This window comes from Clostridium pacaense (assembly GCF_020709765.2).
In the GTDB taxonomy this organism is placed as follows: Bacteria; Bacillota; Clostridia; order Lachnospirales; family Lachnospiraceae; genus Enterocloster; species Enterocloster hominis.
The window spans coordinates 1-57,671 of sequence record NZ_JAJFEB020000018.1; the positions used below are offsets into that span (position 1 = coordinate 1).

Below are 57,671 nucleotides of genomic sequence, written 5' to 3' on the forward strand. Positions count from 1 at the left end.
TCTCCTGATTTTTTCTATATATAGAGCGAAGGTGCCGCTCAATCATCTATTTTGATGATTTTGCGACACCCTCTTTTTTTGGATGCTATCCAGTTTTCCCCATCCCATCCCCACTCCCATAACCACCCCACCCCTTAATCAAGTAACGGCAGCATAATCGCATCAGCCTCATGAATACCGCCAGCAATCAGTTTCTCTTTCCCAGCCTTAAAAATCTCAAGGCCCAGGCGCTGCAGCTCTGTTGCAAATAGCTCCGCATCTTTTTCTTCCAGGCTTTTCAGCAGGATTAAGGTTGATTGGGAATCGAACCTGAAATCATAGGGCTTCAGATCATTAAGTGGATAACCGAGATATTGAAAGTGCATCAGTCCGCCCAGTATCTGCCTTAAAGCTGGTGACTGCGCATTCTCGTTCAGCAGGCTGAAGCAGATGCCGAAGGTCATGTAGTAATCCTTGGAAGTAAGAATGTTTCGCAGCCAGGATATCGCCCCTTGAATGGAACTATCCGTAAGCGTAGGAAAAACAGACCGTGCCACATCCTTACAGATTACCAGGATGACCTGCACACTCTGCAGATATTGGAGCAAGGCTTTTTTCAGATTGGGTGTGGTAAACTTGGAAATCGGCGCCGGGTTATCCAGTCCCACCAGCACGCGTGTCCCTTTTCCCGGGATGGTCTCCACAATCCCAATGTCGCTGAGTATCTTAACGGCGCGGCGGACCGTTATTAATGGTGCAGAATACTGTTTCGCCAGGGAGGCAAATGACGGAAGGAATTCCTGGTTCCCAAAGGACGAATAAATCTGCCGGAGAAGTTTCATGGCCAGATTAAAATTGACCAGCGGACGCTCCGAGAAATAATTCCATTCATATGGAATTGGTTCAACCGGATGCTCAGGCGGAAGCAGCGAGTCATGATACAGGCGTACCCATTCAATCTGTTTCTGGTACAGGCGTACCAGCAAATCTTTTAGCTGTCCGTAATCAGACGTCTTACACAGGAAAAGTATCTGTGCGGTTTCCCTTTTTAAATAGGTCATATAACCATAAATAAATGCCTTATCCCCCAGGTGCATGATTGTAGTGTGCCCAAAGAAACTTGTGCTTAAATATAAGTTGAGAAACAGAGGATTTCCCAGGGCCTTCAGGATATGGAAGAAAAATTCGAAGAACGGATATTCATTATAGGGTGACATCCGCTCAAAGATTTCAGTGAGCTTTTTAAAATCATCATCATCACATAGTTTCAGGCCCTGCAGCATGACATCCGGCCAGATCAGCAGCATGGCATCACACAGGTCCAGGAGCGCAGCTTTTGTGGCATAGCTGTAAGCCCTGTATTCTGCCCTGCATGCCTCTTCTTTGACATCATAAGTTACAATCGCACTCCGTCCCTGGCTCAGGGATACATAATGGTCTTCCTGAAGAAGCCTTAACGCATTATGGATTGTGGCGCTTGAAACATTAAAGGTCCTGCATAGTTCAGGTACCGTGGGAAGACTCGAACCAGTAGGATACAAGCCGAAATGAATGCAGTTAAACAGATGTCTGTAAGCCATATTGTATAAATTTAATTCATCCAAGGTTTTTCATCCTTCCAAAAACATTGTTTATCATATTTTTATATTTTATCATTTCCATATGATTATGGATACTATTTTCTTGAATTATTTTTGGACATCGCTTATAATGAAAAATATTAATTGAGCATAATAAAATGTATTTAGAACAGTTTTGCAAGCCGCGTTTGGGAATCGCGGTCCAGGTAAAGGGCTTATATGGAAAATGCTCCTTCATTGTTGCTGTCCCTCTGGGATATCAGGATGGCTTACTGCCTGAAGCAGTGGATGGCAGTGGATGGCAGGGGGGCGCCGGAAGCCGGGCGTGCTTACTTTTTTGGTAATGCATGCTGGGAAATAAGCCGGTACTTCCGCCCTGCTATTTATGTAAGAATAACCATTATGAACCATCAATTGTAAAAGGAGGGAATGGGAAAATGCAACAGTCCGGGCGAAGCCAGTTGGGGAAAAACTTTGTGGAAGACGATGAATATAACCTGCTGATGACTTCCATGCGCGTCAGTGTGAGCAAACACCTGCTGGATGACCATTTTACAGTTGTGTGGGCAAACGATTTTTATTATGACCTGATCGGGTATCCAAAGGAAGAATATGAGGCGGTGTTCCATAACCAATGCGACCTCTTTTTCCGCAGCAATACAAATGATTGGGAGGGGATTGTGGCGGCTGCCATGGGGGCGCTAAAAGCCGGTGAACCGCGCTACGAGCATATTACAAGGATGCGCCACAAGGATGGGCATATGATGTGGGTCCGGCTGGTTGGGACGTACACGGAGGATGTTGTTGACGGATATCACATTGCCTATACCGTGATGAGCGATGTCAGCGATATCATACGGATGCAGAAAGAACAGACCGTTACCTATAACAGCATTCCTGGTTTTATCGCAAAATTCAGGATTAGGGAAAGCAGGATAGAGCTTGTGGATGCCAATGAACGTTTCCTTTGTTTTTTTGGCCATCGGGAGCAGAATACCCTGACGAACCTAAGCACACCTGAAAATGAGGCGGCGCTAAGGGAATGCTATCCCGCCATGCGAGGAGGAAAACCGGTCCGGTTTACCATGGAGGCGCGGGATAAGGAAGGAAATGCTGTCTGGCTGCAGCTGAATGGTGACTGTATTGATTGGATTGACGGCGATCCGGTCTACCTGATTGTATACATCGATATTACCGACCTGACGCGGCAGCGGGAACTTCAGAAGGAAACCAACATGCAGCTGGAGCGGCTGGCGTTCACGGACCCGGTGACAGGCGGTTACAACCGCACCTGCTTTGAACTGAAGGCAGGGGAAGGGGTCAGGGCGGCCCCGGCCGGCACCTATGCCCTGGTCTGGATGGATGTGCAGAAATTCAAGCTTCTCAATGAGATGTTTGGCATTGAAGGCGGAAACCAGACATTGAAATACATACATGACGTAATCCGCGGCTGCCTGGAGCAGGGGGAATATGTGAGCCGTACCTCTGCGGACAACTACAGCCTTTTGCTCAAGGCCTCCCCAAAACAGGAAATGGAGGCACGCTTAAACTCCATTGCCGAGAAGGTCAATCATTTTAACAAGGATGCGGAGGAGAAATATATCCTTTCGCTGACAGCGGGAGTCTACTATGTGGAGGACCCAAAACTGCCAATCATGCAGATCCAGGACCGGGCGAACGTGGCCCGGGAGAACATCATCAGGACAGCGGATGCAAAGCTGTGTCTCTGCATGTTTTACTCTGAGCTGGATCAGCTGCGGCTGATGCAGGAGAAAGAAATTGAAAACCGGATGCGTGATGCACTTGAAAAAGAACAGTTTGTCGTCTACCTTCAGCCGAAGCAGTCCCTGCGCAGCCAGTCCATCGCAGGAGCGGAAGCGCTGGTGCGGTGGCTTGACCCGGAGAGAGGATTAATCCCGCCCAAGGATTTTATCCCCCTGTTTGAAAAGAACATGTTCATTGTTAAGCTGGACCTCTATGTGTTTGAGCGTGTGTGCGCCCTGCTCCGCAAATGGATTGATCATGGCGAAAATCCGGTGCCGGTTTCCGTGAATATGTCCCGTGCCCATCTGTCTGACCGGGATTTCTTAAAGCGGTATGAGGAAATCCGTAAGCGGTACGGCGTCCCGGCAGACCTGCTGGAAATCGAACTGACGGAGACACTGGTGTTTGGGAACCCGGATGTGCTGATGCAGGTTATTGATGCATTTCATAAATGCGGTTACCGCTGTTCCATGGATGATTTTGGCAGCGGCTATTCCTCGCTCAATGTGCTGAAAGATATAAATATTGATTCCATTAAGCTGGACCAGGCGTTCTTTGGTTCTGAAAAGATGGACAATCCGAGGGAACGAGATGTAATAACATCCGTGATTGAACTGGCGGCCAAGCTGAATATGACTACGGTTGCAGAAGGCGTGGAAACAGATGCACAGGAAGATTTCCTGAAAGGGACTACCTGTGATCTGCTTCAGGGTTATATATTTTCCCGTCCGGTACCTCCGGAGGAGTTCGAGCGGATGACGTTTGGAAGAACGCTTTCCTAAGCCCAGGCCGGGGCGGTATGGGGGATATTCCTATGGCCTTGTCTGATATACAACCTGGCCGGGAAGGGGATATATGTATGACGGTATCATTATTCCATATTGATAATTTATATGTCTGGGATTTGGAAGGGGGCGTCCGTTTGGCGTCCCCCGATATGGTTTCTGATCAGGGTCCTGCAGGGAAGTGCATGATCAGCTGTCCTCAGACGGGACGATGCAGATAAGCCGCAGTGGCCGGCAAGACGGCTTGCTCCCGCACAGGGGCTGTTAAACTATACGGTTGGGCATTGGATGATGGCCAGGATTTGGAGATGAGAAGGTATGGATGAACATCACAGCATATCAGGTTTTCCGGGAGGACTTGAGAAAAAATATGCAGGCGGGATCCTGGACTCAATAATGGACATGGTTCCGGGTGGTCTGGTTGGAATCAGTTTTGAAAGCCGGGATATTTTATTTGCCGGCGGCTGTATATTTGATATGGCAGGTTATGGGCGGGAGGAGATTCAAGTCAGCTGTCACCACCGATGTCTGGATATGATTGTTTTTCCGCAGGACCGGGAATGTGTTAAAGCCTTCATTACGGCGCAGTCCAATGCCAGCATGTCTGGACAGGCCAAAGCCATCAGCGAAACGGAACTCGGCTTCCGTATCATGAAAAGGGATGGCGGCCTGATGTGGGTCAGGGCATTTGCAGGCAGGCTGCCTGACTCCCCGTGGGGATCCTGTCTGCTCCTGTACCTGCTGGATGATACGCAGCGGATGGAAGCAGCCTGGGACGCTGAAGGGATGCGGCGCAAGATGGGTAACCTGATGAACACCATTCCCGGCGGTGTGGCGCGTCTCTGCCTGTCTGACAACAACCGTATCGTGATGGCCACAGACAGGTATTATGCCCTGACCGGCTACAGCAGGGAGGAATGCGGACAGGCGCCGATTTATGGAAATGCCTTAAATTTTGTCCTGGAGGAGGACCTGCCTAAGGTCAATGCAGCTATTGATAAATTAATCAGGAACAACAGTGCCGTCAGTGTGGATTACCGCATCCGTATGAAAAATGGGGACGTTTCGCAGAATACAGCCTATTGCTCAAAGGTTGAGCAGGCCGGGGACCAGATATATATTGATATCATTGTCCTGGACTCCACCCTGTTGGAACGGTCGGAGCGTAGGCTGGCGGCCCTTACCAACAGTATCCCTGGAGGCGTGGTCCGGCTGCATGTGGATGACGACATTTATATCGATTATGCCAACGAGGGATTTTACCGCCTGGCCGGGTACCCGGAAGATGAATTTAACGGTGAAGGGATTCACCGGCGTTATACCCGGATTATTCTCCCGGAGGACAGGGAGATGGTACTTGACCGGGTAAAAAGTTTTGTTGCCAGCAGGAGGGATTGCCCCTCCCTGGACTACCGCATCCTCACGAAGGCCGGAAAGGTGCGCTGGATGCGGGCCAGTGCGGCACGGGTGCCCGGCGGTCTGGAAGAGAAAAACTCTGTGCAGTGCGTGCTTATTGACATTACTGAAAGCAGGCGGGCGGAGGAGGAGTCGCTTATCAATGCGGAGAGGTACCGGATCATTGCTGAACAGGCCCAGGATATCATTTTCACCTGGAACCTGGGGGATGGGAGCGTCCACTTTTCCCCTGTTTTCGAAAGTAAATTCGGCTTCCCGCCTCCTGCGCAGATATATGACCGGGTTTTTGAAGAAGACCGCCCTATTGTGGATGAGGCTGTCAGCAGGCTGAAAGCCGGTGAATCCTATGTCGTGATAGAATACCGCTTTCGTGCTGGACAGGGCCGGCTGATCTGGTGCCGGACCCGTATGACGGTCATCCATGGCAGTGATAAAAGGCAGAAGCAGGTGGTGGGGATTATTATTGATATTGATGAGGATAAGCGGGCAGCTGCCCAGATGCAGAAACGCGCGGAAACAGACGCCCTCACCGGCCTGCCGAACCGCGGTACGGTTCAGCAATTGGTAGAGTCGCATCTTAAGCACTGCGGTCCGGACCAGAATCATGCCTTCCTGCTGATTGATATTGACAATTTTAAATGGGTCAACGATACCTTCGGCCATCAGCGGGGGGATGAAGTCCTCTCGGATGCCTCGGCCCTGCTCAGGGAACAGGTCCGTCCCTGCGATGTGGCCGGACGCCTGGGCGGGGACGAGTTTGTGGTCTTCGTGGATGATGTTCCCTCCGTTGAACAGGTAATGGAAATAGCGGCCCGGCTGGGTGAGCTGTTTAACCACTCCTTTTCCTTTGGAAAAGACCCTGGTTCTGTTTCCATCAGCATTGGGATTGCGCTGTCTCCGGCGCATGGAACGACATTCGATGAACTGTACCGGAATGCCGATAAGGCGTTGTATGAATCTAAGAACCATGGACGGAACCGATATTCCATATACTCGCCTCCTGGATAAAGAGGGACGGTGAGGGAGGAAGGGCACCTGTTCACAGGAGGGGATGGCGACGGAGCCTGGGCGCCTGTTTTCCGCCAGGGAAGATAGGATTTATTAGTGCCACAGGATATTAACGCCATAAGATATTATCGCCAAAAGATATTTACACCAGAAGATACGATGGAGGAGAGCCAGGTGGAAATCAATTTAAGCTATGAGCAACTCAATAACGAATACAGTATGCTGATGGGAGTTTTGGGCGCCAGTGTCAGTAAGCACCTTATGGATGAGCACCTTACCTGCATCTGGGCCAACAACTACTATTATGAGCTGATTGGTTATACCAAGGCTGAGTACGAAACCCGTTTTCAAAACCAATGCGACAGGTACTTTGAAACCAACCCGGAGGGGTGGAAAATGCTTACGGATAGGATAAAATCCAGTCTGGCAGGCGGGAAAAAAGGGTACTCGGTCTATTTGCCCATGGTCTATCCGGATGGTTCCCCATTCTGGATTAAGCTGCAGGCTGCCTTTACAGAGGAGTATATGGACGGGTACCGGGTCGCCTACACCACCATGGTTGATGTGACGGAAATGATGCTGGCCCAGAAAGAGCAGATGCGCGCACAGCAAAACTATGAAACAATGACACGTGAGCAGGAAATGCTCATGAGCGCGCTCAATGTCAGTGTCAGCTCGCATCTGGTGGATGAGCATTTCACCTGCATCTGGGCCAATGAATTTTACTACAGACTGATTGGTTATCCGAAGCCAAAGTATGAGTCCCTGTTCCACAACCATGCGGATGAATATTATGCCAATAACCCGGAAGGCTGGGACCTGCTTACGAGGAAGGTCACATCTGTGCTGGAGAAGGGGGAGGATAAATATGAAATGATTGTCCCCATGAAATACGAGGATGGCTCCAGCTATTGGGTAAAGCTGGTCAGCTTTTTTACAGATGAATATGTGGATGGTTACCGCACCTCCTACACGGTCATGACAGATGTGACAGAGCTTGTTCAGACGAAGAATGAGCTGGAAATGATGATGCGGGCTATGAAGGTCAGCGTCAGCAAGCATAAGGTGGATGAGCATTTCTCCGTGGTCTGGGCCAATGATTTTTATTATCAGCTCATCGGGTACACCAAGCCCGAATATGAGGCCAGGTTCCATAATCATTGTGATGAGTATTTCATGGATAACCTGGAGACCTGGGATATCCTCTGCAATAAAATAGACAACATGTCCGCTGCGGGGGAGGACAGCTTTGAGACATATCTGCCGCTGAAGCTCCCGGACGGCTCCTCGCGCTGGGTGAAGCTGGTGGATTTCTTTACCAATGAATATCAGGACGGGATCCAGATGGCTTATACCACCATGATTGATGTCACCGAACTGCTGCAGGCCCAGCAGGATAAAAGCGTTGCTTATGAACACGTTCCCGGTTTTATTGTCAAGTACCGGGTCTTACCGGACCGGCTTATCATGATTGATGCAAGCAGCCGTATCAAGGATTTTTTTGATGTGGATCTGGAGCATCTGGCTGATACTGATTTTATGGGGGTTTTACAGCCCGAGAGCCGCCAGGTCATTGAGGCCCTGCTCCCGGAATTACGGAGGCGGGAGGCACTGGAACTGGATGAATCCATCCGTGTCAAGGATAAGCATGGCAGGGACTGCTGGCTGCAGCTCCATGGCACCTGTATTGACGCCATTGCCGATGATCCGGTTTACCTGGTGGTGTTTATTGACATTACGGATATTACAGAGCTTAGAAAACTCCAGCACCAGCTGGAAGAGCGCACGGAAATGCTCAATACGGCACTGGAGGCCGCCAAGCTGGCGAACGCGGCCAAGTCGGAGTTCCTCTCCCGGATGAGCCATGATATACGTACACCCATGAATGTGATTGCCGGGATGACGGAGATTGCCGACGCCCACCTCCAGGATCCGGAACGTGTAAAGGACTGCCTGCACAAAATCCGGCTCTCCAGCCACCACCTTCTGGGCCTGATCAATGATGTGCTGGATATGTCGCAGATTGAAAGCGGCAAGGTCTCCATACATATGGCGCCCCTTTCGCTGCCTGATTTAGTCAGGGAGATTATCATGATTACCCTGCCCAATGTCCGTGCAAAGCGGCAGAAGTTCAAGGTTCATTTAATGAATGTCAGACAGGAGCATTTTTACAGCGATGAACTGCGTCTGCGGCAGATATTATTGAACCTCTTATCCAACGCCTCTAAATTCACGCCTGAAAATGGGCAGATTGTATTTGAGGTGGAACAGCTGGAGAATAACGCTGCCCTCTCCTTTACGGTTTCGGATACAGGACCCGGCATAAAGGAGGATTTTCAGGAACATATTTTCGAGACGTTTGCCCGGGAACGCGATAGCCGCACCGACCGGATTGAAGGCAGCGGCCTTGGCCTTGCCATTGTGAAACGGCTCACGGAGCTGATGGACGGCGACATTATACTGGGCAGCCTGCCGGGACAGGGGACCACGTTCCGTGTGACGCTGCCGATGCAGCACATTCCGGTTCCTCCAATTGAATGTATTGATGAATGTGGGAATATTCTGCTGTTGGATACAGATCCGGTTGTCCTAAAAGATGCACAGCAGGCCCTGGGCGGCCTGGGGGTTGGGACAGACTGCGCAGGAAGCATCAGTGAAGCGCTATCCCATATCCGTGGTCGTCAGAAGGCCGGAGAAAGCTATCAGATGGTGATTATGGATTGGGAGCTGCTCCGGCGGGATGGCTCAGCTGTGGTAGAACAGGTCCAAAGGGAAGCTGCGGGGGAACCGCCGCTGCTGATTATATCCGCCTACGATTGGAGCGAAATCAAAAACGGGATAACTGCCAGTATCGATGGATATATAGAAAAGCCCTTTTTCCAATCCACATTCAGGAACTGCATGATGAAGTATTTAAAAGGTGAGGAGACATCAAGCCAGGAACCCAAAACCTATGATTTGCATGATAAGACAATCCTGCTTGTAGAGGATAATGAGCTGAACCGGGAAATTGCCATGGAGCTTTTGGGCGGCTTTGGAGCCAGGCTGGAGGCAGCGGTAAATGGCGAGGAAGCAATCAGGCTTTTTCAGGCGAGCACTCCCGGCTACTATTCCCTGATCTTAATGGATATACAGATGCCGGTGATGAACGGTTATGAGGCTACCCGTGCAATCCGGGCGCTTAACCGTACAGATGCCGTAACGATACCGATTATTGCAATGACAGCCGATGCTTTTGTTGAGGACATCCGGAATGCAGAGGCCGTCGGGATGAACGGTCATATGGCGAAGCCATTAAGTTTTGATACCCTTGCGTTGGAAATAGAAAAATATTTAGTCCCTGCAGTCTGATTATCCGGGAGGTATACTGTGAACGAAACTTTTTTTGAACGATTTATTATAAACCAGCAAAATCTGGTGGCCTATGCTACGGATACGGATACCAACGAAGTAATATATATGACACAGGCGGCAGCCTCCCTATACGGATTCGAGCATGCGCAGGATACTTATGGAAGAAAATGCTATGAGTTGATTCAGGGACTGGACAGTGTCTGCCCATTCTGTACAAACAGTAAACTGGCGCCAGGCCAGCCATATCATTGGGAGCATTATAACGGAAAGCTCCGGATGTGGTTTGACATCACGGATATCCTGGTTTTGTATGAAGGGAAATATCGCCGGCTTGAAATTGCGCGGGATGTTACTGCCCAGAAAGAAAAATTCGACCGTGTTTCGAACCGCCTTACAGTGGAAGAAACATTGGTGGACTGTATTCAGACACTTTCCAGTGAAGCAGATGTCAACGCGGCGGTGAACCGCTTTTTGGAGACCATATGCCGCTTTTATGCGGCTGACAGGGCATATATCTTTGAATACAGAGAAAACCACATTGATAACACCTTTGAATGGTGCGTCCCTGGTATTTTGCGTCAGATAGAAGTTTTAAAAAATATCCCAATGGAATACATCAGGGACTGGAATTACAAATTTAAGATTGACGGAGAGTTTTTTATTACCTCCCTGGATAAGGACCTGGCAGTTGATTCACCTGATTACCGTATCTTAAAAGACCAGGGGATTGAAAGCCTTGCCGCCGCACCACTTAAGAAAAATGGTCAGATAATCGGTTTCCTCGGTGTTGACAATCCGACAGAGAGCACGGAGGATTTATCCCTGCTCCGTAGTGTATGTAGCTTTGTATTGGAGGAAATGGAGCGGCGCCGGCTGATCCAGACCCTCGAATTATTCAGCTATACGGATTTACTAACTGGCCTCCAGAACCGGAACAGCTTTATAAAAATGTTGGATAAGCTTTCCAATCAAACCCTGCGTTCCTTAGGTGTCATCTATATCGACATCAATGGAATGAAGAAAATCAATGACAGCAATGGCCATGAATATGGCGACCAGGTGATAAAAAAAGTGGCAGATATCCTGAAACTGCACGTGGAATGTGAAGCATACCGGGTGGGCGGAGATGAGTTTACGGTGCTTTGCCCCAATATGGATAAACAGGACTTTCAGGCGCTTACAGAGAAGCTGATTCTGGATTTTGATAAGAACAAAGAGTATGACGTATCCATTGGCCATACCTGGAATGAAGGGAATGTATCGGCTGACGAAGAAATCCTGAAGGCTGATGACCTGATGTATGCAGAAAAGCAGCGGTATTACCATGCCATCCTGCAAGGTGACAGAATGGCACGCGCAGGTATTGCTACGGAGCTTTTAAGGGATATTGCCGACCACCGCTTTGAAGTCCATTATCAGCCTCAGATCTGCCTTAAAACCGGGCGGATTATCGGTGCGGAAGCCCTGGTGCGGAAAAGGAGCAAGCGGGGAAACTTAATCCTGCCGGATCGTTTCATTCCCCATTATGAAAGGGAGCGTGTAATCTGCCATTTGGATCTATTTGTATTCCAGACCGTCTGTGCCGATTGGCAGAACTGGAAGAAGCAGGGGATTGAAACCCATATTTCCTCTAATTTTTCCCGTGTTACACTGATGGCCTCCGATATTGTGGGCCAAATCAAACAAATCTGCCAGGAATATGGAGTTCCTGCGGAAAAGATTACCATAGAGGTAACCGAAAGTATCAGTAAATTGAATCCGCAGCAATTGATTGACCTAATGAACCAGATTGCGGCGGAGGGATTTTCTGTTTCATTGGATGATTTTGGTTCAAAATACTCCAACCTGTCTATTCTGACTACACTTGATTTTAATGAGATTAAATTTGACAAGTCTCTGGTAGATAAATTAAGCAGCGATGCAAAGAGCCGCATTGTCATGAAAAACACGATGCAGATTTGCCGCGAGCTTCCCATGACACGCTCTTTAGCGGAAGGGATTGAGACGGTGGAGCAGCTGAATCTGCTGCATCAATATCATTGTGACCATGGACAGGGCTACTATTTTGCCAGACCGATGAACGCGGAATCATTTTTGGAATTATTAAAGAAGGAACAAATGCTGGGAACCTCTGTTTTGATTCAGTCTGATCCATATGGAACGGGGAAAATGGAATGATTCGGTAACAGGAGGAAAAATAGCTATGAAGAATTTTAAAGTCAGTAAAAAACTCACGATTTCTTATGCATTTGTTCTGAGTTTATTGGTAATCAGCATTGCCGTGAGTATTGGAAACTTAATAAGTATCAGGAAAAAAGTGGAGGTGTTCTATAATGGCCCCTTCAAAGTCCTGAATGCGGCGAATACGGTTAATTCCAGTTTTGAGGCAATGCAGAAATCTGTATTTCGTGCCATCGCCAGTACCAATCAGGCGGATACGGAGCAGGCGTTAAATAATGCCAGGGCGTGTGAAAGCAAGATCCAGGAACAGATACCTATTATCCAGAAAGATTTTTTGGGAGACCAGGCAATTGTGGATCGGCTCCAGGCGGCGCTGACTGAACTCGCGCCGCAGCGTGAGCATGTCCTGGGACTTGCGGTGCAGGATCAAAAGGCAGAAGCTGCTGCCTATATGGAGGCAAATAATATCATAACCATCCATAAAGCACAGGCGGAACTGGATGAACTTATTGAAATAGCGGACAAGAAAGCAGATGCATTGATTATGAATCTGCGCGCCGCGCAGACAAAATTTATTGTTGTATTGTCTGTGTTGGGGTTAGCCAGTGTACTTGTAAGCGTTCTTTTTGGAGTCTATATCACCCGCAGCATTACCAGACCGATTAAGGAACTGGAATCTGCAGCCAGGCAGATGGAGCAGGGACATCTGAAAATTGATGTAAAATATACATCAAAGGATGAGTTGGGAAGCCTTTCAAACAGTATGCGGCAAATGTCAGACAAGATTTCCTATTACATGGATGCGATTTCCAGGGTTATGCAGCAGCTGGCCGACAGCAATCTGAAAATACCGTGCTATGATGATTTCCAGGGGGATTTTCGGCCGGTACAGGAGTCCCTGTTTATTGTACTTAATTCTCTGAATGAGACCATTTCAGAAATCAACATGTTCTCCGACCAGGTTGCCAGCGGGGCAGACCAGGTTTCCAACGGTGCACAGATACTTTCGCAGGGTGTCATAGCCCAGGCCAGCTCGGTGGAAGAACTGGCAGCGACCATGTCAGAGATATCCCGGCAGGTGAGGGAGAATGCGGAAACCTCACAATTGGTAAAAACAGCGGCAGGTGAAATGGGCGCAAATATTCTGGCCTGTAACCAGCAGATGCAGGAAATGAAACATGCGATGGAGGAAATCAATGCAAACTCTACGCAAATCAGAAAAATCATAAAGACGATTGATGATATCGCGTTCCAGACCAATATATTGGCCCTCAATGCCGCGGTGGAGGCGGCCCGGGCTGGTGAATCAGGCAAAGGATTTTCCGTGGTGGCTCAGGAGGTGCGCAACCTGGCAACCAAATCATCAGATGCTTCAAAGAGCACGGAGGCATTGATTGAGCAGTCTCTCTCTCTGGTTGATTATGGAACAAAAGTAGCGGAAGAAACCGCAGCCTCGCTCATGAATATAGCTGGTGGTACCGATGATATGATATCTAAAATAAACCAAATCGCGGAGGCTTCAAAAAGGCAGGCAGCCGCGACTGAAATGATTTCCGCAGGCATCGACCAGATATCCGAAATAGTTCAGACTAACTCTGCCACTGCAGAGGAGTCAGCCGCCGCGTCCGAAGAACTCTACGGACAGTCCCAGGTTCTGAAAAGCAGGGTAAGCCGCTTTAGGTTAAATGGCGTATGAAGAAAAGTATTCATTGCAGAGAGTCACAGCAGATGTATATAATGTGCTTCCTGGTTGTGAATTGTCTGAATACAATTTCCTCATGGGTTTTGATACAAGGAAAAGATATAAAATCCATAAATACGGGTAAGAGGGGGCAAGGAAATCATATTGTCCCTTCTTTTTCTTCTATTAAGGGAAAAGATGCGCTATAATATAAGACATGCATACTTATTTATGTGTCTTACAGGAGGGATATATGTTTCCTGGCTTTTCCGCGGATGATTAAATAAGGACAGCAGTAACAGCGGTAACTATAAATATAATAAACGCAAGGAGAACTATGATACAGGAATTATGGGAGCAGATCCAGGATGGACAGGAAGTAAGACAGAATCTCAGTAAAATCAGGCAGGAAATAAAGGACAATGGGGAGCGGAGGAAGCTTTCATCCCTTTTGGAAGGCAAGGAGGCGGTCCTTATCAACCTGCTGCAGTCGGAAGATGCCAAGACCAGGAAGAATGCAGCGCTGCTGATGGGGGATTTGAGGAATCCGTTGTTTTTGGCGCCTATTTGGAAGGCATATCAGGAGGATGGGCAGAGGTTTGTTAAGAGTTCCTACTTATCAGCCATCGGCAACTTTGATTATAGGGAGTATATGGATGCCATAAAAGAGCAGCTGGCTGTGTTGGGAAAAGAAAAGGTTACGGAAGAAAACCAGAAGCATGTAATGGAAGAAATGAGGAAGCTATCCTTCCTGATTGTCCATATAGAAGGGGTTTCCGCCCATAAATTCATTGGCTGGGATAAAGCCTATGACATCTTTCTGATTACCAACCGGAATTACCGGGAGCTGACCGCCGGTGAACTGATGGAGCTGGAGCCAAATGCGAAAATAAAGCTTATGGGAGCCGGGGTCATGGCAAGGGTTACCAATCTTAACTGGATTAAGGGAATCCGCACCTATCAGGAGCTGCTGTTTGTGGTAAGGGGCATGGAAACCAGCGAAATGGAACCGGATAAGATTGCCCATACAGTGGTTGATTCCCCGTTGCTATCCTTCCTGTCAAAAAGCCATGAAGGAAACCCGCCCTATCATTTCCGGCTGGAGTTAAAGAGTAAAAAGGATTTGGGCCAGAAAAGCGTGTTCCTGAAAAAGGTGGCTTCTAAGATTGAAGCATTATCAGACAGGAAATTGATAAACACAACGGAAAATTACGAATTTGAGCTGCGGTTAATTGAAAATAAGCTGGGGAACTGCAACATCATGGTAAAGCTGTTTACCCTGAAGGACACGCGGTTTTCCTACCGCAGGGAAGTAATCCCCACCAGCATAAAGCCGGTTAACGCGGCCCTGACCGCAGCGCTTGCAAAAGAATACATGAAAGAGGATGCGCAGGTCCTGGATCCATTTTGCGGGGTAGGGACCATGCTGATTGAACGCCATAAAGCAGTCCGGGCCAATACCTCATACGGAATCGATATCCAGGAGGACGCCATATTGAAAGCCAGGGAGAACGCAGAGGCGGCAAGGCAGGTCATCCACTTTATCAACCGGGATTTCTTCCAGTTTACACATGACTATCTCTTTGACGAAGTGATTACCAATATGCCCTTTAAGATTGGCCGTCTGACAGATGATGAGGTCTATGATATTTACAAACGGTTTTTTCAGATAATCCCTGACTTTCTGAAAAAAGGTTCGGTTCTGATCCTGTATACCCATAATAGGGAAGATGTGGTCCAGTTAACCTTCCGTACAGGCTTCAGTATCATGAAAAGCCATGAAGTATCGAAGAAAGAAGGAACCCATATCATGATTCTCCGTTACGCGGGGAATTAACTGTCCCATTACTTTTATGGCCGTGCCTACCCAGAATAATGCCAGGCAGCCTCCAATATACTAAATAAAAAAGGCTGAAATAGATGCTGACAAAGCGGTACATCGTTATATTTGCAGGTCTGGGACCGGAAAAATTTACGGAGGATGTCTTAATTAGGACATGGGAAGACGTGGCAGACAGGTTATATCTTGAGACTGGGATTTACATAAGCGCAAGGCTGGCCATGTCTTATATGATCTGCGGGGACAGGCGGGGGTGTGAATTAAAAGGCCCTACTGCGGAGTATACATCCGTATGGAATCCTGTGGAAGTGGAAAGCGAGACAGAGTTCCACAAGACATTCATCAGGGTAGTGAAGGGTGTGAGGGAGGTCTTTGACAATCCATATATGGGTATATCCATTGAGGGAATCAATCTGTATTATTTTTTGAAAATATAGGGTCTGTACAAGATTGCCCTGCATACCATCCCGGCCTGGCGGCCATACTATCCCTGAGGTGATGACAATGAAGCAGGGAGAGCAGGAGTCCACGAAGGAACTGGAGGCCCGGGCCAGGGAGGTTGAGACATTTAACAACCATTGGACGGACGGGGAGTTCCTGGGACCTAATACACTGAGACAGAAAAAAGATATCCATAAATACGGGAAAGAGGAAACAGAGGAGTCTTAGTGACTCTTCTTTTTCTTTTAATACGGAAAAGGTTACGCTATAATATAGATTAGATAATATAGATGAAAATGATTCATTTTCAGGTAAACATAATACAGGGAGGACAGGCATTTGACAAGACAACCGGACTTCAGACACCTTATGACCACCCCGCGGTATGACTTCTTGAGGACCGAGCCAAGGCTGGGCAGGCGGATCATGCTTCTTGGGCTGGGCGGAAGCCATGCCTATGGGACGAATAATGAAAACAGCGATATTGACTTCAGGGGAATTACCCTTAACATGCCCTCGGACCTGATTGGTCTGACGGAGTTTGAGCAGTATGAGGACAGCGGTACGGATACGGTTATCTATTCATTTAACAAAATGGTGAGGCTGCTGCTGGAGTGTAACCCCAATACATGCGAGATCCTGGGCCTGGACCATGACCAGTACCTGATAAAGTCAAGTCTTGGACAGGAGCTTCTGGACAACAGGAAAATGTTCCTGTCCAAGCGCGCAGCCAAGTCCTTTGGCGGATATGCGGGCGCCCAGCTGCGGCGTCTGCAGAACGCAATTGCCAGGGACTCCATGCCGCAGACAGAGAGGGAACGCCATATCTTCAACTCGGTGACAAATGCATTGGAGGATTTTGAACGGCGGTATGCTGATTTTGACAAAGGCAGTATCCGTCTCTATATTGATAAGGCGGAGAATCCGCTGCTGGAGACAGAGATATTTGTGGATGCCCATTACAGGCATATGCCCCTTCGGGATTATGAGAATATGTGGTCCATCATGCACAGCGTTGTAAAGGATTATGATAAGATTGGAAAACGGAACAAAAAGAAGGATGATAACCATCTGAACAAACATGCCATGCATCTTATCCGGCTGTTCATGACGGCAGTGGATATCCTGGAAAAAGGGGAAATCCGGACAAACAGGAGGTCTGACCTTGATCTGCTGCTCAGGATACGGTCCGGAGGATTTCAGAAGGAGGACGGGACCTTTGGCAGCGATTTCTATGACATGCTAAAGGACTACGAGGAGCGGCTTCTACAGGCAACGAAGAATACAATCCTTCCAGATAATCCGGATATGGAAAAGGTGGAGGCATTTGTGGAATATGTGAACAGGAAGGCCATAGAGGGGGATTACTGATGATGGGAATCATAGATGAGATCCAGATGAAGCTGAAGGAGATTGAAAAGCAGGAGCATGTGACAATACTCCATGCAGTGGAGTCCGGGAGCCGGGCATGGGGATTTGCTTCACCGGACAGTGATTACGATGTCCGGTTCATATACGTAAGGGCCAGGGAGGATTATCTGCGCCTGGATGAGCCGAGGGACGTGATAGAGTGGCAGATGGATGAGGTGCTGGACATCAATGGGTGGGACCTTAAAAAAACGCTGAAGCATTTCCACAGGGGAAACGCCACCCTGTTTGAGTGGGGGAATTCGCCCGTGGTATATAAGACAACAGACATCTGGAACAGGATTCATGATGCCGCTGCCCCATGCTTTTCGGTAAAGGCGGCGGTCCATCATTACTGCGGCACGGCCGGGAACACCTGTGACCAGTTCCTTCAGGAGAATCAGGTCAGATACAAAAAATATTTTTATGCGCTGCGGCCATTGCTGGCCGGGCGTTATATACTGGAGAAGGGCTGTCCGCCCCCGGTACTGTTTGATGACCTGATGAAGATGGAAATGCCGGGGGATTTACGGGCAGGCATTGAGGAACTTCTGGAGATAAAAAAGAGAAGCGGCGAAAGTGAAAAGGGACAGAGTATTCCGGTTATACAGGATTTCATTGAACAGGAGCTAAAACGGCAGAAGGCCGCCGCATCCGTCCTTGCCGATGACAGGATGAACGGCTGGGAAGAGCTGAACCATGTTTTTCTGGAAGTTCTGGAAATGCTGGATTGATGCTGCCATAATCTGAAAAATGTTGTAAATACAACGTTTTCGTTGTGGGCATGATTTCCAAATAAAGGGAATTACAATGTCTGAAAATTGGAACCTGAAAGGATTTATCGATGAACCGTGGTTTGAATGGATTGAAAATCATAAAAATTGCAGGGGGAAGCCTTTTGTCGATGGTGGCGGCGGAATGGCTGGGGCTGAATTACGCTGCATCGGCGGCAGTGATTACCCTTTTAAGCATACATGACACGAAGCGGGAGACAATCCGTGTGATGGCAAAGCGCATGGCGGCCTTCCTTGTGGCGCTGCTGCTGGCCCCGGTATGTTTTTACTTCCTGGGATACCGCCCCATTGCAGTCGGCGCATTTCTTCTGGTTTTTACCCCGGTATGCACATTGCTGAATGTGCAGGAGGGAATATCGGTAAGCACGGTTCTTATGACCCATTTCCTGACCGAAGGCTCGGTGTCGGCAGGCAATATTTTGAATGAGGTATTGCTTTTGCTGGTTGGAACCGGGGTGGGAGTGGCAATGAACCTCTATATGCCCGGAAAAACCGGGGTGATACGGCAGAAGCAGCACCGGATTGAGTCACAGTTCCGGTGTATCCTGGCTCAGATGGGCGATATGCTGAATGGGGATGGACAGTGCGGCGGCAATATGCGCAAACTCCGGGACTCCGGGGATGAAACAGTATTTTCCAATCTGGAGGAAATGCTGAGACAGGGGGAAGAGGATGCGTATAAGGAGATGGAAAACAGGCTGCTGGCAGAGACGAAATACTATCTGGCCTATATGGGGCTGCGGAAAAACCAGCTGTTAATCCTGCGCAGGATCCGGTCGCACCTGGAATGGTCCGATTCATTTCCGGGTCAGGCGCGGTATCTGGCCAGGCTTTTTATGTCGGTCAGCAGTTCCTTCCACGAATATAATAATGCCCGCGGGCTGCTTAAAGAACTGGAGGATGTAAAGCGGCAGATGAGGCTTCAGCCCCTTCCTGCGACCAGGGAGGAATTCGAGTCCAGGGCGGTTCTGTTCCAGGTCATGTTGGAACTGGAACAGTTCCTGGTATTAAAACGGGAGTTTGTGGACGGGCTTACCCAGCATGATATACGCAGTTTCTGGCAGGACGGTGACAATGAAAACACATAATAATGACACACTGATGTCATCTTTGCTCTGATATGATTGGTAAAACAGATGAAAGTGAGGAATTGGATATGGTTTGGCATGAAACTTACCCGGCCCATTGCCAGCCGGATATGAAGCAGATTGGGGAATTTGTCAATAGCCCGTATTGGGAGCAGCTGTGCAGTTATCTGCAAAAGACATACGTCACTTCGCCCAGCATTGAATACAGCGGATGTTCCATGCAGACAGGCTGGAATGTGAAGTATAAGAAGGGGTCCAGGGCCATCTGCACTCTTTATCCGGATCATGGATATTTTATCTGCATGGTTTCCATTGGCGCTAAGGAGGCGGCTGAGGCGGAATTAGTACTGAAGGGATGCTCGCCGTACCTACAGGAACTGTATGCAGGTACGGCTCCTTTTAATGGGGGAAGATGGCTCATGATAGAGGTAAAGGATAAGGAGACGCTGGAGGATGTGAAGGAAATGATTGGGGTGCGGATGAAAAAGAAGAAATAGAAGATATGGCAGAAATGGGGAAATAGCCCCGGAATGATTGGGGAGCAATGGATACGCGGGCAGGGATGCATCCAAGGAAAAAACTGGAAGACTGGTCTGCCAAGGATGAGGAGAAGGTCTTTCATGCAATCAGGGACGTGATGGCAGACATGACAGAACAGTGCGGACACGAAGGAGACGTATCTGGGCGGGACTGTTTACTATTGTCCTTTGTGCCAGCCATCGGAGGCCGGAAAGTGAGGGACACGCCCTCATTGGCGTTAAAACCGGCAGGAAACCCATTCCCAACTTTACACTTGCAGGAAAAAGGCCCCCGTGCTACAATGTTTTTAGTATAAAATCGATTGCAAAATAATGTTACATGGGAAGGGGCAGGGAAATATGACTATATATGATATAGCCAGGATAGCCGGGGTTTCTGCCAGCACGGTTTCCCGGGTTGTGAACAATAAGCCGGGAATCAAGGAGGAAACCAGGAAGCAGATACTGGCTTTGCTGGAACAGTACGATTACAGCCCCAACGAGACTGCAAGGGGACTTGTGAACAAGGCCAGCCGGATGATAGGGATACTGATTGCGGATATCCGGTATGCGCATCATGTGGATATCGCATATTATATCGAGGAAGAGATGGGTAAGCATGGATATTGCAGCCTGATCCTCAATACAGGACTTACGGATGACAAGAAAGTGGATGCGGTGAAGGTTCTGGAGCAGAGGCGTGTGGACGGGGTCATACTGGTGGGCTCCACCTTTCAGTGTGAGGCGGTGAAACGGGCATTGGAAAGCGGTCTTTCAAAGGTTCCGGTGGTGATTACCAACGGTTATCTGGACCTTCCCAATGTAAAGGGGGTATTGGTGGACGAGAGGGAAGGCGTGGAGCACTGCGTGGAAATGCTCACCGCCAAAGGCCATGAAAAGCTGGCATTTGTCCTGCCTAACCACACCCCAAGCAACCTCTCCAAACAGCAGGGATTCATACAGGGGATGGAAAAAAAAGGCTGGAAAAGGGAAGGACTGTGGCTTTATGAATGTCCCACTACCCTTGAGGACGGGTATGCCATGATGGAACGGATCCTGGAGGAACACCCGGATGTGGAGGGGGTTATCTTCGGGGAGGATTTGTCAGCGGTCAGCGCAATCCGTGTCCTGCACGACAGGAAGGTACAGGTGCCTGGGCAGGTAGCGGTGATGGGCGTGGATAACTCCAAGTATTGTGATATCTGCTATCCAAAGCTTACCTCCCTTAATAACCGCCTGTTGGAAATGAGCCTGGAAGCAGCCAGGATTCTTCTCGACAGTCTGGAGGGAAGGGAAAATCCTGATAAAATCATGTTGTTTTCGCGTATTGTGGAGCGGGAAAGCACTTGATGGGTGGGATGTACGCGGATGCATGTGGATGTATGCATATGTGCGCGTATGTACGTAGGAAATACGGGAGATGCGGACGTTAGATGGGGACGCAGAGGCAGATGGAAGACACGGATGGAGGACGGAGCCGCAGAGGCAGATGGAAGACGCGGACGGAGGACGGAGCCGCAGAGGCAGATGGAAGACGCGGATGGAGGACAAAGCCGCAGAGGCAGATGGAAGACGCGGATGGAGGACAGAGCCGCAGAGGCAGATGGGAGCCGCGGACGGAGGACAAATCCGCAGTGGTAGATGGGAGCCGCGAAGGATGATAGCGGCGATATCATTAGCGGTTCAGGAAATGATGGTAATAGGACAGGAGTGTACGTGTTGACGCGTGGCTCCTGTTTTTTGTGGTCAAATATCTGGTATTGGATTATGGGGGAATGGGGGAATGCGATGGGGGAAATGCGATGGGGGATGAGCGGTGAGGTAAATAAATATATATAAATCAGAGTATTAGATAAATGCATGCAATAAATATATCGATTGCGGTACTTCTGCAAAATAAAATACCTTAAAATACTGAAAAATAATCGAAAAAGTAATATTGCACAAAATTAGTCAATAAAATACGTAAAATAAGACAATAAAAAGGCACTTGAAATCAATAAACGCTTATGATATTATTAAAACAGAAATAGCAATCGATTGCAAAAATAAGAAGCCAATTTAATGAAAAAGAAAGAGGTACATATGATTTTAGGACATATTGATGCAGTGGAATGTGGAGCATGTAACCTGGAACAGATACAAAAGGCCATTGCATACTGCAGGAATACGGACGCATCCTTGATGAAGGATGGGAGGTATCCGCTGGAGAGTAAGGATTTCATGGTATCGATAAATGAACGCAGGACCGGAAAAAAGGAGGAGAGGATGCCGGAGGTCCATAAGGAATGTGCAGAACTGCATTATATGGTTTCCGGCCGGTAATACATCGGATATTATCCGGATTTTGGCGATAACCAGGTGCGTATGGATTGCCTGAGGGAAAAGGATGCATTATTTTACGAAGAAAATCCCGGTTCCGTGGAAGTGATGCTTCCAATGATGCCAGGTTCCTATGCCATATTTTTCCCCAATGATGTCCACCGCCCGTTCTGTCAGATGGATGAACCGGAGGATGTGAAAATGATTGTTATAAAGATACAGATGAATACCTTATGACAGGTATTTTGTCAATAGCGTTTAATCATGAACTTATAATGAACAGCAGCAGGGCATGTTGAAACACCAGGAGGCAGGCTCTTTTATTAAGAACATTTTAGCAATCGATTGCAAAATTAAAGAAAAAATTAGCAGGATGCAATCGGCCAAACATAAAACCAGGAGGATATGAAGATGAAGAGAGTTCCCTATGAGACAATGGTTAACGAATTTAAGAGGGTTCTTGTAAAGAAGGGATTTACGGAGGACCGGGCAGAGGCCGCGGCTGTGATTTTCGCACAGAACAGCCTTGCGGGTGTTTACTCCCATGGCCTGAACCGTTTCCCGAGAGTGGTGGAATATCTGGAGAAGGGGGAGATTGACCCGGATATCGTGGCTGAATGTGAACTGCAGATGGGAGCATTTGAGCGCTGGAACGGACACAGGGGGTTTGGGCCGCTGAATGCCAGGCTGGCAATGGACAGGGCCTGTGAGCTGGCGAAGGAGTATGGTATCGGGCTGGTTGCACTGGGCAACAACAACCACTGGATGAGGGGCGGGAGCTACGGCTTCCAGGCAGCGGACCAGGGATGCATCGGAATCTGCTGGTCCAACACATGCCCCAACATGCCTGCCTGGGGCGGCAAGGACCGGAAAATCGGCAACAATCCAATCATTTTCGCGGTCCCAAGAAGCAACGGACAGCATGTTGTGATTGACTGTGCTGTTTCCCAGTTCTCCTATGGCAAGATTGAGGACTGCAAGTTAAAGGGAATCCAGCTTCCGGTGCCGGGGGGATATGACACCAGGGGCAACCTGACCACGGACCCGGCTGAGATTGAAAAGACCTGGAGGGTGCTTCCCATGGGCTACTGGAAAGGAAGCGGAATCTCCATTGCGCTGGATTTAATCGCCACGGTGCTGACCAACGGCAATTCCGTGCAGCAGATTGGGACATTCGGGGATGAGGTTGGGCTGACACAGATCATGATTGCCATTGACCCGGCAAAGGCAAACAGCGTAAACCTGACCGATGGGATTGTGGACAGGATTGTTGCGGATATTAAGTCCTCTGAGCCGGCGGATGAGGGCGGGAAGGTACTTTACCCAGGCGAGCCTGAATCCCTGACCATAAAGGATAACCTGGCCAATGGTATTCCGGTCATTGAGGAGAAATGGAATCAGGTACTTGCAATGTAATACAGATGAGCGGATACCATACATCCGCTGGGTAATCAGGCATGGAGAAGGGAAGGTTTGGATATGAAAAGGAAAATAGCGTTATTGCTGGCAGCAGCCATGACCGTCATGACATTCACGGGCTGCTCATCCTCAACATCATCAGAGGATGGAAAGCCGAAGCCCGAGCTGAATATCATTGTTGCACACAATCAGACTTCGATGGAGAACCCCTACACAAAGGCCGCAATCCGTTTTAAAGAAGCCCTGGAGGAGGTGTCGGGAGGAAGGGCCACGGCAACCCTCCATCACGGCACCCTGGGTGAAAATGAATCCGAGCTGGTGGAGAAGCTGGAAATGGGGGCCGTCCACCTGACCGTGGCATCCCCCGGTTTCATGACACTTTTGGGAGTAAAGGAAATCGACATGTTTTCCCTTCTTTACCTGTTTGACAGCTTTGACCACTGGGAGGCGTGCGTGGACGGCCAGTTCGGCCAGGACATGAACCGTCTTCTGGCGGAAAAGACCGATGACCGTTTCCGCATCATGGGCTATTGGACCAGCTCGGTCAGGGATTATTATGGAAAGAAGACCGTCATAGGACCGGAAGATTTAAAGGGCATGACCATCCGTACCCAGAGCACTCCGGTTGTCCAGGAATTCTTTAAAAGCTGCGGCGCCATCCCCACCTCTGTTGCCTGGGGCGAGCTTTACCAGGCATTAAGCCAGGGCGTGGTGGATTCCGCTGAAAACGACTACACCAGTTTCCGTTTAAAGGAGCACCATAAGACAGATAACGGCAGGTACATAAGCGAGACACACCATGACTATACCACCAGGCTTTTCCTTACCACGGGCCAGTTCTACAATGCGCTGACCGAGGAGCAGAGGGGATGGTTTGACGAGGCCTGCCGCATTGCTACCGAGGAGAACCGACGGGTTACCTATGACATGTTTGAAGAATCCAAGGAAAAGGTCATAGCGGACGGGGCGCAGGTAACTGATTTCGCGGACGTGGACATTGATGCATTTAAGGCAATCGCCATCCCCATCCAGGACAGGTTTGCTGCTGAAAACCATATGGAGGATTATCTGGCAATGATCCGGGAGGAAGGGAAAAGGCTTCAGGACAGGTAGCAGAGGCCAGCCGGAAGTCCATGACAAGGAGGATGAAAAACCATGAAAAAGATGTTGGGTTATATGCAAAAGGTGCAGATTGCAGCAGGAGGGATATTCTTAAGTATATTCCTGATCAGTGTAGTGATACAGATGGGATTCCGGTATGCGGGTGTAGCGGCTATCTGGACAGAGGACGTTTCCATGTATGCGTTTATCTGGGCTGCCTTTATGGGGGCAGGGGCCATGGTCTATGAGAAGAGGCATTTTGCATTCACATCGGTCAGTGACATGATGAAGAATGAAAGGGTAAAACGGGTGATTTCCCTTGGGATTGCAGTTGTGATGCTGACATTTGCAGTGCTGATGTTCTGGTACGGCTGTAAGATCACAAAGCAGTTCTGGAATTACCGCTGGGTCAGCATACCGGATTTTAAGAGAGGGCCGACATGGCTGTGCATCCCTGTGTGCGGCGCCACATCCACCCTTTATCTGGCAGGGCAGATTGTGGATGACGTGAAATCACTGATAGGAGGTAAGTAAATCATGCAGATATTACTGGTGGTCTTATTCATAGCATTTGTGGTACTGGGAGTACCCATTTCCTTCGCCCTTGGATTTGTTTCCTTTGCCGGGATTGCCGCGCTCCCCATCATACCGAACAGTGTTGTATTCACGAAAATGTTCAACGGCCTTAACAGCTTTACCTTGCTGGCGGTGCCGCTGTTCATCCTGGCAGCCAACCTGATGAACGAAGGAGCCATATCGGACCGGCTCATCGACGTATGTTCTGCTTCAGTGGGACATGTGCGGGGCGGCCTGGCCCATGCCAACATTCTTGTGTCCATGATTTTTGCAGGCATATCCGGTTCCTCACAGGCAGATACGGCTGGTGTGGGAAAAATCCTGATTCCGGCCATGGAAAAACAGGGGTATGACAAGCAGACCGCGGTAGGCGTGACAGCAGCTTCCTCCACACTGGGTTCCATCATACCGCCCAGCATCACCATGGTGGTATTTGCAGGCATTGCCAATGTGGGTACAGGCGCCCTGTTCATGACCGGGCTGATTCCCGGAATCATGCTGGGGCTTGCCATGATGGGGGTTGTGGTATTCTATTCCAAGAAAAAGAATTTTCCCAAGGGTGAGCGCATCCCAACCCGGGAAATCCTGCGCCAGGTATGGAGTTCTTTTCCTGCCCTGATGACGCCTGTCATCCTGATCGGCGGTATTGTGACAGGATGGTTCACTCCCACGGAGTCCGCGGCAGTGGCCTGCGTCTATGCCCTGATTATCGGGATTTTCTTCTACAAGACAATTAAAATCAGACGGATTCCGGCTATCCTGGTTGAAACCATGAAGCTGTCCTCCCTGTCCCTGTTTGCCCTGGCAACAGCCAACGCACTGGGGGAACTGCTGAGTTACTATCAGCTGAATGCGGCAGTACAGGGATTTTTCGTGGGAATGCCCGGAGGAAAGCTTTTGTTCCTTGTGGTGGTGGTTTTATTCTTCATGTTTGTGGGGACTTTTATGGATGCGGTACCGGCCATGATTCTGTTTGTACCCATTATCCTGCCGTCCGCAACCGCCCTTGGTATCAGCCCCATCATCCTTGGATTGATTGTGGTGGTTACCCTGGCCCTTGGGCTGGTGACCCCGCCCTACGGCCTGTGCCTGCTTCTGGCCGGTTCCATCAGCGGAATCAGCATTGAGGATTCATTTAAGGGCGTGCTTCCTTATTTCTTATCTTCGCTGGCAGTGCTGGTGCTGATGATGGTGTTCTCGGACGTGTTTCTGGCAATACCGACGGCGCTGTTCCCCAATTTGTTTTAAGGAAATGGAGTAATGACTGTGAAATAATGACTGTAAAATAATGACTGCCGGTTAAGCGGTATGCTCTTTTGAAGGGAGCAGATGCGTTAACCGGCAGTTGTGTTTTATATAATCAGATGCGTTAATCAGCAGCGGCCTTTTATTGATTAGATGCGTTAACCGGCAGCAGCCTTTTATTAATCAGATCCGTTAACCAGAAGCAGCCTTTTATTAACCAGATTCATTAACCGCCAGCCGCCTTTTATAGGACCAGCTTCATAATGTATGGATATACTCCTGGATTAACCTAATTACCTGGTCCAGTGAGCGGCGCGGCGTATCGTGGCTTGTGACAAAGCGGTATTCGTCACCAAGTATCCCGTAAACTTTTGCACCCTTTTTATCCATGTAATCCACGAATCCATGGGAGGTGAATCCTTTGATATCTGTTTTCCAGAATACCATGTTAATCTGTATCCGGTCCATGTCCGCGTATATGCCTGGGATTTCATTTAAACGCTCTCCCAGATACTTTGCATTCTCATGGTCCTCCTTAAGCCGTTCCACCATGTCCTCAAGGGCCAGGACCCCGCAGGCGGCTATGACCCCGGCCTGGCGCATGCCGCCGCCCAGGGCTTTCCTGTTGGCCCGCGCCTTTTCTATGAAATCTTTTGTCCCGCACAGCAGTGAGCCGACAGGGGCGCACAGGCCCTTTGAGATACAGAACATGACGGAGTCCGCGCAGGCAGCAATTTCAGCGGCGTCAACCCCAAGGGCCAGGGCCGCGTTAAAAATCCTGGCGCCGTCCAGGTGGACCGGGATATGATGGTCATGGGCTGTCCCGCAGGTACGGCGGAGTACATCCATGGGTACAACGGTTCCGTTGCAGAGTGCATTTTCCACACACACCAGTCCTGTTGCGGGAAAATGGGCGTCGTGTTCCGGGCGTTTTAAGCTTATTACATCTTCCGCTGTCACGGTTCCGTCCTCGCGGTCCGTCAGCGCGTATCCCACACCGGACAGCCTGGCAGGCGAGCCGCATTCATAATGTATGATGTGGCAGTTCCTGTTGGCGATGATTTCCTGGCCTGGCGTGGTATGTGTCATGACGGCAAGCTGGTTTCCCATTGTGCCGGATACCACAAACAGCGCGGCTTCCTTGCCCATCCTCCGGGCAGCCATTGTTTCCAGCTGGTTGACGGTTGGGTCATCTCCATATACATCATCTCCCACAATGGCATCCTTCATGGCCTGCCGCATGGCCATGGTGGGCTGTGTTACCGTATCGCTCCTTAAATCAATCCAATACATGGTTCCTCCGTTTCTGGTTCAGTACCTGGGGGGATGGACGCTGTATTCCAGCAGGTTAGCAGCGGAAATGGTATCAAAGACAGGAAGCCTGAGTTCTTCTGCAAGTGCAGAGGAATAGGTTGCCAGATTGCTACATTCAAATATGACTGCCCGCAGCCCCGGCGTTTTTTCACGCAGCTTTCTCCCTGCCTCCAGTACATCCTTAAGCATTGCCTCCCTGTTGAGGTGCAGGCCGCCATCGATGACAATTTCATGGAAATGTTTCTCATCTTCCATTCCCTGTATGGAAATCTCCATATCTTCGTTCCATCCTGAATTTTTCAGATGCTGCTTACCCAATAATTTTGAGTGTCCGGTTATGATGCCGATTGCTCCATGGCGGCCGATCAGCTGCCATACCGTCGGTATCAGGCAGAGGGAAGATCCGGCAAATAATACGCCCAGTTCTTTTCCAAGGCAATCCTGATAAAGCGACATCATGCCGCAGTCCCCTATGATGGCCCGGATTCCCAGCCGGGCCAGGTTCTGTCCTGCTTTTAATATTGCAGCTTTTATCCTGTCAGAGCCGGTAATCAGATCGGCAAAACCGCCCTCCACAATCTCATACCGCACCTGGTAGGAAAATGATTCCCCGTTTCCTGCATCCCCCGGGATCCTCGGGGTTTTCGTGGAAAATACAAGGATTCCGATATGCTGGCCGTAAAAGGCCTGACCTGTCTCAATCATCCTCCTCAATCCCCCTTGGCAGCCTTTTTCTTTACCGGGCCATGGGTGCGTCCCCATCCGGTCAGGATGGAAAACAGCATCACGGCGCCCAGCGCCCAGCCGTGGAAGGAGAACAGGACCATATAGTTCACTGAGAAGTTGACTGGCGCGCCGGAACCATTGGCGAACATGAAGGTAAGCAGGGGAGCAAAACTGTATGGAATCAGGCACATGGACACACAGGACACGGCATCCAGGATGTTGGCGCTGCGGTCAGGGGATATATTATGGGTTTCCACCAGCAGCTTCTTGGCAATGGGGCCTTCCATGACGATAACCACGCTGTTTGCCACTGTCAGCAGGCAGAGTATGATATCAATCAGTGCGATTACAAGTTCAGAGGAGCGGTCATCTTTGGTATATTTGGAAAGGGCGTTAATCATCCACTCAAAGAAACCGCCTTTATCCAAAAGGTTGATAAGGCCCATCAGCAGCATGGCAAAGACTGCGATGTCAATAAGGCTCTGGATGCCTTCCACCAGGATGCCGCTGACCACAAATTCATTCATATCAACCACTAACAGCCTGGACAGAGGAAGCAGTCCCGTTACAAGGCCAAGGAGGATTCCAAAGGAGCCGGCTGTCATGAGGGCAACAATCAGATGGACATTACGGTACATTAAAACAATCAGCAGGGCCGGAACCAGCAGCATGATAAGTCCCTTTGGCGCAATGTCGCCGATGAATGATAAATCAGGCTCGCCAGATGTCCCGATTCCCCCGAAGATGACAAACAGGACCATGGCAATGACCGCTGCCGTCAGGGCGTATTTTAACCTGGAACGGACCACGTCTGAAACATCGATTCCCTGTGTGTAGGCAGAAGCAATGGTCGTATCCGATACAGGTGCGATGTTATCGCCAAAGTAGGCCGCACTTACAATCGCGGCTGCCATGACCGGGGGATTGGCGCCCAATGCAACGCCCACCGGATATAAAATAGGCGCCAGTGCAATCACTGTTCCCAGGGCCGTACCGGTTGCCGTGGAAAGCAGGCTTCCGCATATGAAGGTTATCAGCGGGAAGAACCTTCCCTTCAGGCCTGCATTGATGCTTAGCCAGATCAGGCCCTGGATCAGCCCTGTCTCTTTCATGAGCTGTGCCACGATGCCTGCCAGGAACCATGCCATCAACATGATGGACACCATTTCTGAGGACATTCCCTGTATAAGGGTTTCGGCGCATTGGGTTGCATTTTTAGACATAAGAAGCGCTGTCAGGACCGCGGCCAGCGTGGGCGCCCAGAAGGCCATGGGCATGGCCTTGCCTGAAACAGACAGCAGTATGATACCTATGAACAAAACAATAAATGGAGACACTAAACCAAACATTCCACCCCGAAACTGTATTTTATCTTCATTTGTCTTCGTAAACATAACTTACCCCCTTCTGGTAAGCTCATTGCTGAGCATTACAACACTAAGTTCCCCAAAACTTAAAGTCAGAAAAACAAAATTCAATAAAATTATTTCATGGGCTGCAACCATTAGGATTATTATAGCAGACCACCGGATGATTTTCTGTAAACTAACTTACAAAACCGGGCCATGTTTGTACGTTGGGATCATAAAAAACAAGGCAGGGGCAAAACAGCATATGCTGCGTGCCCCTGCCTGCCCTTCATTCTCTGTATTACTTTTTATAATCCGGATCCCGTCCGATTTCAGCAATGAGTTCCTTCATTCCTGAAATCATGTTATCAATATCCTCCTTGTTGTTGAAATACTGGCAGGAAATGCGGAAACCGCCAATATAGTCGGTAAAACGCTGTGCAATAAAGATTTTCTTCCCATGGAGTTTCTTTAATATCATGCGGTCCACATCCAGGTCGTCATACAGCCTTGCAATCACGATTCCGCCAAAATGTCCGGGATCCCTGTGGGTGATGAGGGTGCCGCCGATTTCCTCGATACGGTCCATACAGTAGGTGCTGATCTCACGTATCCGCGCTTCTATGTTCTCAATCCCGATTTCGTTGACAAGCCCCAGGGACTCGCCAAGCGCAATGGCGCCTGTGTAGTTGGATGTCCCGCCTATTTCAAACTTGCGTGCTGTCTGGTCAAAGGTCCAGTTGTTAACGGACGGTGCGCTTGGATTTTCCCAGTAAGCGCCCCAGCCGCCCTCGGGGACCGTTGTGTTCAGATATCCTGCGTAGCTCTGTCTTAACTTGGGCAGGGTTTCTTTGTTGACATAGAGCACACCGGTTCCGTACGGGGAGTTCAGCCATTTGTGGCCTCCTGCCGTGAGGATATCAATGTGGCATGCCTTTGTATCTATCTTGGTAACACCCAGCTGCTGCACTGCATCCACAACCAGCATGATACCCTTTTCTTTGCAGAAATCACCGATATCCTTTAAATCCATCTGCCAGCCATTACACCATTCCAGGGTGGAGATGACAATGATTTTCGTGTGTTCATCTGCGAGGGCGGCAAAATCCTTTGCCGTGAAGCGGCTGTCCGGCGTTTTGCATACGCGGATTTCAAATCCCTTTTCTTCCCTCATCACACACCATGGCAGCGCTACCTGGATAAATTCCAGATTCGTTGTGATGATATTGTCATCCTTATCCAAATCAATTCCCTGGGCGGCAATATTGAGTCCATGGGACGTGCTCTCCACAAGCGCGATTTCCTCTTCATCTGCGTTTAACAGCCTGCATGCTTCCACATAAGCCTTATGCCGCAGGGAATCCATGGCAATATGATGCGCACTGGAATTGGCCTCATCCTGGCGGGCAGTCATGTCTGCAAATGCCTTGACAGCCCTGACCGTTCTCTGTGGGGCAAAGCTTACGCACGCCGCGTCTAAAAACGTCATGGTCTCCAGAACCGGCCATTCCTCTTTTCGTATCTGTTCCCAATTAACACCCATGTTACAATCCTCCTGATCTGTTTGATTTGTTTTGCTGTATGACAGCGTAATCTGCCATCGGTTGCAGCCCATGCAGATTTTATTTTCACCTCCTGCTTCCTGTTCTGAACTTTGCTTTTGTAGTTCCAATCTTAGCCTGTTTTTTAGGCAAATTCTATAAAGTACTTTACAAAATCCTACTTTAATTTGATTTTATGCCCTATTCATAGTATAATTTTTTTTAAATTCGTAATTTTTAGACACTTATCCATCAACGAAAGGAGAACCGATATGCAAAAGACCTGGGCTGAAGAGACATCCCCCTGGATTAATATGGATATTTCATACTGGAATGCCCTGATTAAGGGCCGCAAACCTGCCATGTTCCGTAAAAAGGCTTTTTTATTCCATCAGGGCGACCCGGCGGATGCCGTATATATTGTCCTTTCAGGCCGGATCCGCATCACTTCCTATCAGATTGATGGAGAAGAGAAGCAGTTTTATATTGCAGAAAAAGGATGTCTCATAGGCGAGGCATCCTGTATACTCGGACATCCGCATAGCACCTCGGCAGTGGCTATCGTTGACACGGAGGTATATTGTATTCCACATGTGGAGCTGGAGGCGGGAATGAAGGCTGACTGGGAGCTGACCCGGACCGTGATGCGGATGATGTGCCGTAAAAACAGTATCTCATTCAACCAGGTCCTGGAACTGAGCTTCACCCAGTCGGTCCAAAGGGTTGCACAGCTGGTTGTCCATCTGTGTAATCAGTACGGCGTAAAGGAGGACACAGGGGCTGTCCGCATCGATATACGCTTTACACACCAGGATGTGTCCAGCATGATTAATACCAGCAGGGTGACGGTCAGCAATGTGTTCTCCCTGTTTGCGGATGAGGGGATTCTGGAAAAGGTAAACGGGCTGTTTGTGGTGACGGATTTTGGGAAACTGGAAAGTCTGGCAAGCGGGGAAGAGGAGCTGGCTTTGTGAGGTGGCGGGAGGGGATTGGTGTTTTTATCCTGGCTTTTTCATTTCAGGTTTTTCATTTTGGTTCATTCTACCCCTTGCACTGTATGTTGGTAAATGGTATACTGAAAAAAGAACATATGTTCTTTGCTGCGGTTGGATATGAAAGTTTTAATTCCCTCGATTTCGGGGGAATTAAAAAGGCGGGTAGATATGGGGAAGATGCAGATAGATGATACAGAGATATCAGTTATATCAATAAGTAAGGAAGATTATATTTCGTTAACTGATATGGTAAGGAAATTAGAGAATGGATTATCTTTAATTGAAAAGTGGTTAAGAAATAAGAACACCTTAGAATTTCTGGGAATTTGGGAAGAGATGTATAATTCAGAATTTAATACGGCTGAGTACCACATGATTATGGGTGAAGCGGGTCTGAACCGTTTTGTTATGTCTGTAAAGCAGTGGGTTAACCGGACGAACTCAAAGGGTATTGTTGCAAAGGCAGGAAGGTATGGCGGGACATATACCCATCGTGATATTGCTTTTGAATTTGCTTCGTGGGTATCACCGCAGTTTAAACTATATCTTGTTAAGGAATTCCAACGGTTAAAAGAACAGGAGCAAAGGCAGTTGGGCTGGAGTGCAAAGAGGGAACTTGCTAAAATAAATTATAGGATTCATACAGATGCAATAAAACAAAACCTGGTTCCTCCATTATTGACAAGCCAGCAGATATCTTATATTTACGCAAATGAAGCGGATGTACTGAATGTGGCATTATTCGGCATGACTGCAAAAGAATGGCGGGAAAAGAATCCTGACAGGAAGGGAAATATCAGGGATTATGCTTCAATCAATGAGTTGATTTGTCTATCAAATATGGAAAATATCAATGCAGTCCTTATTCATGATGGATATGAGCAGAAGGAATGGCTCATAAAATTAAACAGGATAGCAATTCAGCAGATGACCATACTGGAAGAGCAGAATGCTGGCAAACGGTTGGAGTAAGATAAGAAGAGGGATACAAACTGCCCCCGGATGAAAATCAGTGTTTTCCATCCGGGGGCAGCCGTCCACAATCAGCTTTTCACAGGCTCCCTGCTTTTCCATCATGCCCTTAAAAAGTTGAGGACTTCACCGGTGCGGGTGGGTTCAGGGCCTTTGCTGGTGATGAAGCAGGGGATTTCCATCATGCCGTCATAGAGACAAGGTTATCTGTTACCCGCTCTCCTTTTTACCCATATCATATATTTAGGAACCTACAGGAAGAAATCCGCCTGACAGAAATTGATTTCCCCTGCACACATTGTCAGCTGCGGAACCAGCAGGGAATTACTTACCAGTTCTTCATCCTTAAAATCCTTTTGGACAAAAGAAAGCTGTTTTTCTTTCAGAATAACAATATCTGCATCAGCTCCCGGCTGCAGGGTACCGATTTTTCCTTCCATTCCCATGATTTTTGCAGGCGCCGCGGTTACGGTATGCAGCACATCCATGAGATTCATGCCCATGGTAATATATTTTGCCATGACAGATGGAAGATTCTTGGTATAGGGAGGAATGTTGAATTTATCAATGGTCAGGTCGGTGCTGATTATATCAGGCAGGAATCCCGCCTTCAGGGCCTGTTTGGCTGTTGCCACCCCAAAATTGCCCCGGCCATTGGCCGCGTCAAAAATCACACCTTTCTTTCTTGCCTCTAATATGCCGGGCCATATCTGCCCGTCTTCCATCACGATGGTATTGCCCGCCCCCTGGAAGCAGTGGCAGAAGATATCCCCCGGCCTCAGGCAGCCTGCCAGTTCACTGGCGGAAATGGGGGAATTGGTGGTATGTACACATACCCTGAGGGAGGTTCCAAGCCTTTCATCCAGTTCCTCAGCCAGTTCTATGACCCGCTTCAGATAGTCCAGTCCCTTATCATCGGGCACGACACCTTTGGAGAGGCGGATTTTAAGTCCCAGGATATTGTCCCTGTATTTGTCAATCACACGCTCCATCCTGGCAAGATTGATGAGTTCCGGATTAAAATCCTCGCAGAGTTTGAAATCCAGCTGCCCGCCGGAATATGTGGTCAGGAAACCCTTGATCCTCATTGTGGACTGGGCAATCACGGATTTATAAAATGACTCGTATGTGACCGTACCCGCAGTCCCTGCATCCACTGCGGCAGTGGTTCCCTGGGATATCATGAAATCCGGCCTTATACAGGAACCGCTTCCCTCATAGAATATGTGGGTGTGGAAGTCGATCAGTCCCGGCGCCACGATACAGCCGGAGGCATCGATGATATGTCCGCATTCCACCTGTTCCCCGTCCGGGTCCGCAATTCTTGTATTGCAGACCACAATATCCTTAATCTCATCTGCGCTTGTATACGGATCCATGACCCGCCCGCCGCGAATAATAAAATCAGCTCTCATAGTTTACCTCTAAATGATTCCCATAGTACCGATCACGCAGGCCAGGATGGCACAGCAGAACGGCATGATTGCACAGGTGATGAATACATGCTTATATGTATCCTTCTGGGAAGTTTTTGCAATCTGGTTACAGACCACCATGCCGGAGGCATGGGGCATGGCGTCAAAGCCCGAGGATGCAATACACACCACCCGGTGCAGCATGGCCGTGTTCAGCCCGGTAGAGGCCAGATATCCTCCCATGCTGGACAGGAAGATATTTAATCCGCCTGCGGATGAACCGGTGATGGCGGCAATCACGTTAATCGAGATAAGTGCGGTTGCCAGCGGCCCTATGTTCATGTTGACCAGGGCATCCGTAACAAACCCGTAAGCAGGGGATGCGGAAACCACGCTGCCAAAGCCCATGATGGAGGATGTTGCAATCAGCGCCCCCAGGCCACTTGCCGCGCCGTCATTGACAGCAGACCGGATGTCCAGTTTATCATGGAACAGGATACATCCAATCAGGATGGCCAGGGTCATGGCGCAGGCCACGGCGTAGGTGGAGGGCATGGCGGTCAGCTTCTGGAATCCGAACATGGCTGCAAGAAGCACTGCGATGGGGATATAACACTGCCATACTTCCGGCGTTTTTCCCAGTTCCACTGCCTGCAGGTCCATGATATTTTCCTCAGGACTAGCCACGAAGTGTTCCCCGTTTGCCCTGGCTGCCTTAATCTGCCAGTTCAGATACAGGTAGGCTGCAAGGAACATCAGCACGGAACAGATGATACCGATCCTGGCCCCTGCGTAAGCCGTTGTATTGAAATACGTAGTGGGCAGCAGGTTCTGGGTGGAAGGGGAACCCGGAAGCATGGCCATACATACGGTTACCGGACATACCATGATGGTTGCAACAATCAGTTTCTTTGGAATATCCGCTTTCTGGAATAATGCAACTGCAATGGGGTAAACGGAAAACGCAATGATGAATGTACCGATACCGCCATAGGATAATACCAGCCCGGTAATCATGACCACCAATACAACGGACTTTTCCCCCAGGAGCTTTAAAAGGCTGTTGGCAATGCCCACGGAAGCCCCGCTCTCCCCCATTATTTTACCAAAAATTGAGCCAAGCATAAACAACAAAAACCAACTGCCTGCAAAACCGCTCATTCCTGTCATGAAATTATCCGTTATAGCGGAAACAGGATTCATGCCATTAAATACAATTACAATGAATGCGCCAATCAAAGATACGATGGCCATATGCCAGTTTTTCCAAATCAGGAAAATAACAGCCACCACAGCACAGATTAACCCCACAATACCTACCATAATATACTCCTTTTCATTTTATTTGTACATTTTCATGAATTTGTACTGACTTTTAAATGTGATTTTATTATAATAGCAATATAGTAAGAAGTGAACTTAAGAATAATAATATCGGTTATAAGTAAAAGTATGAGGAGGAACCATGGAACTAAGGCAGTTGGAATACATCATAGCCATTGCTGACCAAGGAAATATTTCCAAAGCAGCCGAAGCCCTTTTCATCACGCAGTCCGGGCTGAACCAGCAGTTGATCAAACTGGAGCAGGAGCTGGGAATCCAGCTGTTTTACAGGGATAAGCATCATCTGCAGATGACGGCGGCGGGGAAAGTGTATGTGGAGAATGCAAGGGAGATCATTAACATTAAAAAGAATACCTATAATATTCTTTCAGACATGAAGAATAATACGGTGGGGGAAATCACCCTGGGGCTGACCCTTGAACACGGTATTGACCTGTTTACATTTGTGTTCCCTAAATTTAACCGGCGTTTTCCAGGCATTAATTTCCACCTGCAGGAGCGGTATGTGGCACAGCAGCACAGTCTTATCGGGGCCGGACAGCTGGATTTTGGCCTGGTCATGCTGGGAGAACAGGATAAGGTAAACCTGGAATATATTCCATTGTATGAGGAAGAGATGCTGTTAGGCGTACCATTGGGACATCCATTTGCGGATTTGGGAGCGGCTCCCGACAGAACCCTTCCTTTTATAGATTTAAAACGTTTCAGTAATGATACATTTGCGCTGATGTTTCCCAATTCCACCATGCGCGGTATCATAGACCCTGCCTTTGAAGCAGCCGGATTTAAGCCAAAAATCTTAATAGAAACAGGCATGAACCATGCCCTGATTAAACTGGCGACCACCGGCCTGTGCTGCACGATACTTCCACATTCCAGGGCGCTTTGCAGTCCTGACAGGAAGGATCTGGCCTGGTTCAGGCTCTCACCGCCCCTTAGCTGGACGACCTATATCGCATACCGCAAAAATACACATTTAAGCGAAGCATCACGATATTTCATACAGCTTGCCAGGGAATATGGGGAGGAGCTGACACAGGATATGAGGAAAGGGTTATAGGCCGGACTTATGGAGGCGGGCCTTATCATATCTGCCATATTGTATGGCAGGAAGAATGTAAGTGAAGAGTGTAAATGGGCATGGTACCGGATGAGGGGGGTACCATAAAGAGTAATAGCTGTGGTCTGTGATAGGGCAGACCATGGCTATTATTGTTGACTATCATCTTATTTATCTGCGATGACGATGAACTAAAATCGGAGAAGGACAATCTAACGATTGGGCTATTGCTCTGTAACGGAAAGAATAAACTGGTGGCAGAGTATGTATTGAAGGATATTGACAAACCAATGGGATTCAGTGGATACAAACTATCGAATAAAATATCAGATGATTTTCAGGAGAATCTTCCAACAATAGAAGATATTGAAAGCAGTATAAATAGTTGAATTTTGCACCCGGTGGGTGCAAAAAGATTTAATATTGCATATTTTTCAAAATGGAAACCGGGATGTCGCACTGAGAGTCAGTAACTCAGGTGTGACACCCCATTTTTACGGCTTTGGGACTGAAAATGAGATTGTAGCCCGCCGTATCCTTAATCACATCAGAGGGGACATAAACCAACCCCTGAGAATTATGAAATCGGTTCTGATTAGAAATCTCCGCGCTTATTTCAACTCCGGCCAATACTCCTTATTCGCCTCAATCATCTCATCCAGTATCTGTTTTGCAACCGCGGCAGAAGGGATGGTCTTGTTCAGGGTAAATGCCATCAGCGCCTTTTCATAGGAGCCTTCCACGGCGGCTTCCACAATCAGCTTTTCGCAGGCTTCCTGCTGTTCTATCATGCCCTTGAAAAAGGTGGGGATTTCGCCGACGCGGGTGGGTTCCGGGCCTTCGCTGGTGATGTAGCAGGGGATTTCCACCATGGCGTCATCCGGAAGGTTCTTGATAGCTCCGTTGTTCATGACCATGACAAGGTGGCGTTTCCTCAGGTTAAATGCAAGGCTCATGGCAACCTCCACAATGAATTCGCCGTGTACGCCGGTGAAGAAGGGGGTCATGTCAATCTCTCCGGTTTCCATGTATGTATCCACTGCCTGGAAGATGCGTTTTTCCCTGCCCTCCATGACCTCGTTGGCCCTGGTGTGGTTCTTGTCGGAGTCCTTTACAATCTGGTCACCCAGCAGATAATACTGCATATAGGTATTGGGCAGATAATCCGGGAACATGCGCAGCAGATTCTTGGCATTGTCGAAGGTGTGCTTCCAGGATGCGTCGTTGTGGCGGACCTCGCTTCGTTCATCCGGCGGCATGTAGCCGTGTTCCTTTACGTATGCCTTTAATTCCTCGGTGCGGTCCGTATCCCCCACACGGATTTTAGTAAACCAGCCAAAATGGTTAAGGCCAAAGTAATCAGGCACGATATCATGGCGGTCGCAGTCAAGGATGTTGGCCATGTTCCTCATGATGGCAACCGGCATATCGCAGATATTCAGGATACGGGCATGGGGGCGCAGCCTGTGCATGGCCTTTGCCACAATGGCGGCCGGGTTGGAGTAGTTGACAATCCAGTAATCCTTGCTGGCATACTGTTCGCAGTAATCAATGATATCCACCATGGGGTAAATGGTGCGCAGTCCATAGGCAAGTCCGCCTGGGCCGCATGTTTCCTGCCCAACCACATCATATTTTAACGGAATCTTCTCATCCAGTTCCCTCATGTGGTACAGTCCCACGCGCATCTGGGCAAAGATGAAGTCCGCGTCCTCAAATGCTTCCTTTGGGTCAGTGGTCAGGACCAGCTTAAGGTCCGGGTCAAACATTTCGATTACCTTCTGTACCAGGACGCCCACCTTGTCCTGGCGTTCCTTCAGGTTATCATACAGCCTCAGCTCAGAGAGCTTAAAAGAATCCTTTTTATCCAACAGGCTTTTGACAATTCCCGGGGTATAGGTGCTGCCGCCGCCTACAATGACTAGTTTAAATGTTTTGTTCATGGTGTTTCCTCCTGAATTTTGAGATATGTTTTTATGCCGCTAAATCATTTTTTCCATTTTGTATCGCTACATCTGTTCCAGCGCGTCATCCACCATGGTGCGCATCTTGCTTACACTGAGTCCATATACGACCTGGACCGCATTGCCCTTTTTCATGATTCCGGCAGCGCCTGTGGTTTTCAGGGTGGGTTCATCTATCAGCTGGATATCCTTTACCTCCACCCGGAGCCTGGAGAAGCAGTTTTCCAGGGACAGGATATTGTCTTTGCCGCCCAGTGCGTTGACGATGATGCGGCCTGTTGCAAGGGGGTCTGCCTGGGATGCTGGGCCTGAGGCATTTCCCGACTGCTTTGCCTTCAATTCCTTCTTGACGACAGAAGCGTTGGCTTTCAGGTCAATGGCCTGTTCAGAGTCATCATCCTCACGTCCCGGCGTTTTCAGGTTCAGCTTTTCAATCATGAACTTAAATACCACGAACATGACCACGATTTCCACAAGGCCGATGACAATATACATGGGCCACATGGTCCGGCCCGCGCCTGCCGGAAGGTTCAGCACCAGGAAATCCAGGATGCCGTTGGTGGCGCAGACACGGACGCCCACTATGTAGGTGACCATCTGGAAGAATCCGTCCAGGATGGAATACACAAGCCACAGCACGGGAGCAGCGAAAATGAAGGTGAATTCCAGCGGTTCCGTGATACCTGCAATGACAGCGGTCAGGGTGGACGGGATAAGCTGTGCCTTTAAGTTGGCTTTTTTCACTTTTTTGGCAGTCACATAGAATGCCAGGGCAACACCGATCACACCAAAGGTCTTAACCAGGCCATAGGTCAGGAAACGGCAGGTGTCAGGCATCATGGCGCCGGACTGGTCGCTTAAAAGCGCCAGGAAAATGGGTTTTGCGCCGATGACATTTTCATTGTTGATGATGGACTGGCCGCCCACCGCTGAATACAGGAACGGGGACCAGATTAAATGATGGAGGCCGGTAGGAATCAGGAAACGGTTGAGGAAACCGTATACAAATACTCCCAGCGCGCCTGCGGTGCTCATGAAGCCGGTAAGGGCGGAAATCCCATTTGCAACCGTTGGCCATACATAGGTCACGCCGATGCTTAAGACAGCGGTTACCGGAATCATCAGGATGAAGACCAGCTTGCTGTTGCCGTAAGGGGCAAAGCCGCCTTTGAATTCCGTGTCGCAGTGTCTGTTATGTACCCAGGCAGTGAGTACGCCGATGATCATGCCCAGGAACACGCCCATGTCCGTCACATGGAAACCCAGCTGTATGGTCTGGCCTGTTCCGTAAAGGTCGCCTGCTGTTGCGCCTTCAATGAGTTTGCCGGAGAGTTCCAGCCATCTGCTGTTGGCGCCTAAGAACAGGATGTAACACATCAGGGCAACGAAGGCAGCATCCGCTTTCTTTTTCTTGGACATGCCCATTGCAATGCCAACGCAGAACAGGATGCTTAAGTTTCCCATGATGGGATTTAACATTCCATTGAAGAATTTGCCGGCCGTCCATATGAAACCGCCGTCCGTGACGATTGCCGTGTTGGTGGCGATTGCGGTTAATGCAATCAGCATTCCCACTACAGGGAGAAACAGGACTGGTCCGATCATGGCTTTGGAGAAGTTCTGCATCCCGCCCACTACTTTGTCTTTCATTGATTTATCCTCCTCAAAACATTGTGTGTTTTCCTGGTAATTACCTTGTGGACATAATTTATCATAATTGCACAGAAAAGGAAATAGATTTCAGGCACTTGTCAACAGGTTGACCAAGATGTAAACAGGTTTACCGGGATGGATGTTTGAAACACGTCCAATGGGGCTTGAAGTAAAAATAAGTGATAGGGGGTGAAAGATTTGGGGGTAAGGGAATACAGAATATGGGATAGGGGAACGCAGGGGATGGGATAGGGGAATGCAGAATACGGGGTAAGTGAACGCAGAATAAAGGATAAGGGAACACAGATTAACCGCAAAAGTAACTGCCTGCAAGGATGGGCTGGATTCCCCTGCAGGCAGTTCATGCGATGGATTTTATACCGTATGGATGTTATCCGTTTTCCGGCTTCTCCAGCTGTTCCAGCGCCCGGTCCATCAGATATTCAAATACGATGATGACACGTGCGTAAAAGTAGTTGGCCTGGAGGTTCCGGTCATCCAAGGCCTTATCGTCCAGGATTGGTATGTTGACCGTGGAAATGCCGGCAATGTGGTTCATCTGTTCTCCCGTGAAGGAGATGATGTCCATCTGGTTTTCATGGGCTGAATCAGCCACCCGTACAATGGTATCGGTCTCGCCGCTTCTGGACACGGCAATCATAAGGGAAGCCCCCAGCTTGTTGCTGTCGTAGACTTCATAGGCATTGGTCTTAATGCACCGGAATCCGGTCACCAGCAGCTTACGTTCGATATATTCGGCCAGCGGAGTGGAGAAGCCGGTGGCGGAGACAAGAATCAGATCCTTTCTGTGAAGCTTAATCTGTTCAATAAAATGTTCCAGACAGCTGCTTGGGATATTGTTCATGAAACTGGTCAGGTCCGAGGTGTGGTTCTGGTCCATCTGCCGGTTCTTAATCATGAAATTCAGCCGGTATACCATGTCGATATAGCCGGTATATCCCATTTTCTTGGACAGCTTGATGACCGTGGCGGCAGAGGTATAGTTTAAGTTGGCTACGTCCCGGACAGCCATGTTCATGGACTGCTCATGGTTGTCCAGGATGTAGCGCAGTACCTGCACCTCGGTTTCTGTCAGTTTGTATTTATCGGCTAATTTGTAGATGTCAAATTTCATGGCGTCCCCCCGGAGATGCATGTGGCTGGAAATGGGTGTTGTGTGGCTGAATGAAGGAAGCATCTAAATAGAAACTTCTATCCCGAAAACCGAAAGCAGTCTTTTCTAGTGGAAAACCGAATCCGCAGCCCGTCTGGGGGCAGTCCTCTTGTATGTAACATCGGGAAATCCAAACAGGGCGCATGCTTCTAACGGTTTGTCACCAGCTCCCAGCCATTCCCTGGCTTCGGGAATCATTTCCGCGGCCCTTCGCAGGTAACCGTTGTAGAGAAAGCCAAGGCCCAGGGAGGTTCCGGTCAGCTCCATGTTCTGTGCAGCCAGCCCGGCGTCAATCGTGCTTGGGGCAGCTATGAAGAGGACACATGGAGCGTTGCGGAAGAGGTAATCATCCTGTGGATTGGCCTGATGGGCATTGTAAAAATTCCGGTAGGGTTCTGCCACGCCGGGTTCCGGGCTATTCAGGATCCGTCCGATTCCTTCCCATATCATGGACTTGAACAAATCCAGCTCTTCCTGCACAAAGACAAAACGGCATCCTTGGGTATTCTTGGCAGTGGCGGTATACCGCCCGGCCTGTAACAGCAGTTCCATATAACTGCGGGGTACCGTCATCTGTTTATAGCTGCGTATGCTCCGGCGGAATTTGATTGCCTTTAACAGGCGCCCGGTTTCCAGTTTGGCTTCTTCCGGGGATAATTCTTCCACATCCTCCATGTCATATTCCGGGATGGAGACTGCACTGACAGGACAGACAGCCACACAGTGGCCGCAGAGAAGACAGTTTCCGGATGATTGGGCTTTATTATCTTCAATGGACAGGCTGTTAGCGATACAGTCCGCAACGCAGCGGCCGCAGCCGATACAGGCGTCTTTATCAATTATGACCATTTGGCGGATTCTCCTTTGCTTTTGGCGCTGATTATGGTTTGCGATTGCCATAATCTGTACTGCTATTATAACCTATATTAAATGTCACGGCAATATCGAGAAAAGGAACGTTTTTACCTGTTTTTTCGGCCGTGGTATCCTATTATAGGAACCGATGGAAGGTGAAAAGTATATTTTTATCTATGGAAATAGGGTATAATCAGGTTAGGATGGCTTTGCACCTTGATTGGCCCATAAATATTTTATCTTGAGGAGGATGGGATAATATGGAGGAAAAAACGGTTTATTCCGGAGTACTTACTCCGACGCTTAAGCTTTTATATACAAGTGCAGGGGAGATTCAGGATAATAAGGATAGGATATTTAAACTTATTAAACGTTTATCCCAAACACTTAATGATAGCGATAGGGATGTTCTATGTTTGGATTTAAATAAATACTCTACCGATATGAAAGCCCGTTTTTTTGCAAGGTGGATATTAATGATAGAGAGGGAGGAGTTTGCTGGAAAGAATAGGGAGCTTTTGAGCAATATAGAAAAAATGGATTGGTCCATTCATCTGGATGATATATTAGCATATAATTTAAGCTGTGTTTGTAATAAAGATGAAGGGATTCTTCGAAATGAAATCCAGGAGATACGCAACGCAATTGATATTGAAAAGCATCGTTTACGGGACATAATCCGTCATCAGGAAAGGGGGACTAGGGCTGTATATGAAGATTTAAAGAAAGCACTGCCTGAGTATTGTTGGCAAGGAGGATTCCCAGATACGCCATTTGATGAGAGGCTGCTTGCATTTATCCAGTTAGAAGAGATAATGACAGATTTTTTTTGGCAGATAATTGTATATCATATAACAGATAATCAATCCTTATCTATCCAAACGCGATTGGAAAAATTGTCTTTAATTGCCGAGAAAATCAGATTTTATCAGGTACAAAAATCTGAGGATATAGGAAAAGGAGACATTTTTATTGACTTTTCTATTAAGTTAGCGTATCTTAACCGACGTAAGGAATTGATGACTTCCTGTAAAGTATTGAATCTTTTAATGCAGCAGATAGAGGGCGGATATTCAATGGAGGTGCCATCTATTTATAGGTTTGAAAAGAAAATAATTGAAATACCGATATATGGAATGGATTACATAAAGATATACATTGAATCAAAGGGGGGAATACAAAAAACTTTGTGTGGAAATGACCTAGAAGGTGATGATTTTACCCAGGAGACAGCAGGCAGATGTGTAAAGAAAATTTTGGAGACAAGAAACAGGGGAACCTTTGATATAATTGCAGATATAAGTGATATTCAGCACTATATTTTGGAGCGTGAAGAAAAAGGAAGAAAAAGCGATTTTAGGGAAAACCTGAAAAGATGCTGGAATTATTGTATGATACTAAAAAAGTATGAAGGCAGGATGCTTGAGCCATTTTACCTACAGCATATAAAGAATATATATCGGGAGATATTGGTAGATAAATTAAAATCCCCTAAATTTCCTAAAATACCGCAAAAGACAGCCCGTACTATCATGGAAGAAATTTGCGATGAAATAAAGCTGAAGCCAACAGACAGTGCATTTTTTTTAAATGAAAAGGGTTATTTTGTATTGGAAAAGTTAAACCGGGGATTTTTCCGCGAGAGGGGGATTGGTAAATTATATACGCCAAAGAGCAATGTAGAAAAACTTTATTATGAAAGAATACTGGAAATCTATCAACTGCCATCTTTAGACATGGAAATGAGTGAGTTGAGGAGATTCATCTATCATATGCATGAGGTATGTATGGGGATATTGGAGTAAAATCCAAGAATTCCGTCACCTGATTTTAGTCTTCCGTTCTGGTAATATTGTCTTGTAAACAAAATTATTTATGAGGAGGACAAAGCCGATGAAACTAACAGAAGTACAATTCCAATATTCACCAGGAAGCTATTCTTATAACCAGGGGGTGCGCGGAAGACATAACTATAATCATAAAACAGGAAACAGGAACTATAACGGTTTTGGAGGATACCATGAATTTACAGGTTCAGAACTCAGACTATCTGGTTTCGATGAATCAGGTAAAGTGCGAAATATAGATGTCAAAGAAGAGATACTTGATTTGTTTAGTAGGAAAAGACTGGGAGAGTCCTTTGTAAATAAGTTAAATACGAGGGTTCCTGATGCAGTCGATATCACTATTAATGAGGATGGTATGGTGAAATTCAGCCGGGATGTAAGGAAAGCATTAAAGGGGAAAAAGAAATAAAGGGAAAGGGCTGCCTTTGATACGGGAAAGACACTGGCAAAATGTCCCTGACAGCGATGGTGCTGCCAAAGACATCTTAATGTATTCCGTATGGTCCTGTGGTATATGACATGTACCTTATTCCATCAGATTTCCCTCCGGGCAGTGCATTTTCAGATAGTCCCTGAGATACCGGGAAAAGATATCCGTGTTTTTGGCTGACAGGCTGGATGGGGACTCATGGGTCAGCATATAGAGGGTGCGCCCTGGCGGGGCAGGCGACAGTGGCAGGATGGTAATGGGATAGTGGGCCTTCAGGCCGTTGGCAGTGGTAGCGGGCATGATGGTCCAGTAGTCCCTGCCCTCCAGAAATCCGGATAGGATGGAAATGCTGGACGCGGTTACCAAGGGCCTGACCTGGGGATTGATATACCGGTCATGCCATAACCTGAATTCCGGTCCCCAGCCCATATTGCTGTTGAATCTGGAACCTGTCATCAGCTCCTTTTCAGGTGGGAGTGAGGACGGGTGGATGGCTTTATGCACAGGGGTAGACGGGCAGATAGCTTCATGCACAGGGGCGGACAGAGGGATGGCTTCATGCACGGAGGCAGAAGGGCAGGTGCTTTCCTGGGCAGGACCAGATGATGAAACGGACCCGGAACCGCTGACGCAAGCGGCTTTCCACCAGGAATCCTCCCCACTCGGCACTACCAGCACCATCTCATCCTCCATGATGGGAACCACATCCACATGGGGGCAGCTGGTGTGATAGAGTGCAAATCCGACGTCCGCCTGTTTGCTGCTTACCAGGGAGTATATCATATCAGCGGGATAGCATTTAATGTCCAGGGAAAATCCGTGGTCTGTTACCAGTTCTCTGTAAAGAGGGGACAGGTTATAGTCCAGGAAGCTGTCCACGGTTGCGATGGATAGGGTGGGCGTCTCCTGGCTATGGGTAATCTGGTCCGCCTCGTTCCACAATGCCAGCATCTGGGCTGCAACACGGGCAAATTCCTGGCCCTTGGGCGTGGGAAGGGCTGTCTTGACCCCGCGTTTCCGCTCAAACAGCTCAAAGCCAAGTTCATCTTCCATGGCCCGCAGCCTGGATCCGGCCGTGGAAGGGGACAGATAGAGAAGCCCGGCTGCCTTTATTAGATTGTTTTCCTCCAGGATGGTCATGAATAGCTGTAAATCCCCACGGTTCAAGCGTATATCCCCTTTCTGTGCACATCTGCGCTTTATCTGCATATCCTGATTCATCTATATTCCCTTTATACATCCAGCATGGTGGTATATTGGGCGTGCTCCAGGATGTAATTCTTCCTGGGTTCCACGTCATCCCCCATGAGGATACGGAAAATCCGGCTGGTCTCGCTTTCACTGCTGTCTTGTCCAAACGTGTTATGGGAGTCCGCGGCCCCCACCCGCAGCAAGGTGCGGCGGGACGGGTCCATGGTGGTTTCCCACAGCTGTTTTGCGTCCATTTCCCCAAGGCCCTTGTAGCGCTGGATTTTGTAGTTTCCATCGCGCCCGATGTCCTCCAGTATCTGTGAAAGTTCGCTGTCACTGTAAGCATACCAGAGTTTTTTGCCTTTTTCCACCCTGAAAAGGGGCGGCTGCGCCAGATACACATGACCGGCCTCAATGAGCCGGGGCATGAAACGGAACAGGAAGGTGAGCAGCAGGGTGGTGATGTGGGCGCCGTCCACATCCGCATCCGTCATCAGGATGATTTTATGATAGCGCAGGCCGTCCAGGGAAAATCCATCCATGATACCGGTGCCGAATGCGGAAATCATGGCTTTGATTTCCGCATTGGCACAGACCTTGTCCGGAGTGGTTTTCTCCACGTTCAGTATTTTGCCGCGCAGGGGAAGGACCGCCTGATTCTCGCGGCAGCGCGCCATCTTGGCGGATCCACCGGCGGAATCCCCCTCCACGATGAAGAGTTCACAATCCTTTGGATTGCGGCCGGAACAGTCAGCCAGCTTGCCGGGCAGGGACAGGCCGGAAAGGGCTGTCTTGCGGCGGGCCATCTCCCTTGCGCTTCTTGCGGCAGCCCGGGCTTTCTTGGCAAGGACTGCTTTGTTGATGATGGCCTTGGCCGCCAGCGGATTCTGCTCCAGGAACAGGGTGAGTTTTGTGTATACAAGATGGTCCATTACGGGGCGGGCGCTGCTGCTTCCCAGCTTCTGTTTGGTCTGTCCCTCAAACTGTGGTTCTTTCAGGCGCACACTGATGACGGCGGTCATGCCTTCGGACAGTTCCTCACGGGAGATGGATGGGTCTGACTCCTTTAACATGCCCTGCTTTCTGGCATAATCATTGATTGCCCGCGTAAGCGCCTGGCGGAAACCGGTTACATGGGTTCCGCCTTCCGGGGTGGAAATGTTGTTGGCAAAGCTGCGGAGCTTTTCATCAAAACCAGTATTGTGTATCAGTGCAAATTCAGCCAGTACCTCATCCGTGCCGGACTGGCCGTATAGAATATCCTGGTAAAGGGTTGGCTCAGGGCCATTGATGAATTTGACAAAGTCCTTCAGCCCATCCTGATAACAGAAACGCCAGACAGGCGCGTCAGGAGGAGTTTCCTGGCCCCAGGACGCAGACCAGTCATATAATGTGATTGTAAGCCCGCTCATGAGGAATGCGGTCTCCTGCATATGCTGCCTGAGGGTTTCGGGATGAAAATGGCAGTCCTTAAATATTTCCCCATCCGGCCAGAAGGTCACGGTGGTGCCGTGTTCCTGGCTGGAGCAGGTTCCCTGGACGCGGACAGGGCCAAGGGGAATGCCGCGCTCATAGCTTTGGACATAAGAATACCCATCCTGGTCCACCTTTACTTTAAGGCGGCTGGAAAGGGCATTGACAACAGAGGCCCCTACACCGTGGAGGCCTCCTGATACTTTATAGCTGCTGTTATCGAATTTACCGCCTGCGTGGAGGACGGTAAATACTACCTGTATGGCCGACAGGCCTGTTTTAGACTGGATTCCGGCAGGGATGCCCCGTCCATTGTCGTGTACGGTGACGGAGTTATCCGGGTTCAGATAAACATCAATCTCAGTACAGTATCCGGCCAGGGCCTCGTCCACTGCGTTGTCCACGATTTCATAGACCATGTGGTGCAGACCCTGGGCAGATGTATTTCCAATATACATGCTGGGGCGTTTACGGACGGCTTCCAGACCCTCGAGAATCTGTATCTGGGCGGCGCCGTAGTCTGGACTTCCTGCGGTGCTGCAGCCTGGACTTCCTGCGTCTCCGCAGCCGAAACTTCCTGCGTCTCCGCAATCCGGACTTCCTGCGTCACTGCAATCCGGACTTCCTGCGTCTCCGTAATCCGGACTTCCTGTGTCTCCACAATCTGGACTTCCTGTGTCTTTGCAATCCGGACTTCCTGCGCCTCCACAGTCTGGACTTCCTGCGTCTCTGTAATCCAGACGCTCCACAGCGCTATAATCTCCATTATCTTCTATCATTCCTGCATTGGGATTCATATGGCAACACTCCTAAAAAGTTAGTATTGCCATTATATCAAAACCCCGGGAGAAACATTGACTGATTTCCTGGGATTAAATCACAGGAAACCTACTTATCTTTGGCTGACTCCAGCCAGTCCATAGCCATCCTGTACTGTTCCCGTGTAAAGGAAAGTTTGCCCTTGCAGATATCAAAGAATCCTTCCTCCTTCAGCTGGCGGATGGTCCTGTTCAGTGTCTTGACATTGACGCCGATTTCCTCCTGAAGCATCTGGCGGGTCCGGCCCACGGTTACGGATTTTGGCGGGCGGGCGCTTTCCATGCCGTTCTGCCTGCCATAGCGCACCAGGTAATCAAGCAGCAGATAGGAGGGCGGGTAAAAGAGTTTGGCCCCGTTGGTGTAGGAGGAGCGGTAGAGCTTGAAGGCCGTGTGTCCGGCTGTCAGGCGCAGGATGTTCATGTCCTCCGACAGCCACCGCTCCGCGTCCTTGCGGCTGATATAGGCCACCACGTTGTCGGTCACCGCCTCGATGGTCACGGAGGTGCGGGGCATGCCTGCAAGGATGGTGACCTCGCCGATGAAGTCGATGGCCTTGTTGCCCTCAATCATATAGACATTTCCGTTTTCAAATTCATTGATTACCCGGTTCTCCCCGGTGGCCACGATGCCGAAGTAATTAAGCTCCATGTCCTTCTGGTGGATGATGGAGCCTGCGGCGTGGGTCCTTACCGTACAGCGGCTGCGTATTTCCGGGGGCATGGTCTTTGTATATTCCTTCAGGGCAGGAACCTTTTCTTCCAGTTCAGTCAGTGTCATTGGTATTCCCTCTATTCCTGTATTTCTTTGATTTTATGGCTTTTTATAAGTATACCATTATATAAAAAACAAAATCAATGGAGATTTCCGTTAAAAGTGCTCATTTGTCCTTTTTTTGTGATGGTGTTTTGTCTAAAATACTCAATACAAGGTGATTGTAACAGCCGGCGGGGTGAAAAAAAGCCGGCTGGAAAGGAGGGACTCTTATGAGCGGCAAAAAGAAAGAAACATATGTGTATGGTTCCTTAAAGGAACGGTTTGCGGTGGAATGGAAAATCTACGCCCTGGCATTCGTATTTATCCTGATTGCAGATAATATCGGGCAGATTAAGATTCCGGTGGGAAAGGGGATGTTCATCCTGTTCCCGATATTTTATGCGATTATCCTGGGTGTGATAAGCGGCCCGCAGGTGCTTAAGATTGTGGATAACAAGCACGTGAAGGCGGCCTCCAAGCTGGTAGTAGTGGGCATATGTCCCTTTATCGCCAAGCTGGGCATCACGGCCGGAGCCAACATCGATACCATTCTCCAGTCCGGGCCTGTGCTTCTGCTTCACGGCTTCGGGAACCTGTTAGGACCGCTGCTGGCGCTGCCAATCGCAATCCTTTTGGGAATGAAGCGGGAGGCCATCGGCGCCTGCCATTCCATTAACAGGGAGTACCATATGGCGCTGGTGAACAATATCTACGGGCCGGAATCAGCCGAGGCCAGGGGCAGCCTGTCCATCTACATTGTAGGCGGCATGGTGGGAACCATTTACTTTGGACTGATGGCCTCCGTGGTCGGTATGACCGGATGGTTCCATCCACAGGCCCTTGGCCTTGCCTCCGGTGTGGGCGCAGGCATCATGATGGCCAGCTCCAGCGCAAGCCTGTGCGCCATCTATCCTTCCTGGGCAGAGACGATATCAGCCATGGCCAGTGTGGGCGAGACCATTGCAGGAATCACTGGCATGTACATAACCATGTTCATTGCGATTCCGATGACCGATAAGCTGTACAGGATTCTGGAACCGAAGCTTGGAAAATTTGCCTTAAAGGGCAGCGAAAGTGCAGAGATTAAGGAGGGAACGGTATGAGATACATAGAATGGCTTGTATTGTTTGTAATAGCGGCATGTGGGACCGGGCTTGCCAACCTGATTGGCTATGGAGTGGGATTTGGTGATTCCATCCCAGGACTGTTGGTGCTGATTGTGATTTCCATGGTGGCGGTGGTCCTTACCAAAATCCTTCCTTTAAAGCTTCCCATCGTGGCTTACTGCTCCATCATCGGACTGATTTCCGCTTCGCCTATTTCACCTGTCCGGGATTTCGTGATCCAGGCAGCGGCCAATATCAACTTTACGGCGCCTTTTACAATGGTTGGCGCATTTGCCGGACTGGCTATCAGCGACCAGTTAAAGACATTCATCAGCCAGGGCTGGAAGATACTGATTGTTGGGATATTCGTCATGACAGGAACGTTTTTAGGCTCATGTCTCTGGGACCAGATGCTTTTGACACTGGCGGGCGTGATCTAATGTAACGCTCTGGGGCGGATTTCATGAAAAGTGAGGAGAAGATAGGATGCAGACATGCGATTTGTTGATTAAGGATGGAACTGTGTTGATAAAATCCGATGTTTTAAGCGAACATGTGGATATCGCGGTCCAGGATGGCCGCATTGTGGAGACAGGAACGGATCTGTGGAAAAAATACCAGGCGGCTGAGACAATCAGTGGAAAAGGAAAGCTTTTCATGCCCGGGCTTATAGACAGCCACATGCATACGGGCCAGCAGCTGTTAAAGGGTCTGGTACTGGATGCAAAGCCCATTATCTGGACCAGGGTCATGCTTCCCTTTGAGAGCACGCTGACGCCTGAAAAAATGCGCCTAAGCGCCCAGGCAGCGGCGCTGGAGATGATTAAATCAGGTACAACCGGATTTATTGACGCCGGAAGCTATTATATGGAAGACGCGGCCCGGGTTTATGCAGGAAGCGGGCTTAGAGGCGCCCTTTCCTATTCCACCATGGATGAGGATGGGCTTCCGGAATCCATTGCAATGGATGCGCAGGAGGCTGTAAAGCGCACGGATTCCCTGTATGACGGGTTCCATGGAAATGGAAACCTGAAGGTATACTATTCCCTGCGCGCCCTCAACTCCTGTTCCAACCGCCTGGTTGAACTGGAGGCAGGACACGCAAAGGAGCGGGGCACCATGCTTCAGGCCCATATGAACGAGTACATGGGCGAGGTGAATGGAATCATCAAGCGGGAAGGCATGCGCCCGTATGAATACCTGGAGAAAATGCAGGTGCTTGGCAGTAATTTCCTGGGAGCGCACAGCCTGATCCTTTCCGATGAGGAGATGGCCCTTGTGAAGGAGCGCGGGGTGAAGACCTGCCACTGCCCGTTCAGCAACTGCGGCAAGGCGGTGCCGGATACGCCGAAGCTCCTGGAGATGGGAATCCCTGTGGGGATGGGAACGGACGGGGCTGCCCACGGAGGTTTAAGCCTGTGGAATGAGATGAAGATATTCCGTTCCGTCATGAACATTTTCCATGGCGTACCCAACAATAATCCAAAGGTCATGCCTGCGGAGACTATTTTTAAGATAATCCTGGAAGGCGGGGCGGCTGCCCTTGATGAGGAAGGGAACCTGGGACGGCTGGAGGCTGGATATAAGGCGGATTTCATCAGCATCAATATGAACCAGGCCCATCTGTGCCCCACTGGCAATAAGCTGCGCACCCTGTTTGAGTGTGTGGGCGCAGGGGATGTGGCGGATATGGTTGTAGGCGGCAGGCTGATCATGAAGGATAGGGAAGTGCTCTCCATGGATGAGGAGCGCATCCTGTATGAGTCGGGAAAATATATGGAGACATACGGAGCATAGCAGAAAGACAAAGCATAGCAGAAAGACAGGACATAGTAGAAGGACAGAACATAGTAGAAAGACAGGACATAGTAGAAGGACAGAACATAGTAGAAAGACAGAACAAGGAGGATGACTGGGTCATGGTATTCTGGCTGATTGTTGTGGCAACGAACCTGGTGGTGGGCGCATTTGTAGGACTTACGGGAGTGGCGGGATTTCTTCTGCCTATTGTATATACGGGGCCGCTGGCCATGGGGGTGACGGAGGGGCTGGCCTTAAGCTTTGCGGCCTTCATCGTATCAGGCGCCCTTGGCTCGGTGAATTATAAAAAGGCGGGGAACCTGGATATCCCGTTCGGTATCCGGCTCAGTATAGGAAGCCTGGCAGGCGCCATTCTGGGGGTGAAGCTGAACCTGGTCATACCGGAATCCGTTGTCAAAGTCATCCTCTATGTGGTGGTCCTCCTGTCAGGTATCTCCATCCTTCTAAGAAAGGATAAGAAGGACGGGGATGGCAAAAAGGGTTATGTGATATCCGAACACCTGGCGGCCACCCTGGCTCTGGGATTTGTCACAGGCGCTGTCTGCGCCCTGTCCGGCGCCGGCGGCCCGGTCCTTGTGATGCCCCTGCTGGTGGTGCTGGGAATCGGCATCAGGACAGCGGTGGGGGTGGCGCTGTTCAACTCGGTCTTCATCGGGATTCCCGCCTGCATCGGCTATATGATGCAGTGCGATGTAACGTCCATCCTGCCGGTGATGGCGGCAGCCCTGGTGTTCCACGGAATCGGGGTTATTTATGGAAGCAGGAACGCGGTGAAGATTAACCAGGACCTGCTGAAAAAAGGGATTGCGGTATTTTCTATTTTGATTGCCATCTGGAAATTGTTGTAGAGTCGGAGGATTTGTCATGAACATAGTTGGTAAAAGCGTAAACCGTGTGGATGCTTACGGGAAAGTGACCGGGGAAGCAAAGTATACGGCTGATTTGGAACCAAAGGACTGCCTGTGTGCCAAGGTGGTGCATTCCACCATTGCCAATGGACTGGTTAAAAGCTTTGATTTGGAGGAAGCGCTTAAGGTGCCTGGGGTTGTGAAGATCGTCACCTGCTTTGATGTGCCGGATTACCAGTTCCCCACTGCCGGACATCCGTGGAGTGTGGAGAAGGCCCACCAGGATATTGCCGACAGAAAGCTTTTAAACCAGAGGGTCAGGCTGTACGGGGACGATATAGCTGCTATCATAGGGGAAAATGAGGTTGCATGCCAGCAGGCGGCAAGGCTCATCAAGGTGGAGTATGAAGAATATGACCCCCTAGTGACCGTCAGACAGGCCATGGAAGAGGGCGCCACCCCTCTCCATCCTGATTTGAGGAAGGATAATGTGATTGTCCATTCCCACCTGACCATGGGGCCAAAGGACTTTACCTTTGAGGATGGCCTTAAGGCGGCAGAAGACGCCTATGGGAAGGACCAGCTCACCGTGATTGAAAGGGATTACCATACGCCCCGTATTTCCCACTGCCATATAGAACTGCCTGTTTCCTGGGCTTATGTGGAACCCAATGGGAAGATTACGGTTACTTCCTCCACACAGATTCCCCATATTGTAAGGCGGGTGATTTCCCAGGCCCTGGGAGTCCCGGCCGGGCGCATAAGGGTGATTAAGCCCTATATCGGCGGGGGCTTTGGCAACAAGCAGGATGTTCTGTACGAGCCTTTGAACGCATATCTTACCACTGTGGTGGGCGGACGTCCGGTGCGACTGGAAATCAGCCGGGAGGAAACCATCTATGGAACCAGGACCCGCCATGCCATCGACGGGTCATGTAAGGCGGTTGTGACAAAGGACGGGAAAATGCTTGCCAGGAAGCTGGAGGCTTATGCCAACAACGGGGGCTATGCGTCCCACGGCCATGCCATCTGTGCCAACTGCGGCAATGTGTTTAAGGATATTTATGCGGACCGGCTGGGAGCTGAGATTGACTGCTATACGGTATGGACCTCCACTGCCACTGCGGGAGCCATGCGCGGATATGGCATTCCGCAGGCCGCATTTTTCTCAGAAGCCCTCACCGATGACATATGCCATGCCATTGGAGCGGACCCGCTCAGGTTCAGGCTGGAGAACTGTATGCCGGAGGGCTTCGTGGACCCTGCCAACGGAATTACCTTCTACTCCTATGGCCTTAAGAAGTGTATGGAGAAGGGCGCTGATTATATCGGTTGGGATGAAAGGCGCAGGGCCTATGCCAATCAGACAGGGCCGGTAAGACGGGGAATCGGAATGGCGATTTTCTGCTATAAGACAGGGGTGTACCCCATTTCCCTGGAAACTGCTTCTGCCAGGATGATATTGAACCAGGACGGTTCCATCCAGGTACAGCTGGGAGCCACTGAGATCGGACAGGGAGCGGACACCGTATTCTCCCAGATGGCGGCCCAGACAACGGGAATCAGCTTTGAACACGTATACATCGTATCCACCCAGGATACGGATACGGCCCCCTTCGACACGGGCGCCTATGCGTCGCGCCAGACTTACGTGTCCGGCATGGCGGTGAAAAAATGCGGTGAGGCGTTAAAGGCAAGGATTCTTGATTACGCCAGCTTCATGCTGGATGGACGGCCCGTGGATGAACTGGATGTGGACCATGATTTTGTCATCGAGAAGGAAACGGGGAAGGAGCTTATCGACATGCCGACCCTGGCGGTCACTGCATTCTATTCCCTGGAGCGCTCGGAGCATATCACGGCAGAGGTGACAAACCAGTGCAGGGATAATTCATTTGCCTCGGGCTGCTGCTTTGTGGATGTGGAGGTGGATATGCCTCTTGGCAAGGTGACGGTGAAGGAGATTGTCAATGTGCATGATTCCGGTATGCTGATGAACCCCAAGCTGGCAGAGGCACAGGTCCACGGAGGCATGTCCATGGGGCTTGGATACGGATTATCGGAGGAATTCATTTACAGTGATAAGGGTAAGCCGCTCAATGACAACCTGCTGGATTATAAGATCCCAACCGCCATGGACACCCCGGACCTGAACGTGAAGTTCATCCAGTTAGACGACCCCACCGGACCTTACGGAAATAAGTCCCTGGGCGAGCCGCCCACAATCCCGGTGGCCCCGGCCCTGCGCAATGCCGTGCTCCATGCGACCGGGGTTGCCATGGATACCATACCCATGACGCCTCAGCGGCTCATCGGGGCGTTCCAGGAAAAAGGGCTTATCTGAAATGTGCCGGGGATGACCGGTCAGAATTAGTCAATAGCAAGGAGAGTCATTATGTTTGATATAAAGTCATTTTATGAAGCCAAATCAGTTGAGGATGCGGTGGCAGCCCTCAGCGCTGACCCGGATTCAGAGGTCATCAGCGGGGGCACGGATGTGCTCATACGTGTCAGGGAAGGGAAGGATGCGGGAAAGGGCCTTGTATCCATCCATAATATCCCGGAATTAAAAGGCGTGGAAATGGATGCGGATGGGACAATCATCATTAAGCCGGCAACCTCGTTTTCCCATATAACCAACCACCCCATGATTCAGAAGCACCTGAATATGCTGGGCCTTGCCGTGGACCAGGTGGGCGGGCCCCAGGTCAGGAATACGGCCACCATTGGCGGCAATATATGCAATGGGGCCACCTCGGCGGATTCCGCCTCCACCATGTGCGCGCTGAACGCAGTGGTGGTGCTTGAGGGGCCGGAGGGCGTCCGGGAGATACCTGTGACCGAGTTCTACACAGGCCCCGGAAGGACCGTGAGGAAACAGAATGAAGTCTGTACCGCCTTCAGGATTGCCAGGGAGGATTATGAGGGCTGGGAAGGCTGCTATATCAAGTACGGCAAGCGTAAGGCCATGGAGATTGCCACCCTTGGCTGCGCGGTAAGGGTTAAGCTGTCTGAGGATAAAACCGTGATTGAGGATGTGCGCCTGGCATACGGCGTGGCCGCGCCTACGCCGGTGCGGTGTTATGAGGCGGAGGCGGCGCTCCGGGGAAAGATGGTCAGGGACGCCTCCATCTATGATTTATTTGCAGAAACCGCCCTGTCCCAGGTGAATCCCAGGACGTCCTGGCGGGCCAGCAGGGAGTTCCGGCTCCAGCTGATTAAGGAGCTGGCAAGGCGCGGACTCAAGGAATCCATTCTTCTGGCAGGAGGTAATATAGATGCTTAGACTGATTGATCTGAAGATAAACGGAAAATTGAGACAGGTTTCCGTGGATGAGCGGGAGTCACTGTTAGACACCCTGAGAAACCTTGGATATACATCGGTGAAAAAGGGCTGCGAGGTCGGGGAATGCGGCGCCTGCACCGTGCTGGTGGACGGCGAGGCCGTGGATTCCTGCATCTATCTGGCCATGTGGGCGGACGGCAGGAATGTCATGACCGTGGAAGGATTAAAAGGGCCAAACGGCGAGCTGAGTCCCATCCAGAAGGCGTTTATAGAGGAAGCAGCTGTCCAGTGCGGATTCTGTACCCCGGGTCTGATCATGTCCGCGGTGGAAATCGTGGGCACCGGGAAGAAGTATGACAGGGAAGAGCTGAAGAAGCTGATATCCGGCCACCTCTGCAGGTGCACGGGGTATGAGAATATCCTGAATGCCATGGAGCGGATTGTGGAGGAGACATATAAAGTAGTTGGGAAAGAATAAGATAACAGATGGTTTCTGTGGGGCGGAGGCGCGCGGCAGATGGCGGGAATGAATTTTCAAACACGCCCAGGCTGCTTCCGGGCAATCTCCATGGCAAATTCCAGGGAATGGCTCAGATGCTCTTTCATCATAGCCACGGCCCCCTCATACTGTCCTGTTTCATACAGGCTGAAAATCATATGGTGTTCTTTTAAAATCAGGTCCTGCTTCGGGGCCTGTTTTTCATACTGGTAGGCCAGGATGGACATCTGGCTGCGCATGCGCTGGGCGGAATGGACCAGGCGGCTGTTCTCACAGTAGTCATAGAAAATCAGGTGGAAACGGTCTGAGTAGTCCTGCCAGCTGGGGGAGGCCAGGTCACAGGCATCCATCCGGGAAAGGTTTTCACGCAGTTCACTGAGGATGGGCTTCTGGTCCGGACAGCGGGAGGCATAGCTTACCGCCAGGCTGTCAAGGTCGCCCATGAACTGGTAGATTTCCTTTACATCTGTTTCATCCAGGCTGACAACGGACACGCCTATGTTGGAATAATAGGAGGCAAGCTGTTCTTCAGCCAGGCGGGTCAGGGCTTCCCTGATGGGGGTGGAACTTACGTGAAAGCGTTCCTGGAGTATCTTCAGGGTCAGCTTGGAACCGCAGGGAATGGCCTGGGTTACTATATCATTTCTCAATATCTCATATATCTGTTCGGACAGGGTCTTTTTTAAATCCATGGTCAGCTGCCTTTCATATTAGATGGGGATAGCTATCATTTTATC

The 57,671-nt window shown here is 49.5% G+C and carries 48 protein-coding genes and 1 pseudogene; 34 read left to right on the plus strand and 15 right to left on the minus strand.

The genetic code is table 11. From position 1 onward, the window contains the following. Positions 1-134: 134 nt before the first annotated feature. On the minus strand, positions 135-1,559 hold the full coding sequence (locus LK536_RS51695; protein ID WP_506092216.1) for a GntR family transcriptional regulator: 1,425 nt from the start codon (positions 1,557-1,559) through the stop codon (positions 135-137). A 437-nt stretch (positions 1,560-1,996) separates the two neighbouring features. On the opposite strand from LK536_RS51695, the gene LK536_RS51700 reads away from it, so the two are divergent. The 19 genes and pseudogenes from LK536_RS51700 (at position 1,997) to LK536_RS51790 (ending at position 26,502) form a co-directional block, all read left to right on the plus strand. Next, positions 1,997-4,105, plus strand: coding sequence for a putative bifunctional diguanylate cyclase/phosphodiesterase (locus LK536_RS51700; protein ID WP_227796803.1), 2,109 nt, complete (start codon positions 1,997-1,999; stop codon positions 4,103-4,105). Positions 4,106-4,426: 321 nt separating this feature from the next. Beyond that, positions 4,427-6,532, plus strand: a complete 2,106-nt coding sequence (locus LK536_RS51705) for a diguanylate cyclase (protein ID WP_227796804.1) — start codon at positions 4,427-4,429, stop codon at positions 6,530-6,532. A 174-nt stretch (positions 6,533-6,706) separates the two neighbouring features. Beyond that, a complete protein-coding gene (locus LK536_RS51710) occupies positions 6,707-9,883 on the plus strand; it encodes a hybrid sensor histidine kinase/response regulator (RefSeq protein WP_227796805.1) in 3,177 nt (1,058 codons plus the stop codon). Between the two features lie 18 nt (positions 9,884-9,901). After that, entirely contained in the window at positions 9,902-12,064 is a 2,163-nt protein-coding gene (locus LK536_RS51715; RefSeq protein ID WP_227796806.1) for a sensor domain-containing phosphodiesterase, read from the plus strand. Positions 12,065-12,089: 25 nt separating this feature from the next. Continuing rightward, positions 12,090-13,763, plus strand: coding sequence for a methyl-accepting chemotaxis protein (locus LK536_RS51720; protein ID WP_227796807.1), 1,674 nt, complete (start codon positions 12,090-12,092; stop codon positions 13,761-13,763). Positions 13,764-14,085: 322 nt separating this feature from the next. Further along, a complete protein-coding gene (locus LK536_RS51725) occupies positions 14,086-15,585 on the plus strand; it encodes a methyltransferase domain-containing protein (protein WP_008720220.1) in 1,500 nt (499 codons plus the stop codon). An 83-nt stretch (positions 15,586-15,668) separates the two neighbouring features. Next, the gene (locus LK536_RS51730; RefSeq protein ID WP_506092217.1) at positions 15,669-16,025 is read left to right on the plus strand and encodes a hypothetical protein; all 357 of its coding nucleotides are present in this window, start codon (positions 15,669-15,671) and stop codon (positions 16,023-16,025) included. A gap of 67 nt (positions 16,026-16,092) precedes the next feature. Continuing rightward, positions 16,093-16,257: a hypothetical protein gene (locus LK536_RS51735; protein WP_168164722.1), complete on the plus strand. Its 165-nt coding sequence runs from the start codon at positions 16,093-16,095 to the stop codon at positions 16,255-16,257. 111 nt (positions 16,258-16,368) lie between these two features. After that, on the plus strand, positions 16,369-17,400 hold the full coding sequence (locus tag LK536_RS51740) for a nucleotidyltransferase domain-containing protein (protein ID WP_331472263.1): 1,032 nt from the start codon (positions 16,369-16,371) through the stop codon (positions 17,398-17,400). Next, a complete protein-coding gene (locus tag LK536_RS51745; protein WP_227796809.1) occupies positions 17,400-18,170 on the plus strand; it encodes a nucleotidyltransferase domain-containing protein in 771 nt (256 codons plus the stop codon). Before LK536_RS51740 ends, LK536_RS51745 begins: the two co-directional genes overlap by 1 nt. 131 nt (positions 18,171-18,301) lie before the next feature. Then, positions 18,302-19,318: an aromatic acid exporter family protein gene (locus tag LK536_RS51750; protein ID WP_506092218.1), complete on the plus strand. Its 1,017-nt coding sequence runs from the start codon at positions 18,302-18,304 to the stop codon at positions 19,316-19,318. Between the two features lie 32 nt (positions 19,319-19,350). Further along, entirely contained in the window at positions 19,351-19,815 is a 465-nt protein-coding gene (locus LK536_RS51755) for a DUF3788 family protein (RefSeq protein WP_506092219.1), read from the plus strand. A gap of 381 nt (positions 19,816-20,196) precedes the next feature. Next, positions 20,197-21,186, plus strand: a complete 990-nt coding sequence (locus tag LK536_RS51760) for a LacI family DNA-binding transcriptional regulator (protein WP_227796812.1) — start codon at positions 20,197-20,199, stop codon at positions 21,184-21,186. 83 nt (positions 21,187-21,269) lie between these two features. Then, on the plus strand, positions 21,270-21,497 hold the full coding sequence (locus tag LK536_RS51765) for a hypothetical protein (protein WP_227796813.1): 228 nt from the start codon (positions 21,270-21,272) through the stop codon (positions 21,495-21,497). 424 nt (positions 21,498-21,921) lie between these two features. Next, positions 21,922-22,395, plus strand: a pseudogene (locus LK536_RS51770) (NanQ anomerase/TabA/YiaL family protein). A gap of 174 nt (positions 22,396-22,569) precedes the next feature. Next, positions 22,570-23,574, plus strand: a complete 1,005-nt coding sequence (gene yiaK, locus LK536_RS51775; RefSeq protein WP_008720201.1) for a 3-dehydro-L-gulonate 2-dehydrogenase — start codon at positions 22,570-22,572, stop codon at positions 23,572-23,574. A 63-nt stretch (positions 23,575-23,637) separates the two neighbouring features. After that, positions 23,638-24,690: a TRAP transporter substrate-binding protein gene (locus LK536_RS51780; protein ID WP_008720198.1), complete on the plus strand. Its 1,053-nt coding sequence runs from the start codon at positions 23,638-23,640 to the stop codon at positions 24,688-24,690. 42 nt (positions 24,691-24,732) lie between these two features. Next, positions 24,733-25,212 carry a TRAP transporter small permease gene (locus tag LK536_RS51785; RefSeq protein WP_227796815.1) on the plus strand — a complete coding sequence of 160 codons (480 nt, stop codon included), beginning with the start codon at positions 24,733-24,735 and terminating at the stop codon, positions 25,210-25,212. Positions 25,213-25,215: 3 nt separating this feature from the next. Further along, positions 25,216-26,502, plus strand: coding sequence for a TRAP transporter large permease (locus tag LK536_RS51790; protein WP_227796816.1), 1,287 nt, complete (start codon positions 25,216-25,218; stop codon positions 26,500-26,502). Between the two features lie 255 nt (positions 26,503-26,757). Here LK536_RS51790 and LK536_RS51795 read toward each other — a convergent pair whose 3' ends face one another. The 4 genes from LK536_RS51795 to LK536_RS51810 all read right to left on the minus strand — a co-directional run bounded on the left by LK536_RS51795 (position 26,758) and on the right by LK536_RS51810 (position 31,431). Continuing rightward, complete coding sequence (locus tag LK536_RS51795; RefSeq protein ID WP_227796817.1) at positions 26,758-27,792, minus strand: threonine aldolase family protein; 1,035 nt, start codon at positions 27,790-27,792, stop codon at positions 26,758-26,760. An 18-nt stretch (positions 27,793-27,810) separates the two neighbouring features. Continuing rightward, the gene (locus tag LK536_RS51800) at positions 27,811-28,518 is read right to left on the minus strand and encodes an aspartate/glutamate racemase family protein (RefSeq protein ID WP_120054942.1); all 708 of its coding nucleotides are present in this window, start codon (positions 28,516-28,518) and stop codon (positions 27,811-27,813) included. A gap of 5 nt (positions 28,519-28,523) precedes the next feature. After that, complete coding sequence (locus LK536_RS51805) at positions 28,524-29,933, minus strand: Na+/H+ antiporter NhaC family protein (RefSeq protein WP_008720191.1); 1,410 nt, start codon at positions 29,931-29,933, stop codon at positions 28,524-28,526. Positions 29,934-30,189: 256 nt separating this feature from the next. Then, the gene (locus LK536_RS51810) at positions 30,190-31,431 is read right to left on the minus strand and encodes an aminotransferase class V-fold PLP-dependent enzyme (RefSeq protein WP_227796818.1); all 1,242 of its coding nucleotides are present in this window, start codon (positions 31,429-31,431) and stop codon (positions 30,190-30,192) included. 270 nt (positions 31,432-31,701) lie between these two features. Between LK536_RS51810 and LK536_RS51815 the strand changes: the two genes are divergently transcribed. From LK536_RS51815 to LK536_RS51830, 4 genes are read left to right on the plus strand one after another with little or no spacing between them, the layout of a single operon-like run. Next, entirely contained in the window at positions 31,702-32,403 is a 702-nt protein-coding gene (locus LK536_RS51815; RefSeq protein WP_227796819.1) for a Crp/Fnr family transcriptional regulator, read from the plus strand. Then, entirely contained in the window at positions 32,400-32,615 is a 216-nt protein-coding gene (locus LK536_RS51820) for a hypothetical protein (protein WP_040380371.1), read from the plus strand. Before LK536_RS51815 ends, LK536_RS51820 begins: the two co-directional genes overlap by 4 nt. Continuing rightward, positions 32,593-33,396: a KilA-N domain-containing protein gene (locus tag LK536_RS51825; RefSeq protein ID WP_227796820.1), complete on the plus strand. Its 804-nt coding sequence runs from the start codon at positions 32,593-32,595 to the stop codon at positions 33,394-33,396. Before LK536_RS51820 ends, LK536_RS51825 begins: the two co-directional genes overlap by 23 nt. Positions 33,397-33,426: 30 nt before the next feature. Further along, positions 33,427-33,591 carry a hypothetical protein gene (locus LK536_RS51830; protein WP_008720183.1) on the plus strand — a complete coding sequence of 55 codons (165 nt, stop codon included), beginning with the start codon at positions 33,427-33,429 and terminating at the stop codon, positions 33,589-33,591. Between the two features lie 56 nt (positions 33,592-33,647). Here the strand turns inward: LK536_RS51830 and LK536_RS51835 are convergent, their stop codons facing one another. After that, the gene (locus LK536_RS51835) at positions 33,648-34,811 is read right to left on the minus strand and encodes an amidohydrolase family protein (RefSeq protein ID WP_227796821.1); all 1,164 of its coding nucleotides are present in this window, start codon (positions 34,809-34,811) and stop codon (positions 33,648-33,650) included. Between the two features lie 9 nt (positions 34,812-34,820). Next, entirely contained in the window at positions 34,821-36,134 is a 1,314-nt protein-coding gene (locus tag LK536_RS51840) for a GntP family permease (RefSeq protein WP_227796822.1), read from the minus strand. Positions 36,135-36,276: 142 nt separating this feature from the next. On the opposite strand from LK536_RS51840, the gene LK536_RS51845 reads away from it, so the two are divergent. Then, positions 36,277-37,215 carry a LysR family transcriptional regulator gene (locus LK536_RS51845; protein WP_227796823.1) on the plus strand — a complete coding sequence of 313 codons (939 nt, stop codon included), beginning with the start codon at positions 36,277-36,279 and terminating at the stop codon, positions 37,213-37,215. A 155-nt stretch (positions 37,216-37,370) separates the two neighbouring features. Further along, a complete protein-coding gene (locus LK536_RS51850) occupies positions 37,371-37,604 on the plus strand; it encodes a PDDEXK nuclease domain-containing protein (RefSeq protein ID WP_227796824.1) in 234 nt (77 codons plus the stop codon). 222 nt (positions 37,605-37,826) lie between these two features. On the opposite strand, the gene LK536_RS51855 is transcribed toward LK536_RS51850, so the two are convergent. From LK536_RS51855 to LK536_RS51870, 4 genes are all read right to left on the minus strand, one after another. Continuing rightward, complete coding sequence (locus LK536_RS51855) at positions 37,827-39,158, minus strand: 6-phospho-alpha-glucosidase (protein ID WP_120054954.1); 1,332 nt, start codon at positions 39,156-39,158, stop codon at positions 37,827-37,829. A gap of 66 nt (positions 39,159-39,224) precedes the next feature. Beyond that, a complete protein-coding gene (locus tag LK536_RS51860) occupies positions 39,225-40,829 on the minus strand; it encodes a PTS transporter subunit EIIC (RefSeq protein ID WP_025485315.1) in 1,605 nt (534 codons plus the stop codon). 394 nt (positions 40,830-41,223) lie between these two features. Beyond that, positions 41,224-41,967: a MurR/RpiR family transcriptional regulator gene (locus tag LK536_RS51865; protein WP_040380363.1), complete on the minus strand. Its 744-nt coding sequence runs from the start codon at positions 41,965-41,967 to the stop codon at positions 41,224-41,226. A 105-nt stretch (positions 41,968-42,072) separates the two neighbouring features. Further along, positions 42,073-42,855, minus strand: a complete 783-nt coding sequence (locus tag LK536_RS51870; protein ID WP_227796825.1) for a nitroreductase family protein — start codon at positions 42,853-42,855, stop codon at positions 42,073-42,075. Positions 42,856-43,121: 266 nt separating this feature from the next. Here LK536_RS51870 and LK536_RS51875 point away from each other — a divergent pair, with 266 nt between their 5' ends. Both LK536_RS51875 and LK536_RS51880 read left to right on the plus strand, forming a co-directional pair. Further along, positions 43,122-44,666, plus strand: a complete 1,545-nt coding sequence (locus LK536_RS51875) for a hypothetical protein (RefSeq protein WP_008720146.1) — start codon at positions 43,122-43,124, stop codon at positions 44,664-44,666. Between the two features lie 88 nt (positions 44,667-44,754). Then, positions 44,755-45,117, plus strand: a complete 363-nt coding sequence (locus LK536_RS51880; RefSeq protein WP_008720145.1) for a hypothetical protein — start codon at positions 44,755-44,757, stop codon at positions 45,115-45,117. A gap of 117 nt (positions 45,118-45,234) precedes the next feature. On the opposite strand, the gene LK536_RS51885 is transcribed toward LK536_RS51880, so the two are convergent. The 3 genes from LK536_RS51885 to LK536_RS51895 form a co-directional block, all read right to left on the minus strand. Continuing rightward, positions 45,235-46,359 carry a LysR family transcriptional regulator gene (locus LK536_RS51885; protein WP_331472264.1) on the minus strand — a complete coding sequence of 375 codons (1,125 nt, stop codon included), beginning with the start codon at positions 46,357-46,359 and terminating at the stop codon, positions 45,235-45,237. An 11-nt stretch (positions 46,360-46,370) separates the two neighbouring features. Further along, entirely contained in the window at positions 46,371-48,599 is a 2,229-nt protein-coding gene (locus tag LK536_RS51890) for a DNA gyrase/topoisomerase IV subunit B (RefSeq protein WP_227796826.1), read from the minus strand. Between the two features lie 91 nt (positions 48,600-48,690). Next, positions 48,691-49,398, minus strand: coding sequence for a Crp/Fnr family transcriptional regulator (locus tag LK536_RS51895; protein ID WP_025485322.1), 708 nt, complete (start codon positions 49,396-49,398; stop codon positions 48,691-48,693). A 206-nt stretch (positions 49,399-49,604) separates the two neighbouring features. Between LK536_RS51895 and LK536_RS51900 the strand changes: the two genes are divergently transcribed. The 7 genes from LK536_RS51900 (at position 49,605) to xdhC (ending at position 56,913) form a co-directional block, all read left to right on the plus strand. Further along, a complete protein-coding gene (locus tag LK536_RS51900; RefSeq protein WP_008720140.1) occupies positions 49,605-50,477 on the plus strand; it encodes a DUF3100 domain-containing protein in 873 nt (290 codons plus the stop codon). Beyond that, complete coding sequence (locus LK536_RS51905) at positions 50,474-50,920, plus strand: hypothetical protein (protein WP_025485325.1); 447 nt, start codon at positions 50,474-50,476, stop codon at positions 50,918-50,920. The genes LK536_RS51900 and LK536_RS51905 overlap by 4 nt, the downstream gene beginning before the upstream one ends. Before the next feature lie 46 nt (positions 50,921-50,966). Continuing rightward, complete coding sequence (locus LK536_RS51910) at positions 50,967-52,277, plus strand: amidohydrolase family protein (protein WP_008720138.1); 1,311 nt, start codon at positions 50,967-50,969, stop codon at positions 52,275-52,277. A 122-nt stretch (positions 52,278-52,399) separates the two neighbouring features. Beyond that, positions 52,400-53,149 carry a sulfite exporter TauE/SafE family protein gene (locus LK536_RS51915; protein ID WP_227796827.1) on the plus strand — a complete coding sequence of 250 codons (750 nt, stop codon included), beginning with the start codon at positions 52,400-52,402 and terminating at the stop codon, positions 53,147-53,149. Between the two features lie 16 nt (positions 53,150-53,165). Further along, positions 53,166-55,493: a xanthine dehydrogenase subunit XdhA gene (xdhA, locus tag LK536_RS51920; protein WP_227796828.1), complete on the plus strand. Its 2,328-nt coding sequence runs from the start codon at positions 53,166-53,168 to the stop codon at positions 55,491-55,493. A 51-nt stretch (positions 55,494-55,544) separates the two neighbouring features. Next, positions 55,545-56,435, plus strand: coding sequence for a xanthine dehydrogenase subunit XdhB (gene xdhB, locus LK536_RS51925; protein WP_008720135.1), 891 nt, complete (start codon positions 55,545-55,547; stop codon positions 56,433-56,435). Continuing rightward, the gene (gene xdhC / locus LK536_RS51930; RefSeq protein ID WP_008720134.1) at positions 56,428-56,913 is read left to right on the plus strand and encodes a xanthine dehydrogenase subunit XdhC; all 486 of its coding nucleotides are present in this window, start codon (positions 56,428-56,430) and stop codon (positions 56,911-56,913) included. The genes xdhB and xdhC overlap by 8 nt, the downstream gene beginning before the upstream one ends. Before the next feature lie 56 nt (positions 56,914-56,969). On the opposite strand, the gene LK536_RS51935 is transcribed toward xdhC, so the two are convergent. Beyond that, on the minus strand, positions 56,970-57,626 hold the full coding sequence (locus LK536_RS51935; RefSeq protein ID WP_025485329.1) for a GntR family transcriptional regulator: 657 nt from the start codon (positions 57,624-57,626) through the stop codon (positions 56,970-56,972). Positions 57,627-57,671: the final 45 nt, after the last annotated feature.

Coding starts and splice junctions, on each gene's coding strand:
- LK536_RS51695 (WP_506092216.1), bottom strand. CDS start 1,559: ATGGCTTACAGACATCTGTTTAACTGCATTCATTTCGGCTTGTATCCT.
- LK536_RS51700 (WP_227796803.1), top strand. CDS start 1,997: ATGCAACAGTCCGGGCGAAGCCAGTTGGGGAAAAACTTTGTGGAAGAC.
- LK536_RS51705 (WP_227796804.1), top strand. CDS start 4,427: ATGGATGAACATCACAGCATATCAGGTTTTCCGGGAGGACTTGAGAAA.
- LK536_RS51720 (WP_227796807.1), top strand. CDS start 12,090: ATGAAGAATTTTAAAGTCAGTAAAAAACTCACGATTTCTTATGCATTT.
- LK536_RS51725 (WP_008720220.1), top strand. CDS start 14,086: ATGATACAGGAATTATGGGAGCAGATCCAGGATGGACAGGAAGTAAGA.
- LK536_RS51730 (WP_506092217.1), top strand. CDS start 15,669: ATGCTGACAAAGCGGTACATCGTTATATTTGCAGGTCTGGGACCGGAA.
- LK536_RS51735 (WP_168164722.1), top strand. CDS start 16,093: ATGAAGCAGGGAGAGCAGGAGTCCACGAAGGAACTGGAGGCCCGGGCC.
- LK536_RS51745 (WP_227796809.1), top strand. CDS start 17,400: ATGATGGGAATCATAGATGAGATCCAGATGAAGCTGAAGGAGATTGAA.
- LK536_RS51755 (WP_506092219.1), top strand. CDS start 19,351: ATGATTGGTAAAACAGATGAAAGTGAGGAATTGGATATGGTTTGGCAT.
- LK536_RS51760 (WP_227796812.1), top strand. CDS start 20,197: ATGACTATATATGATATAGCCAGGATAGCCGGGGTTTCTGCCAGCACG.
- LK536_RS51765 (WP_227796813.1), top strand. CDS start 21,270: ATGGGGACGCAGAGGCAGATGGAAGACACGGATGGAGGACGGAGCCGC.
- yiaK (WP_008720201.1), top strand. CDS start 22,570: ATGAAGAGAGTTCCCTATGAGACAATGGTTAACGAATTTAAGAGGGTT.
- LK536_RS51780 (WP_008720198.1), top strand. CDS start 23,638: ATGAAAAGGAAAATAGCGTTATTGCTGGCAGCAGCCATGACCGTCATG.
- LK536_RS51785 (WP_227796815.1), top strand. CDS start 24,733: ATGAAAAAGATGTTGGGTTATATGCAAAAGGTGCAGATTGCAGCAGGA.
- LK536_RS51790 (WP_227796816.1), top strand. CDS start 25,216: ATGCAGATATTACTGGTGGTCTTATTCATAGCATTTGTGGTACTGGGA.
- LK536_RS51795 (WP_227796817.1), bottom strand. CDS start 27,792: ATGTATTGGATTGATTTAAGGAGCGATACGGTAACACAGCCCACCATG.
- LK536_RS51800 (WP_120054942.1), bottom strand. CDS start 28,518: ATGATTGAGACAGGTCAGGCCTTTTACGGCCAGCATATCGGAATCCTT.
- LK536_RS51805 (WP_008720191.1), bottom strand. CDS start 29,933: ATGTTTACGAAGACAAATGAAGATAAAATACAGTTTCGGGGTGGAATG.
- LK536_RS51810 (WP_227796818.1), bottom strand. CDS start 31,431: ATGGGTGTTAATTGGGAACAGATACGAAAAGAGGAATGGCCGGTTCTG.
- LK536_RS51815 (WP_227796819.1), top strand. CDS start 31,702: ATGCAAAAGACCTGGGCTGAAGAGACATCCCCCTGGATTAATATGGAT.
- LK536_RS51825 (WP_227796820.1), top strand. CDS start 32,593: ATGGGGAAGATGCAGATAGATGATACAGAGATATCAGTTATATCAATA.
- LK536_RS51830 (WP_008720183.1), top strand. CDS start 33,427: ATGAAAATCAGTGTTTTCCATCCGGGGGCAGCCGTCCACAATCAGCTT.
- LK536_RS51835 (WP_227796821.1), bottom strand. CDS start 34,811: ATGAGAGCTGATTTTATTATTCGCGGCGGGCGGGTCATGGATCCGTAT.
- LK536_RS51840 (WP_227796822.1), bottom strand. CDS start 36,134: ATGGTAGGTATTGTGGGGTTAATCTGTGCTGTGGTGGCTGTTATTTTC.
- LK536_RS51845 (WP_227796823.1), top strand. CDS start 36,277: ATGGAACTAAGGCAGTTGGAATACATCATAGCCATTGCTGACCAAGGA.
- LK536_RS51855 (WP_120054954.1), bottom strand. CDS start 39,158: ATGAACAAAACATTTAAACTAGTCATTGTAGGCGGCGGCAGCACCTAT.
- LK536_RS51860 (WP_025485315.1), bottom strand. CDS start 40,829: ATGAAAGACAAAGTAGTGGGCGGGATGCAGAACTTCTCCAAAGCCATG.
- LK536_RS51865 (WP_040380363.1), bottom strand. CDS start 41,967: ATGAAATTTGACATCTACAAATTAGCCGATAAATACAAACTGACAGAA.
- LK536_RS51870 (WP_227796825.1), bottom strand. CDS start 42,855: ATGGTCATAATTGATAAAGACGCCTGTATCGGCTGCGGCCGCTGCGTT.
- LK536_RS51875 (WP_008720146.1), top strand. CDS start 43,122: ATGGAGGAAAAAACGGTTTATTCCGGAGTACTTACTCCGACGCTTAAG.
- LK536_RS51880 (WP_008720145.1), top strand. CDS start 44,755: ATGAAACTAACAGAAGTACAATTCCAATATTCACCAGGAAGCTATTCT.
- LK536_RS51885 (WP_331472264.1), bottom strand. CDS start 46,359: ATGAATCAGGATATGCAGATAAAGCGCAGATGTGCACAGAAAGGGGAT.
- LK536_RS51890 (WP_227796826.1), bottom strand. CDS start 48,599: ATGAATCCCAATGCAGGAATGATAGAAGATAATGGAGATTATAGCGCT.
- LK536_RS51895 (WP_025485322.1), bottom strand. CDS start 49,398: ATGACACTGACTGAACTGGAAGAAAAGGTTCCTGCCCTGAAGGAATAT.
- LK536_RS51900 (WP_008720140.1), top strand. CDS start 49,605: ATGAGCGGCAAAAAGAAAGAAACATATGTGTATGGTTCCTTAAAGGAA.
- LK536_RS51905 (WP_025485325.1), top strand. CDS start 50,474: ATGAGATACATAGAATGGCTTGTATTGTTTGTAATAGCGGCATGTGGG.
- LK536_RS51910 (WP_008720138.1), top strand. CDS start 50,967: ATGCAGACATGCGATTTGTTGATTAAGGATGGAACTGTGTTGATAAAA.
- LK536_RS51915 (WP_227796827.1), top strand. CDS start 52,400: ATGGTATTCTGGCTGATTGTTGTGGCAACGAACCTGGTGGTGGGCGCA.
- xdhA (WP_227796828.1), top strand. CDS start 53,166: ATGAACATAGTTGGTAAAAGCGTAAACCGTGTGGATGCTTACGGGAAA.
- xdhB (WP_008720135.1), top strand. CDS start 55,545: ATGTTTGATATAAAGTCATTTTATGAAGCCAAATCAGTTGAGGATGCG.
- xdhC (WP_008720134.1), top strand. CDS start 56,428: ATGCTTAGACTGATTGATCTGAAGATAAACGGAAAATTGAGACAGGTT.
- LK536_RS51935 (WP_025485329.1), bottom strand. CDS start 57,626: ATGGATTTAAAAAAGACCCTGTCCGAACAGATATATGAGATATTGAGA.